49 protein-coding genes, 1 tRNA gene and 1 pseudogene (1 of these 51 running past the window's edge) are annotated in these 57671 nt (G+C 32.5%); 21 read left to right on the forward strand and 30 right to left on the reverse strand.

Annotation, left to right across the window (positions count from 1 at the left end; genetic code table 11):
• The first annotated feature begins 443 nt into the window (after positions 1 to 443).
• From accD to Q4Q35_RS13275, 3 genes are all read left to right on the forward strand, one after another.
• Positions 444 to 1301, forward strand: a complete 858-nt coding sequence (accD, locus tag Q4Q35_RS13265; RefSeq protein ID WP_303278476.1) for an acetyl-CoA carboxylase, carboxyltransferase subunit beta — start codon at positions 444 to 446, stop codon at positions 1299 to 1301.
• A gap of 197 nt (positions 1302 to 1498) precedes the next feature.
• Positions 1499 to 1768 carry a 30S ribosomal protein S15 gene (gene rpsO, locus Q4Q35_RS13270; protein ID WP_303278477.1) on the forward strand — a complete coding sequence of 90 codons (270 nt, stop codon included), beginning with the start codon at positions 1499 to 1501 and terminating at the stop codon, positions 1766 to 1768.
• Positions 1769 to 2062: 294 nt separating this feature from the next.
• Positions 2063 to 4321, forward strand: a complete 2259-nt coding sequence (locus Q4Q35_RS13275; protein ID WP_303278478.1) for a polyribonucleotide nucleotidyltransferase — start codon at positions 2063 to 2065, stop codon at positions 4319 to 4321.
• A gap of 65 nt (positions 4322 to 4386) precedes the next feature.
• Here the strand turns inward: Q4Q35_RS13275 and Q4Q35_RS13280 are convergent, their stop codons facing one another.
• Positions 4387 to 5091 (reverse strand): LA_2272 family surface repeat-containing protein, encoded by a 705-nt coding sequence (locus Q4Q35_RS13280; RefSeq protein ID WP_303278479.1) that lies wholly within the window; start codon positions 5089 to 5091, stop codon positions 4387 to 4389.
• Positions 5092 to 5208: 117 nt separating this feature from the next.
• Between Q4Q35_RS13280 and Q4Q35_RS13285 the strand changes: the two genes are divergently transcribed.
• From Q4Q35_RS13285 to rpe, 3 genes are all read left to right on the forward strand, one after another.
• A complete protein-coding gene (locus Q4Q35_RS13285) occupies positions 5209 to 6177 on the forward strand; it encodes a hypothetical protein (protein WP_303278480.1) in 969 nt (322 codons plus the stop codon).
• A gap of 169 nt (positions 6178 to 6346) precedes the next feature.
• Entirely contained in the window at positions 6347 to 7210 is an 864-nt protein-coding gene (locus Q4Q35_RS13290; RefSeq protein ID WP_019387909.1) for a sigma-70 family RNA polymerase sigma factor, read from the forward strand.
• Positions 7211 to 7404: 194 nt separating this feature from the next.
• Complete coding sequence (rpe, locus tag Q4Q35_RS13295; protein WP_303278481.1) at positions 7405 to 8067, forward strand: ribulose-phosphate 3-epimerase; 663 nt, start codon at positions 7405 to 7407, stop codon at positions 8065 to 8067.
• Here the strand turns inward: rpe and Q4Q35_RS13300 are convergent.
• On the reverse strand, positions 8064 to 8480 hold the full coding sequence (locus Q4Q35_RS13300) for a CBS domain-containing protein (RefSeq protein ID WP_303278482.1): 417 nt from the start codon (positions 8478 to 8480) through the stop codon (positions 8064 to 8066). The genes rpe and Q4Q35_RS13300 overlap by 4 nt on opposite strands.
• A gap of 156 nt (positions 8481 to 8636) precedes the next feature.
• On the reverse strand, positions 8637 to 9485 hold the full coding sequence (locus Q4Q35_RS13305) for a zinc-dependent peptidase (protein WP_303278483.1): 849 nt from the start codon (positions 9483 to 9485) through the stop codon (positions 8637 to 8639).
• A 550-nt stretch (positions 9486 to 10035) separates the two neighbouring features.
• Between Q4Q35_RS13305 and Q4Q35_RS13310 the strand changes: the two genes are divergently transcribed.
• The 5 genes and pseudogenes from Q4Q35_RS13310 (at position 10036) to Q4Q35_RS13330 (ending at position 14442) form a co-directional block, all read left to right on the forward strand.
• Entirely contained in the window at positions 10036 to 10599 is a 564-nt protein-coding gene (locus Q4Q35_RS13310) for a TetR/AcrR family transcriptional regulator (protein ID WP_303278484.1), read from the forward strand.
• A 110-nt stretch (positions 10600 to 10709) separates the two neighbouring features.
• Positions 10710 to 11540 (forward strand): DUF6503 family protein, encoded by an 831-nt coding sequence (locus Q4Q35_RS13315; protein WP_303278485.1) that lies wholly within the window; start codon positions 10710 to 10712, stop codon positions 11538 to 11540.
• Positions 11541 to 11789: 249 nt separating this feature from the next.
• Positions 11790 to 12035, forward strand: a pseudogene (locus Q4Q35_RS13320) (IS982 family transposase); the annotation flags it as partial.
• Positions 12036 to 12868: 833 nt separating this feature from the next.
• Entirely contained in the window at positions 12869 to 13954 is a 1086-nt protein-coding gene (locus tag Q4Q35_RS13325; protein ID WP_303278487.1) for a hypothetical protein, read from the forward strand.
• A 266-nt stretch (positions 13955 to 14220) separates the two neighbouring features.
• Entirely contained in the window at positions 14221 to 14442 is a 222-nt protein-coding gene (locus Q4Q35_RS13330) for a hypothetical protein (RefSeq protein ID WP_303278488.1), read from the forward strand.
• 87 nt (positions 14443 to 14529) lie between these two features.
• Here the strand turns inward: Q4Q35_RS13330 and Q4Q35_RS13335 are convergent.
• The 15 genes from Q4Q35_RS13335 to mraZ all read right to left on the reverse strand — a co-directional run bounded on the left by Q4Q35_RS13335 (position 14530) and on the right by mraZ (position 31481).
• Positions 14530 to 14603 (reverse strand) — tRNA-Arg (locus tag Q4Q35_RS13335).
• Between the two features lie 139 nt (positions 14604 to 14742).
• On the reverse strand, positions 14743 to 15192 hold the full coding sequence (locus tag Q4Q35_RS13340) for a GatB/YqeY domain-containing protein (protein ID WP_303278489.1): 450 nt from the start codon (positions 15190 to 15192) through the stop codon (positions 14743 to 14745).
• Between the two features lie 176 nt (positions 15193 to 15368).
• Complete coding sequence (gene ftsZ, locus Q4Q35_RS13345) at positions 15369 to 17378, reverse strand: cell division protein FtsZ (RefSeq protein ID WP_303278490.1); 2010 nt, start codon at positions 17376 to 17378, stop codon at positions 15369 to 15371.
• 121 nt (positions 17379 to 17499) lie between these two features.
• Positions 17500 to 18813: a cell division protein FtsA gene (ftsA, locus tag Q4Q35_RS13350; RefSeq protein ID WP_303278491.1), complete on the reverse strand. Its 1314-nt coding sequence runs from the start codon at positions 18811 to 18813 to the stop codon at positions 17500 to 17502.
• A gap of 3 nt (positions 18814 to 18816) precedes the next feature.
• Positions 18817 to 19509 (reverse strand): cell division protein FtsQ/DivIB, encoded by a 693-nt coding sequence (locus Q4Q35_RS13355; protein ID WP_367892745.1) that lies wholly within the window; start codon positions 19507 to 19509, stop codon positions 18817 to 18819.
• Between the two features lie 16 nt (positions 19510 to 19525).
• Positions 19526 to 20878, reverse strand: coding sequence for a UDP-N-acetylmuramate--L-alanine ligase (gene murC, locus Q4Q35_RS13360; RefSeq protein ID WP_303278493.1), 1353 nt, complete (start codon positions 20876 to 20878; stop codon positions 19526 to 19528).
• Between the two features lie 121 nt (positions 20879 to 20999).
• Entirely contained in the window at positions 21000 to 22100 is a 1101-nt protein-coding gene (gene murG, locus Q4Q35_RS13365; RefSeq protein WP_303278547.1) for an undecaprenyldiphospho-muramoylpentapeptide beta-N-acetylglucosaminyltransferase, read from the reverse strand.
• Positions 22101 to 22191: 91 nt separating this feature from the next.
• Positions 22192 to 23385 (reverse strand): FtsW/RodA/SpoVE family cell cycle protein, encoded by a 1194-nt coding sequence (locus Q4Q35_RS13370; RefSeq protein ID WP_303278548.1) that lies wholly within the window; start codon positions 23383 to 23385, stop codon positions 22192 to 22194.
• Positions 23386 to 23512: 127 nt separating this feature from the next.
• Positions 23513 to 24844: a UDP-N-acetylmuramoyl-L-alanine--D-glutamate ligase gene (gene murD / locus Q4Q35_RS13375; RefSeq protein ID WP_303278494.1), complete on the reverse strand. Its 1332-nt coding sequence runs from the start codon at positions 24842 to 24844 to the stop codon at positions 23513 to 23515.
• A 169-nt stretch (positions 24845 to 25013) separates the two neighbouring features.
• Positions 25014 to 26255, reverse strand: a complete 1242-nt coding sequence (mraY, locus tag Q4Q35_RS13380) for a phospho-N-acetylmuramoyl-pentapeptide-transferase (protein ID WP_303278495.1) — start codon at positions 26253 to 26255, stop codon at positions 25014 to 25016.
• A 4-nt stretch (positions 26256 to 26259) separates the two neighbouring features.
• The gene (locus Q4Q35_RS13385; RefSeq protein WP_303278496.1) at positions 26260 to 27723 is read right to left on the reverse strand and encodes a UDP-N-acetylmuramoyl-L-alanyl-D-glutamate--2,6-diaminopimelate ligase; all 1464 of its coding nucleotides are present in this window, start codon (positions 27721 to 27723) and stop codon (positions 26260 to 26262) included.
• A complete protein-coding gene (locus tag Q4Q35_RS13390; protein WP_303278549.1) occupies positions 27720 to 29681 on the reverse strand; it encodes a penicillin-binding protein in 1962 nt (653 codons plus the stop codon). The genes Q4Q35_RS13385 and Q4Q35_RS13390 overlap by 4 nt, the downstream gene beginning before the upstream one ends.
• A gap of 63 nt (positions 29682 to 29744) precedes the next feature.
• On the reverse strand, positions 29745 to 30062 hold the full coding sequence (locus tag Q4Q35_RS13395) for an FtsL-like putative cell division protein (protein ID WP_303278497.1): 318 nt from the start codon (positions 30060 to 30062) through the stop codon (positions 29745 to 29747).
• A gap of 65 nt (positions 30063 to 30127) precedes the next feature.
• On the reverse strand, positions 30128 to 31036 hold the full coding sequence (gene rsmH, locus Q4Q35_RS13400; protein ID WP_303278498.1) for a 16S rRNA (cytosine(1402)-N(4))-methyltransferase RsmH: 909 nt from the start codon (positions 31034 to 31036) through the stop codon (positions 30128 to 30130).
• Positions 31011 to 31481, reverse strand: coding sequence for a division/cell wall cluster transcriptional repressor MraZ (mraZ, locus tag Q4Q35_RS13405; RefSeq protein ID WP_303278499.1), 471 nt, complete (start codon positions 31479 to 31481; stop codon positions 31011 to 31013). The genes rsmH and mraZ overlap by 26 nt, the downstream gene beginning before the upstream one ends.
• Before the next feature lie 287 nt (positions 31482 to 31768).
• Here mraZ and Q4Q35_RS13410 point away from each other — a divergent pair, with 287 nt between their 5' ends.
• The 3 genes from Q4Q35_RS13410 (at position 31769) to Q4Q35_RS13420 (ending at position 34526) form a co-directional block, all read left to right on the forward strand.
• Positions 31769 to 32539: an alpha/beta fold hydrolase gene (locus Q4Q35_RS13410; protein ID WP_303278500.1), complete on the forward strand. Its 771-nt coding sequence runs from the start codon at positions 31769 to 31771 to the stop codon at positions 32537 to 32539.
• Between the two features lie 119 nt (positions 32540 to 32658).
• On the forward strand, positions 32659 to 33270 hold the full coding sequence (gene yihA / locus Q4Q35_RS13415; RefSeq protein ID WP_303278501.1) for a ribosome biogenesis GTP-binding protein YihA/YsxC: 612 nt from the start codon (positions 32659 to 32661) through the stop codon (positions 33268 to 33270).
• Positions 33271 to 33401: 131 nt separating this feature from the next.
• Positions 33402 to 34526, forward strand: coding sequence for a DUF4268 domain-containing protein (locus Q4Q35_RS13420; protein ID WP_303278502.1), 1125 nt, complete (start codon positions 33402 to 33404; stop codon positions 34524 to 34526).
• Between the two features lie 77 nt (positions 34527 to 34603).
• Here the strand turns inward: Q4Q35_RS13420 and Q4Q35_RS13425 are convergent, their stop codons facing one another.
• Together Q4Q35_RS13425 and Q4Q35_RS13430 are read right to left on the reverse strand one after the other, a co-directional pair.
• Complete coding sequence (locus tag Q4Q35_RS13425; RefSeq protein ID WP_303278503.1) at positions 34604 to 35698, reverse strand: ABC transporter permease; 1095 nt, start codon at positions 35696 to 35698, stop codon at positions 34604 to 34606.
• A gap of 8 nt (positions 35699 to 35706) precedes the next feature.
• Positions 35707 to 37845 carry a carboxy terminal-processing peptidase gene (locus Q4Q35_RS13430; protein WP_303278550.1) on the reverse strand — a complete coding sequence of 713 codons (2139 nt, stop codon included), beginning with the start codon at positions 37843 to 37845 and terminating at the stop codon, positions 35707 to 35709.
• A gap of 174 nt (positions 37846 to 38019) precedes the next feature.
• Between Q4Q35_RS13430 and surE the strand changes: the two genes are divergently transcribed.
• The 5 genes from surE to Q4Q35_RS13455 all read left to right on the forward strand — a co-directional run bounded on the left by surE (position 38020) and on the right by Q4Q35_RS13455 (position 43259).
• A complete protein-coding gene (gene surE, locus Q4Q35_RS13435) occupies positions 38020 to 38796 on the forward strand; it encodes a 5'/3'-nucleotidase SurE (protein WP_303278504.1) in 777 nt (258 codons plus the stop codon).
• Positions 38789 to 39073 (forward strand): hypothetical protein, encoded by a 285-nt coding sequence (locus tag Q4Q35_RS13440; RefSeq protein WP_303278505.1) that lies wholly within the window; start codon positions 38789 to 38791, stop codon positions 39071 to 39073. Before surE ends, Q4Q35_RS13440 begins: the two co-directional genes overlap by 8 nt.
• A gap of 265 nt (positions 39074 to 39338) precedes the next feature.
• Positions 39339 to 40448 carry a lipid-A-disaccharide synthase gene (gene lpxB, locus Q4Q35_RS13445; RefSeq protein WP_303278506.1) on the forward strand — a complete coding sequence of 370 codons (1110 nt, stop codon included), beginning with the start codon at positions 39339 to 39341 and terminating at the stop codon, positions 40446 to 40448.
• Between the two features lie 223 nt (positions 40449 to 40671).
• Complete coding sequence (locus Q4Q35_RS13450; protein ID WP_303278507.1) at positions 40672 to 41196, forward strand: C40 family peptidase; 525 nt, start codon at positions 40672 to 40674, stop codon at positions 41194 to 41196.
• A gap of 23 nt (positions 41197 to 41219) precedes the next feature.
• Positions 41220 to 43259 carry a ComEC/Rec2 family competence protein gene (locus Q4Q35_RS13455; RefSeq protein WP_303278508.1) on the forward strand — a complete coding sequence of 680 codons (2040 nt, stop codon included), beginning with the start codon at positions 41220 to 41222 and terminating at the stop codon, positions 43257 to 43259.
• An 81-nt stretch (positions 43260 to 43340) separates the two neighbouring features.
• On the opposite strand, the gene Q4Q35_RS13460 is transcribed toward Q4Q35_RS13455, so the two are convergent.
• The 5 genes from Q4Q35_RS13460 to Q4Q35_RS13480 form a co-directional block, all read right to left on the reverse strand.
• Positions 43341 to 43883, reverse strand: a complete 543-nt coding sequence (locus Q4Q35_RS13460) for a thioredoxin family protein (RefSeq protein ID WP_303278509.1) — start codon at positions 43881 to 43883, stop codon at positions 43341 to 43343.
• Positions 43884 to 43904: 21 nt separating this feature from the next.
• Positions 43905 to 44363 carry a thioredoxin family protein gene (locus Q4Q35_RS13465; protein ID WP_303278510.1) on the reverse strand — a complete coding sequence of 153 codons (459 nt, stop codon included), beginning with the start codon at positions 44361 to 44363 and terminating at the stop codon, positions 43905 to 43907.
• Positions 44364 to 44452: 89 nt separating this feature from the next.
• Positions 44453 to 46237 (reverse strand): peptide MFS transporter, encoded by a 1785-nt coding sequence (locus tag Q4Q35_RS13470; protein ID WP_303278511.1) that lies wholly within the window; start codon positions 46235 to 46237, stop codon positions 44453 to 44455.
• A 59-nt stretch (positions 46238 to 46296) separates the two neighbouring features.
• Positions 46297 to 47682 carry a peptide MFS transporter gene (locus Q4Q35_RS13475; RefSeq protein ID WP_303278512.1) on the reverse strand — a complete coding sequence of 462 codons (1386 nt, stop codon included), beginning with the start codon at positions 47680 to 47682 and terminating at the stop codon, positions 46297 to 46299.
• A 17-nt stretch (positions 47683 to 47699) separates the two neighbouring features.
• Complete coding sequence (locus tag Q4Q35_RS13480; protein ID WP_303278513.1) at positions 47700 to 49931, reverse strand: S9 family peptidase; 2232 nt, start codon at positions 49929 to 49931, stop codon at positions 47700 to 47702.
• 151 nt (positions 49932 to 50082) lie between these two features.
• Between Q4Q35_RS13480 and Q4Q35_RS13485 the strand changes: the two genes are divergently transcribed.
• Together Q4Q35_RS13485 and Q4Q35_RS13495 are read left to right on the forward strand one after the other, a co-directional pair.
• Positions 50083 to 51405, forward strand: coding sequence for a hydroxymethylglutaryl-CoA reductase, degradative (locus Q4Q35_RS13485; protein WP_303278514.1), 1323 nt, complete (start codon positions 50083 to 50085; stop codon positions 51403 to 51405).
• 103 nt (positions 51406 to 51508) lie between these two features.
• The gene (locus Q4Q35_RS13495) at positions 51509 to 52792 is read left to right on the forward strand and encodes a GYDIA family GHMP kinase (protein ID WP_367892746.1); all 1284 of its coding nucleotides are present in this window, start codon (positions 51509 to 51511) and stop codon (positions 52790 to 52792) included.
• Positions 52793 to 52846: 54 nt separating this feature from the next.
• Here Q4Q35_RS13495 and Q4Q35_RS13500 read toward each other — a convergent pair whose 3' ends face one another.
• The 5 genes from Q4Q35_RS13500 to Q4Q35_RS13520 all read right to left on the reverse strand — a co-directional run.
• The gene (locus tag Q4Q35_RS13500; protein ID WP_303278515.1) at positions 52847 to 54970 is read right to left on the reverse strand and encodes a peptidylprolyl isomerase; all 2124 of its coding nucleotides are present in this window, start codon (positions 54968 to 54970) and stop codon (positions 52847 to 52849) included.
• A gap of 226 nt (positions 54971 to 55196) precedes the next feature.
• Complete coding sequence (locus Q4Q35_RS13505; protein WP_303278516.1) at positions 55197 to 56486, reverse strand: hemolysin family protein; 1290 nt, start codon at positions 56484 to 56486, stop codon at positions 55197 to 55199.
• Positions 56487 to 56681 carry a hypothetical protein gene (locus Q4Q35_RS13510; protein ID WP_303278517.1) on the reverse strand — a complete coding sequence of 65 codons (195 nt, stop codon included), beginning with the start codon at positions 56679 to 56681 and terminating at the stop codon, positions 56487 to 56489.
• Between the two features lie 65 nt (positions 56682 to 56746).
• Complete coding sequence (lptC, locus tag Q4Q35_RS13515) at positions 56747 to 57304, reverse strand: LPS export ABC transporter periplasmic protein LptC (RefSeq protein WP_303278518.1); 558 nt, start codon at positions 57302 to 57304, stop codon at positions 56747 to 56749.
• On the reverse strand, positions 57304 to 57671 hold the 3' portion of the coding sequence (locus Q4Q35_RS13520; protein ID WP_303278519.1) for a tetratricopeptide repeat protein. It continues 1018 nt past the right edge of the window; only the last 368 of its 1386 coding nucleotides appear in the window; its start codon lies off the right edge, out of view; the stop codon is at positions 57304 to 57306. The genes lptC and Q4Q35_RS13520 overlap by 1 nt, the downstream gene beginning before the upstream one ends.

Genomic DNA, 57671 nt, shown 5'->3' on the forward strand with positions numbered 1-57671 from the left:
TTTTGAAGCATTTTTTAACTTCATATATAAGCCCATATCAAAAAATTACACAAAACATAAAAGCGATTAAGAAATATTACCTTTTTCTTAATCGCTTTTAAAATTACATTTGAAAAAGAACTACCTTTTTCAGTGGCCTCGTATAAAGCGGGGCTTTTTTTAATTTATATACCTGCAAGAACAATTAATTTCAAGCATTAAATTAATAAAATCATTATGAAGCTACCGCAAAATTAAAAAAAGGTTTAATTTTGTGATCTGGATTTTGTTAATCGCTTTTCAATAAAATTGAACTAGTCTTAACAAATACCTATGTACATAACACGAATGTTATTCCTGTAACATAAGCTGAACTTGTTTCAGTAAGGCAAGAATCCCAAAGTGTTAACTAACTAAATTTAAAAGACGACCTTTTACAAGGGAACATAAAATAGCAAATCAGTATGTCTTGGTTTAAAAGAAAAACAAAAGGAATCACCACAACAACTCAAGAGAAAAAAGACACCCCTAAAGGTCTTTGGTATAAATCTCCCACTGGTAAAGTTGTAGATGCAGAAGAATTAGAGAAAAATTTCTATGTAAGTCCAGAGGACGGTTATCATGTAAGAATTGGTAGTAAAGAATATTTCGAAATCCTTTTTGATGACAATAAATTTAAAGAATTAGATACTAATTTAGAATCTAAAGATCCTTTAAAGTTTGTTGATACTAAAAAATATCCGGAACGTTTAAAAACAGCACAAGATAAAACTAACTTAAAAGATGCCGTTCGTACAGCAGTTGGAAAGTCTAAAGGAAAAGATTTAGTAGTTGCCTGTATGGATTTTGCATTTATAGGTGGTTCTATGGGAAGTGTTGTAGGCGAAAAAATTGCACGTGCTGCAGATTATTCATTAGAGAATAAAATTCCTTTAATGGTAATATCTAAATCTGGTGGCGCTAGAATGATGGAAGCAGCATTATCTTTAATGCAATTAGCTAAAACATCTGTAAAATTAGCGCAATTGGCAGACGCTCAAATTCCATATATCTCTTTATGTACAGATCCAACTACAGGAGGTACAACCGCATCATTTGCTATGTTAGGCGACATCAATATTAGTGAGCCAGGAGCTTTAATTGGATTTGCGGGACCGCGGATAGTAAGAGATACTACAGGAAAAGAATTACCTGAAGGTTTTCAAACTGCCGAGTTTTTATTAGAACACGGTTTCTTAGATTTTATTACCGTAAGAAATGAATTAAAAAATAAGGTAAATAAATATCTCGATTTAATAACAAATCAGCCTTTAAGAGTATAAACATATTAAGACTATAACAGTTTAAGCCTGATAGATTTTTAAAACCTGTCAGGCCTTTTTTATCCTATAATAAGTCTAAGTATAAACAATATCTTACTAGAATACAAAATATTGTTAGTATCCATTAAAAATCACTATATTTGCCGCTCGAAAGAGAAACTTTCGTTTACATAACAATTATTTACAATAATATTAGCATGTATTTAGATCAAAAAGAAAAAGAAGCCATCTTTAAAAAACACGGTAAAGATGCAAAAAACACAGGTTCTGCAGAAGGGCAAATTGCATTATTCACTTACAGAATCAACCACTTAACAGAACATTTAAAAAATAATCGTAAAGATTTTAACACAGAGCGTTCTTTAGTGAAACTAGTAGGAAAGCGTCGTGCTTTACTAGATTACTTAACTAAGAAAGATATCTTAAGATATCGTGCTATAGTAAAAGAATTAGGATTAAGAAAATAAGAAAAAGAGGCTTACTTGCCTCTTTTTTGTTTTTGCGTTAGGGATTGCAGCGGCATCCTTTTTATTTGTCTCTTTGAGCGCAGTCGAAAAGTTGTCAAATAAAAAGATATAGCGAAAAGCCCGACCTTTAGGTAACGCCCTATATAAAATAGAACTCTAGCGTAAGAGTTTAAACTACGTACTAGAAGAAGCTAGATCCTGAAATGAATTCGGGACAAAAGGTTTTTCATTGGTCACACAACAACTACACACAACAACACAACGACCATTGTTTAATTAGAATTAAAAAAATTTATGATTCCACAAGTTTTTAAAGAGGTCATAGACCTAGGTGACGGTAGAGAAATTTCTATCGAAACCGGAAAATTAGCAAAACAAGCACATGGTAGCGTTGTTGTGCAGTCTGGAAAATGTATGCTTTTGTGTACAGTTGTTTCCAATTACAAACAAGCAGATGTTGATTTTTTACCATTAACAGTCGACTATAGAGAAAAATTTGCTGCGGCTGGACGTTATCCAGGAGGTTTCTTTAAAAGAGAAGCAAGACCAAGTGACGGTGAAGTTTTAACCATGCGCTTAGTAGACCGTGTTTTACGTCCGTTATTCCCAAAAGATTATCATAGTGAAACACAAGTGATGATTCAGTTAATGTCTCACGATGATGAAGTTATGCCAGATGCTATGGCAGGATTAGCTGCTTCGGCTGCAATCATGTTATCTGACTTTCCTTTTGAATGTGCTATTTCTGAAGCTAGAGTTGGTCGTGTAAATGGTGAATTCGTTATCAACCCAACAAGAGCTCAATTAGAAGAATCTGACATCGATATGATGATTGGTGCTTCTGCAGACTCTGTAATGATGGTTGAAGGAGAAATGGATGAGATTTCTGAAGAAGAAATGACCGAAGCTATTAAGTTTGCGCACGAAGCTATTAAAGTACAATGTGCTGCTCAATTAAAATTAGCCGAAGCATTTGGTAAAAAAGAAACTCGCGAGTACGAGCCAGAACGTGAAGATGAAGCATTAGCTCAGAAAATTCACGATATGGCTTATGATAAAGTATATGCTGTAGCAAAAGCAGGATCTTCTAAACATGAAAGAAGTGCTGCTTTCTCAGAAATTAAAGAAGAAATTATTGCATCATTTTCTGAAGAAGAAGTTGAAGATTATGATGGATTAATATCAAAATATTACAGCAAAGCCGAAAAATCTGCAGTTCGCGACCTTACTTTAAATGAAGGTTTACGTTTAGATGGACGTAAAACGACTGATATTAGACCTATTTGGTGTGAGGTAGATTATTTACCATCAACACACGGTTCTGCGATCTTTACTCGTGGAGAAACTCAAGCATTAGCAACAGTTACTTTAGGTACAAGTAGAGAGGCCAACCAAATAGACATGCCATCATACGAAGGTGAAGAACGTTTCTATTTACACTATAACTTCCCGCCTTTCTCAACTGGAGAAGCAAGACCTATTAGAGGTACTTCGCGTCGTGAAGTAGGACATGGTAATTTAGCGCAAAGAGCTTTAAAAGGTATGGTTCCTGAGGATTGTCCTTATACTGTTCGTGTTGTAAGTGAAGTTTTAGAATCTAACGGTTCTTCTTCTATGGCAACTGTTTGTTCTGGTACTATGGCAATGATGGATGCTGGTGTACAACTTAAAAAACCTGTTTCTGGTATCGCTATGGGATTAATCTCTGATGCAGATTCTGGAAAATATGCTGTACTATCTGACATCTTAGGTGATGAAGATCACTTAGGTGATATGGACTTTAAAGTTACTGGTACTGCCGATGGTATCACAGCCTGCCAAATGGATATTAAAGTAAAAGGATTATCGTATGAAATTCTTGTAAATGCTTTACAACAAGCTCGTGAAGGTCGTTTGCATATCTTAACTAAGTTAACAGATACGATTGCTGCACCTAATGATGATGTGAAATCTCATGCACCTAAAATGGTTACTCGTACCATTCCTAATGAATTTATTGGCGCTTTAATTGGCCCTGGAGGAAAAGTGATTCAGGAACTACAAAAAGAGACCAATACAACTATTGTTATTAACGAAGACCCAGTTACAGAAGAAGGTATCGTTGAAATTTTAGGAACAGGACAAGAAGGTATCGATGCTGTTCTAGCAAAAATAGATTCTTTAATGTTTAAACCAGAAGTTGGCAGCGTTTACGAAGTAAAAGTTATTAAAATGCTTGACTTTGGTGCTGTTGTAGAATATATGGATGCACCTGGTAATGAAGTATTATTACATGTAAGCGAATTGGCTTGGGAACGTACAGAAAATGTATCTGACGTTGTAAACATGGGAGATGTTTTTGATGTGAAGTATTTTGGTATAGATTCAAGAACTCGCAAAGAAAAAGTATCTCGTAAAGCTATTTTGCCAAAGCCAGAAGGTTATGTAGCAAGACCACCAAGAGAAAGTAATGGTCGTGATAACCGTGGAAGAGATAACAGAGGTAGAGATAATCGTGGGCGCGATAACCGTCGTGACGATAGAAAACCTAGGGAAGAGAAGAAGGAAGATTAATTTCTTTAAAAACTCTAATAAATTATTAAACCTGCTAGATACATGATATCTAGCAGGTTTTTTGTTCAGGCTTTAAACTGCCAATTAATAATTGGAAATGAACGTTTACCATTTTTATTCCAAATACCAAATTGAATACCTCTAAAATTTTCAGCTTTATTAAAAACGCCTATTTGTATACCACTTCCCTTCTTTAAAATATAGTTTTCAGCAGAAATTTGAATTCCATTAAAATAATTCGCTCCATTACCCCAAACAGTTGAAATCATAATACCATTACCTTTAAATATAGCGTTACCCCCACAAGCTACAATTAATCCATTTGCACGTTCAATAGAATTAGTTAATCCAGATAGGGACAAACCATTATTCTTCCTACTATAATGCATAAATCCTGTTATCGAAATTCCATAAGCATCTATAGTTTCAAATGTTCCCGTAGATAAATTCAGACCATAAATTTGTTGTGTTGCTGATTTTTTCATAGTCAAATTATAAGCATCTTCACTATTTGACAAAGGTGATCGCGGTGCCATAAAATAAAATGGAGACAAAGGGAAGACTTCTAAACGAACCCCAAACGTTCTAGTTATATGTAGGTCATTATTATAATCAGTTGGAAAAGCCCCTAAAGATAAACCTACAATATCAGTATTTTTACTATGTGTAGTCCAAACAGGAAAACGAAACTTCCTTTCTTCTACTTGTTCAGTTTGAGCAAATGTTTGAAAACTAAACAATAATGTGATAATCAAAATGTAATATTTCATATATTCAATTTTTAAATTCAAATCAAAATTATTGTTATAATCACATTTTAAAACAACAAAATCACATATTATTGAATTAATTTTTGTGATAATCACAAATAATAAGTAATTTTAATCATGTTCCAAGCTACATTTCTTAGTTCCATAAAAGATGAACTCCCAGAGAACACTTCAACTATTGAAGCAGTCGCTACTGCTTTACAAATAAGTTATGATGCTGCACACAGACGGGTTAGTTTAAAAAGCAAATTTTCATTAGATGAAAGTATAACTTTAGCGAAGTATTATAATTTATCTTTAGATAAACTTTTTGGGATAGCCACAAGTGAATTTTTAAGCGTTGAAAAAACGAAACGTATAGAAAACGAAGATGAATTACAAACCTATTTTGAAGATTCTTATCAATCTCTTTATCCGCTTATAAAGCAAAAGAAAAGCAGGCTTTTTTATTCTGCAAAAGATATTCCGATCTTCTATAATTTAAATGGAGATACGTTAAGTCGATTTAAATATTATGTATGGTTAAAACTTTTAAATCCACAATACGCTACTAAAAGCTTTGAATCTTTTGCTCCAAAGATTTCGTTAATTGAATCAGGAAAACGCTTAGGTGGACTATATAACAATTTGAATACATCTGAAATTTGGGATATTACCTCTATAAACAGTACTCTTAAACAAATTCATTTTTACTACAACGCAGGACAAATTAACACAGAAACAGCTCTATTATTATGCGAATTATTAAAAACATTAATTAAAAGCATTTCATTAAAACTAGTATCCAATAATAATACATTTAATTTGTATTATAACGAATTGCACTTAATGAATAATAATGTGTTAGTCAGCACTCAAAATTCACAGTTGCTTTATGTTCCCTTTACCTTATTATCATATTATAAAACGAGCGATAAATACACATGTAATGAAGCTGAATTATTTTTAAACAAACAATTACAAAACTCAAAATTATTAAATAGTGCTGGCGAAAAAGAACGAAACAGTTTTTTTAATAAACTGTATTCTAAAATTGATGCTTTACATAGTTTAATAGAAGCTACTCAAGTTTTAGGTTTTGAGTAAATCTATGAACAAAAGCAAGAATTTGACAAATAATGTGACTTTTCTAAGGTTTTTGGGTCTAATAAGGGAAAACGAAAAATAATTTGAAACTTTTTGTAACATTATACGACATATATACGTATAACTACTGAATGCCCTAATATTCAATTAAATTACAAGAGAACTTTAGATGAGACAACTTAAAATTACTAAGCAGGTTACCAATAGAGAAACTGCTTCGTTAGATAAATATTTACAGGAAATAGGTAAGGTTGATTTAATTACTGCTGATGAAGAAGTGGAATTAGCTCAACGTATTAAAGCTGGTGATCAGATAGCTTTAGAAAAGTTAACAAAAGCTAATTTACGTTTTGTTGTATCTGTAGCAAAGCAATACCAAAACCAAGGTTTAACCCTACCCGACTTAATTAATGAAGGTAATTTAGGTTTAATTAAAGCGGCACAACGTTTTGATGAAACTCGTGGTTTTAAATTTATATCCTATGCTGTTTGGTGGATTCGTCAATCGATTCTTCAAGCATTAGCTGAACAATCTCGTATTGTACGTTTACCATTAAACAAAATTGGATCTATTAATAAGATTAATAAAACATTTGCTTTTCTTGAACAAAGTCACGAACGTCCGCCAAGTGCTGAAGAAATCGCTAAGGAATTAGACATGACTATTAACGATGTTAAAGAGTCTATGAAAAATTCTGGTCGTCACGTAAGTATGGATGCTCCTTTAGTTGAAGGTGAAGATTCCAACTTGTACGATGTTCTTAACAGTGGTGAATCACCAAATCCTGATAAAGAATTATTGCACGAATCGTTACGTACTGAAATTGAGCGTGCATTAGAAACTTTAACACCTCGTGAAGCCGATGTAATTCGCTTATACTTTGGTTTAGGAAATCAACATCCAATGACTTTAGAGGAAATTGGAGAAACATTTGATTTAACACGTGAGCGTGTAAGACAAATAAAAGAAAAGGCAATTAGAAGACTAAAACATACTTCTAGAAGTAAAATATTAAAAACATATTTAGGATAGTAATTTTTTTACGACTAAATAACAGTAACAAACAGTTACACATAACTGTTCGTTTTTTGATTGATGAAAGAACCCTCGGCTGATTACCGAGGGTTCACTTTTATATACACCTCCATTATTAAATCTCTTATTAAAGTGAAGACTCTTCATAAAGACTTTTCTATATTTGCAAAAAACTTTACAAAAGCATTACAATGAGTTCTAAACTAATTGCACCATCAATTCTGGCAGCAGATTTTGCAAACCTTCAACGTGATATAGAAATGGTTAATAAAAGTGATGCCGATTGGTTTCACATTGATATTATGGATGGTGTGTTTGTTCCAAATATCTCTTTTGGAATGCCTGTTTTACAAGCCATTGCTAAACATGCAAAAAAAACCATTGACGTGCATTTAATGATTGTTGACCCAGATAGATATATTAAAACTTTTGCCGAATTAGGTAGTGATGTTCTTACTGTTCATTATGAAGCTTGTACACATTTGCATCGTACACTTCAGGCTATTAAAAATGAAGGTATGAAAGCTGGTGTAGCATTAAATCCACACACAAATATTAGTCTTTTAGAAGACACCATTAATGACATTGATTTAGTGTGTATTATGAGTGTAAACCCTGGGTTTGGTGGACAAAGTTTTATTGAAAACACGTATAATAAAGTATCGCAATTAAAAGAATTAATTACACGTAAAGGTGCTTCTACAATTATAGAAATTGATGGTGGTGTTACTAATAAAAATGCAAAAGCGCTTGTTGATGCTGGGGCAGATGTACTAGTAGCAGGAAGCTATGTGTTTAAAAGCAACGACCAGGTTAAGACTATTAAAGACTTAAAAGGATTGGCCAATTCTTAATATTGCTTTAGTAAATAGTTTATTAAATCTGTAGTTGTTACTATACCTACAAGAACCGAGTCGTCAACAATTGGTAATGCGTGAAACTCATTTTTTGCTAAAATTTCAGCTACTTCTTTAATTGTTGTGTCACTTGAAACGCTTATCAAGTTTTTTGTCATAACCTGCTCAATAGTAAACATATTGTAAACAATCGCATCGACACTGTGCTCATCTTCAGTCGCATCAGCGAAACTAATTCTTAGCAAATCCGTATAGCTTAACATACCAATTATAGCTTCACCACAAACTACGGGAATATGTCTAATATTATATCTTTTAAAAAGCAACTCAGCTCTCTCCAAATCATCCGATCTCCTTAAAGCTATAATATCCTTGCTCATTATTTCTGAAACTGGAGTTCTTCTTCTCATCTTAATGGGTTTTAAATTCTATAACTAAAATTAGGCATCAAAATGGAAATAAAGTATGATAAAAGTCATATCATAAATACAAAACAAAAGAACATATCCTAGATTATGCTAGTATTCTCTAGGGCTACCTAAGTGTAAAATTACACTCATAAAAATCTAATAACCGCTAACTTTAAAATTAAGCATTTGCCTAATTTTATTATAAATTTCTGGAAACTGAGATCTAAACTCCTGTGGTGTTTCAATAAAATTCTCAATAGTAACCGCTAAAAATTCAAACTGATTTGTGTAGGCATATTTTCTAAAGTAATTAGAAGCTTTTAATTCCTCACGTAGTCCTTCATTTTCTGAGAATAATGTAGATAACTCTTTAAAGGAATCGTTAAAAATGATAGAACTTACATCGCGCTCTTTCATGCTATTAATATGGATGGCATGTGTAAGTTCATGTATGCCCAAATTTAAATTATCGTTTTCATCATCAAAGCCTTGTACAAAATCTTCCCAAGACAACACTAAAGCTTTCAATTTAGGGTTAAACTCTCCTTTATGATATGTTTTGTTAATATTAGAATAATATTTACTAGGATATATTACTATCTTAGAAATAATACCAATATAAAAATCACGAAAACCAAAAGTTAACATTGCTGCTGTTGAAGCTATTAAAACTTTCATTTCGTCGCTTACTACAATATCTCTACCTATAAAATCCTTATCTTTTATAAAGGATGCTACACGATGCTCAAAATATTTTTTCTCTTTAGTCGTAAGTTTTTTATAAAAAGAAAATTGGTGTGTTAAAATAGATTTTTGATTTTTATTTAACCGCCTTAGATAAAAGTAAAAATGATTATATAATGGTCGTTTATTTTTAAGCACATACCCCATTTCTATCATTCTTATAGCATAGTTTAAAAGTATACATGCTAGAACAACAAAGAGAATTCCTAGAATTATTTTACTGCCCAAAGTGTACTTTTCTATAACAAGGATTAGAAACATAGTTAGCTTAACGTATTAAAATATAATATATTTTAATTAATTATTTTGAACATAATAATTAATTAAATGCATAGATATGAAACAAAATACGTTTAAAACTCAAATTAACTGATAAAATGAAATTACTTATACATAAAACAGGGCTTCTCTCCTTCTCCTGCAAAAAAACTCTAGAAGATAGTTTTTATTCAAAAAATTAATGTTTTCCTCTTGATCCTTTTGTAAAAAAATTGTCCATCTAAATAATAAATTTGATTATCACATCTATTCATGCCACTGGTGAAACAAATAGATATAAAAATCTCAAATTGCTAATAAAATATTGATTCAGAGCCTAGTAACCCGGTACTATAAAAAGCCCAATCCGGTTCTCTAAATTTTATATTATTTTATCAATCATGATAACGGTCTTGAAATGCTAAAACATTATATAACTTACTCCACTTCTTATTTGTCATCCATTCAACAACTAGAACGCTAAAATTAAAAAAAAGTTAAAGTTTTTTTATTGCTAACCAATTGTTTAGTTTTGTATCGAATTTAAAAATTCATGGCCAGAAAGAAGCAATATATAGAAGAAGAAGTTATAGACAAAGCAATGCAATTGTTTTGGAGAAATGGTTATAAAAATACGTCTATAAAAATGCTTGAAAGAGAAATGAATATCAATAAATTCTCAATATATTCTAGTTTTGGAAGTAAACATGGCATTTTTATTGAAAGTTTAAAATGCTACAAAGAAAAGACAAATGCAATGTTTAAAAAACTCGAAAAAGCTACTAATGGTGTTGAAGGTATTAAAGAGTTTTTCTATGAATCTGTTAATTTTTGCTATCAAAAAGGAAATCAAAAAGGCTGTTTAGTAACCAGTACTTATAATGAATTTTCAGAGAGCGAAGATAAATTAGTAAAAGATCAAATGGAGGAATTTATGGAAACCCTTAAAAGTATATTTATTAAAAAATTAAAGATGGATGGCACCAAAGATGATGAGACCATACAAAAACAGGCTAATTTTTTATTATTAGCAAAACATGGTTTAGCTACAGCTACTAGGGTTAATAACCAAAAAGAAATACAAGACTATATTGACATGACATTTAATAATATTTAATATTTTTTTACTCTATAACTAACCGATTGTTTAGTTATTGACAACAATTATAATAATAAATTCAATAGACTAAAAAAACTTATAGAATATAACATAAAAAATAAAACAATATGAAATTTAGTATAACATCAATCATTATTTTAAGTACACTTCTTTTTGCTTGCAATAATAAAAGTAAAACAGAACCTAAACAAGAACAAAAACAAGAGCAAACAATCCAAGTTTTTAAAAACAAAGGGCATGAATTAATTTATAAAATGTCGCAAAAAGTAGGTGATTATAATTCCCTTAGTAAAAATAAGGACGTCATCTATACTTATACCTATCGCACTCCTGATGGCAAGGCTGATATTTCTACAGAAAAATACATATTTAATGGAGAATTATCATATGGATTATACGACCAACACCAACGCACTTTTCCTGATTTAGAAGGGCAAATCGAGCAAGGTTATGACGGCAGTGAATATTGGCTCAAACACAATGGGGAGACCCTAGATGATACAAAACGATTGAAAAGAGTTGCATTTAATAGGCCTACAAATTTTTATTGGTTCACAATGTTTCAAAAATTATTAGATCCTGGAGTGAATTACGAATATATCGGAGAAAAAACGTTAAATAATATAAAATATGACGTAGTTAAAATCACCTTTAATTCAAACGAAGAAAAACCTACAGACATTTATCAACTTTATTTAAATAAGAATACATTATTAGTAGATCAGTTTCTTTTTACTGTGGCAGATTTTGGAGTCATGGAAACACCTTTTTTAATGAAACTTCAATATGAAAAAATAGAGAATTTAATGATTCCTACAAAACGTCTGTACAAAAAATCAACATGGCATGCAGATGTAAGTGATGCCCCTTGGATAGAGGTGACTTGGTCTAATATTGTATTTAATAATAATCTAAATATAAAGGATTTTAAAAAATAAATAACAACAGCATAGAACAGAGCCTTTATTTGAAATAAACACATAAAAAAGCAGGTGAATTAATCTTCCACCTGCTTTAATAATATAGAAATGGTTTAAATTTTTTTCAATTGAGTAAAAGAGCTATTTCTTGCTTCAATCAAAAAAGTTTAAATCACTTCATAATTAATTATTATTTTTTGATAATGCGTTTATTAATTAACCCGAGTTTCCTAAAAAAATAGGAGCATAATAAGTTTTAGTATTTTAGAATTGGAAGATTTATTTAAAGAAACAGAGCAAGTTCGCTTACAAATAGCAAGAAAAACCAATTCTAAAAGAAAGGACAAGCCTTATGTAGCTTACATAAAAGAAGCCATGAGGAAAATTATTGAAACTTCCATTAGTCAAATTTGCAGCTTAATGCCCAGACACATTAATGCTGTAACTACTAATGGTTTTATTATAAAACTAATGCTGGTTGTGATGGCTTTTCAAATCAAACAGATAATTTAAAATTGGAAACTCGAGTTAATTAGGTATATAGGTTTGAGCTTTTGTAGATAATGTGAAGTTTATTAACAATAAAACTAAAACGTAATGTGTTGCTTTTGTAATGTTTTGTTTTGTTTTCATAATTTTTAATGTTTATTCGGGTTAAACTTTACTTAATCTTTTAAATATGTACATATACCCGTAAAACGTTCTGTTTTTTTTAAACCCTAACCTTTTTAATGTTACCAAAATGCTAACATTTTTTATAGCTTAATATAAACCTGTCACACAAACCCCCATAACATATTGTTTTTAAGGTTTTTACACAAAACATGAGTTTGTAATACTTTTGCGACATGAAGTGAATGACTTTGTTGACCTACTTTAAGTCTATGTGTAGCTTGTACCATTTTGTAACTTTCTCTCAATAGCAGACAGGGATATTAGTCTTATAATACCTTTTTTTATCAAAAAAATTGAAACCAGAAAAAAATTCGACGAAAGGCGAAAAAAAAATAAATCGACTATTATACTGATTAGCAACAAGTAAAATACCCAACAAAACTTTGTGTGCATTGCTTCTAATTTTTCTTTCGGAAAACCCTAGTTCTTTTTGCTATATTCACCCCAAAATCTGAAAACTCTGGTAGATTTTCACGCAAAAAATCATATACAAATCGTCAAATGATTTTAAGCAAATTAGTAATCTATTAGATATTAGGTTTACTAATGAAAATACATGGAATAAGTCAACTGTGAACACTACCATCAGTTATACAGAATAAGAAATGACAAGAAACAACCCTTTATTTAGAATATTGACAAACATTAAATAATAAAAAACCCAAAACAACATGAAAAAATTAACAATGATTTTAGGAATCACAACGCTTGTTCTAGTAGGCACTACAGCAAACGCTCAATTAGGAAGGTTAAAAAACCTGACCAAGAAAAAGGAAAGAAAAGAAAAAACAACATCGGAGGGTAAGGATAAAAAAGCATTGGAATTGGACTATACTACTTTTAAATTTACTCCAGCCATTACTATGAGCTCTTTGCTGTATGCAACAGAAATTTCCGAAAAAGGATCAACACGTCTTCAAAACTATACGGCCTCTTTTGTTCCTTATAAAAAGAAAGATGGGTCGAGTGTAAGCAATCTCAATGATCAATCGCAATACTTAATAATAAAAGTTTTTAAAGGTACCGAATTCATCGACTATTTTGAGTATGATGGTGATCAAACTTTTGACAATAAAAAACTAAGAAAACTTAATGCTCCATCTAGCCGATACCAAAAAAATGGAGAATGGGCTGATGGAACAAATGTTGACCTTAAAAAATGGGGAGAAGGAATGTATCGCCTAGAGTTTTATGCAGGAAACAAATTGTTCTACAACTTTGATTTTGAAGTATATAAAGTAACAAATGACGATCCATATGCTGAACTTAATGAGATGTATTTAAGCCGTGGTGCATGGAATAAATACGCTTATATGGAACACCAAAAATCTGGCAACATGGTATTTGGGTTCTACATGCAACATGAAGAATTTCAACCGAATCCATCTGATCCAAATAAAACGTTAAAAGACGTAAAATGGACACTTAACATGACCAAAGACGGTAAGCCTTTTGCTACCAACTACAATGGCTTAAGCAAACCAGTTAAGGGTAAAGTTAATCGTGCTAAATGGACTGAAATGAATACAGCAATGAAGTCTTCAGACGGTAAGCAAGTTATTAAACTATCCAGCCTTACTGATGGTGCTTATAAAATAGAGGTGAAAGTAGATATTGAAGCCAAACCTAGGGTTTACAATTTTTCTGTAGCTAACAACAAAATTGTTTTAATGGATGAACAAGACAGAAGCAAGAATACTGATCCTACCAGATTAGTTGAAGGTTGGAATAACTTTTATTGGTTTAAACTGGAGTGATAACTAAATGAGTTGAGTCTAAGTCTTTCAAATAATGGTATCATAAAAATTAGGAGCTATGATTCGACTATTAAATAAATAATCGATTGCCAACAAAAAAAGAGGTCGTCTAAAAAATAATTTTTAGGCGATTTTCTTTTTTTGTTATCTTTTGATTTTTCATTATTCTAGGATTAAATTATGTTTCTAATAATCATGGTAAATCTTATTTTAGAGGAATTGCATTTACAATGTTAATATGGTGGCTATTCTTCTATTTCGCTTTAATGACTACTGAAGAATACTCATTTGGTATTGAAAAATTTTGGACATCAACACAAAATAGTGTGAAGTATTTTTTTAATTTTATTATTCCTACTCATAAAACCAACTATATGGATGAGCTCAAACCTAATAACTGGTTTTATCTATGGGATTTTATCGGTAGAGCATTAGTCGCATTTGGAATATACCAAACAATTCAAGCATTTAGAAAATATAAGAAATAAACCAGATACAGTGACACAAAAAGTGACACAGCAACAAAATAAAAAATCGCAATAATCTAAAAATTAGCTTATTACGATTTTATTTTGTGACCGCGAAGGGATTCGAACCCCCAACCCTCAGAGCCGAAATCTGATATTCTATCCAGTTGAACTACGCAGCCTTTTTCAGTATTCAGTATTCAGTATTCAGTATTCAGTATTCAGTATTCAGTATTCAGTATTCAGTATTCAGTATTCAGTATTCAGTATTCAAAATTAATTTTTACTTTATTAAAAAACTAATAAATACCAAGATTCATACTAAGACAATTTAGACCTTACAATATTAGAAATCGTTTTTCCGTCTGCTTGTCCAGCTAACTCTTTACTAACAATGCCCATTACTTTACCCATATCTTTCATACCCTCTGCTCCTATGCTATCTATAGTCATAACAACTACTTTCTCAATTTCTTCATCACTTAATGCTTCTGGTAAAAATTGTGCAATAACATCTGCTTCTGCTAATTCTGGAGCAGCTAAATCTTCACGTCCTTGCTCTATATAAATAGCAGCACTGTCTCTTCGTTGTTTTACTTGCTTTTGAAGGATTTTAAGCTCTTGTTCTTCTGTTAAATCTTCCTTTGCACCACTTTCTGTCTGCGCTAATAAAATAGCAGATTTTATGGCACGTAAAGCTGTTAAAGCTGTTTGATTTTTAGCTTTCATAGCTTCTTTTAAAGCAGACATAACATCTTGTTGTAAACTCATTATAACATTTTTATTTAAACGCGAAGATATAAAAAAGTTGGAAGCATGAAGTGTGAAGTACGAAGAAAAAATGATTCCCTCCTTCGAGGGAATAACAAAATTTCAATTAAATAAAAAACCCGAAAAGTTGAGGGATACTTTTCGGGTTCATAACACAAATAAGGTCAGTGTGCTTTTTAATCTACATTATCATGTAAAAACGAGTTATTACTTCGCAATTGTATATCATCATTATCATCAAACCCAATACTGGTTCTAGACATATCTGTTTCGGACGAATGTTTAGCTTCATCTAAATTAACGCCTTGACGTTTATATGCAGGAACCTTTTCTATGTCATCGATTTTTGCATTGTTGAATTTATAATTAAAATCTTTCATTTTACGCCTGCGCTCTTCTGCTCTCTCTTTAAGCAACTCAGATATTGGGCTATTCATTGGGTCGACTTCCTGTACCTCTTCTTCTTTTAAATCAGACTCTTCTGGCTTGGTTTTCTTTTCAAATACAATATCATTATCTACTTCTTCTAAAACCTCATTAGGTGCCGGTTGCTTTTTATTCATTGAAGATTCAACCTCAACATAATCATCTAAAGCATAACGAATATCGCCATCTTCATTTGTTTCTGTAACTGGTATGAGCTCTACATAGTCATTTACCGGTATATCTTTAACTTCATCATCTGTTAATTCATAAGAAGTAACTGCTTCTGCTACTTCTTTTTCAGGCTCTTCATTATTATCTGAAAGAGGCAAATCGAAGGTTAAAGTTATTTGCTGTTCTTCTTCAATATAATCTGAAATAATTTCTACATCTGTAATTTCTTCAACATCGTCAGACATTCTTGTAACTGGCTTAATGATAAAATCTTCTTCCTCTTCTTCTATATCTGCTTTTACCTCATCATATACTACGTTAATGTTTTTAATAATTTCAGATGTTGGTATTAAATCTATATTTTCTTCTGTTTTTGGTTTAACCAGATTTTGCTTATTAATGAAACTCTTTTCTAAATTGCTAAGAGTATCTTCATCGGTTTCTAAATCTAAAGTATGGCGAACTATAGGTGTCTCCTTTTTTTCTTCTAGTTCAATTGTTGGAGCTATAATTACAGGTTCTTTTTCTTTAGGGTTTAAATCTTGATCTTCACTAAGTGAATGCACTACTTTTTTAGTTTCCGTATTAGAAATTTCGTCCTGTTGTTCAAGATTAAAACCTGTGGCAATAATGGTTACTGCTATAGATTCTTCTAGCGATTCATCTTCACCAACACCCATAATAATATTTGCACCATACCCTGCTTCTGTTTGAATGTGATCGTTAATTTCTCCTATTTCATCAATAGTAATTTCTTGAGAACCTGAAACGATTAATAATAAGACATTCTTGGCCCCAGTAATTTTATTATCGTTTAATAATGGTGAATCTAAAGCTTTTCGAATAGCATCTTGAGCGCGATTTTGTCCTGATGCTAAAGCAGATCCCATAATTGCAGTTCCGCTATTACTCAGTACCGTTTTAGCATCACGTAAATCAATATTTTGTGTGTAGTGGTGTGTAATAACTTCAGCTATACCACGAGCAGCAGTTGATAGCACTTCGTCTGCTTTAGAGAACCCTGCTTTAAAACCAAGATTACCATAAACCTCACGAAGTTTATTATTATTTATTACAATTAAAGAATCTACAACGTCTCTTAACTTTTCAATCCCTTTTTGAGATTGCTCAATACGCATTCTACCTTCAAACTGAAACGGCATGGTTACAATACCTACTGTTAAAATATCTAGCTCTCTAGCCATTTTAGCAATAATAGGAGCAGCTCCGGTTCCCGTACCACCGCCCATTCCTGCTGTAATGAACACCATTTTGGTATTGGAATCTAACATTTGTGAAATATCATCAAAACTTTCAACGGCAGATTGCTCACCAATATCTGGATTTGCACCCGCACCCAACCCTTCGGTTAAATTAACGCCTAATTGGATTTTGTTTGGAACACCACTATTCTGAAGTGCTTGGGCATCGGTATTACATATGTAAAAATCAACACCTTTAATACCTTGTTGGAACATGTGATTAATGGCATTACTACCTCCTCCTCCAACACCAATAACTTTAATAACATTTGACTGATTCTTTGGTAAATCAAATGCAATGCTTTCGAATTCTTCTTTGCTGCTCATAGATTCTATTTTACTGAGGTTCTATATTTTATTTTTTTATTCAATGGATATTTTTTTCCTTATACCATCATCTGATAGCTTCGTTAAAATTGTTATCTGAACAATTTTATTACGTTTATTTCTACTCTGCGTTATCTAAAAAATCTTTAACGCGTTCGGTTAATTTATCTAAAAAAGAACGTCGTTCTTTTATCGGTTTTTCTGCAACTTCTTCACTAGGTGTTTCTTCTTCATTTTCAATATTAAAAGCCTCTTTTTGCTCTAACTTCTTTCTTTCTTGACGCATTAGTCCATCTAAAACCAATCCTACTGCTGTTGCATACAAAGGGCTAGTTATATCTCCATCACTATCTCCTGCCAAATGTTCATTTGGATACCCTATTCTAGTATCCATACCTGTTATATATTCTACTAACTGCTTTAAATGTTTTAACTGACTACCTCCTCCTGTTAATACAATACCTGCAATTAATTTTTTCTTTTGCTCTTCGTGTCCGTAATTTTTAATTTCTACATAAACTTGTTCAATAATTTCAACAACACGGGCATGAATTATTTTTGAAAGATTTTTTAATGTAATCTCTTTTGGCTCTCTACCTCGTAAACCTGGTATAGATACTATTTCGTTGTCTTTATTTTCTCCTGGCCACGCAGAACCAAATTTTATTTTTAGTAATTCGGCTTGCTTTTCAATAATGGAACAACCTTCTTTAATATCTTCAGTAATCACATTGCCTCCAAAAGGAATAACTGCTGTATGGCGAATAATACCATCTCTAAAAATGGCTAAATCAGTAGTACCACCTCCTATATCGATAAGTGCAACACCTGCTTCTTTTTCTTCTTGACTTAAAACCGCATTTGCAGAAGCTAATGGCTCTAATGTGATACCTTCTAAATTTAAACCGGCACTTTGCACGCAACGCCCAATATTTCTAATAGAAGACACCTGACCCACAACTACATGAAAATTAGCTTCTAAACGGCCACCATACATACCTATTGGTTCCTTAATTTCTGCTTGCCCGTCTACTTTATATTCTTGAGGTAATACATGAATAATTTCTTCCCCGGGAAGCATTACCAATTTATGTACTTGATTTATTAATCTATCTATATCCTCTTCGTCTATAACATGCTCTGAATTGGGTCTTGTTATATAATCACTATGTTGTAAGCTTCTTATGTGTTGTCCGGCAATACCAACAGTAACGCCTTCAATTTTCATTTCGGCAGAAACTTCCGCTTCTTGAACTGCTTGCTGTATAGATTGAATCGTTTGCGTAATATTATTTACAACACCACGGTGCACCCCTAAACTTTTAGATTTACCTATTCCTAAAATTTCAACTTTATCGTATTCATTTTTACGACCAATCATTGCCACAATCTTTGTGGTTCCTATATCTAATCCTACTGCTAAATTATGCTCCATGACTTATATTTTGGTACATATAACTTGGTTGTCAAACTGTAAATTGACTTTACTATAATTATTAAGTGTTTTTTCTTTTAGGTTTTTTTGATAAAACGCTTTTAAATTATTAATCTTTTTATCTAAAAAATTCACATCGCCTAATTGTACTGTAAAATGGCACTGTCTCAATTTTAAATAAATATTTTTATTCCTACTTTGATGAATCTCTATAACATTCTTTTTTAAGAATTCATCGTTGGTAATTTTATTTGCAATCGTATAAATACTTTTTAAATTATTCTTTTCAACCAATCCTGTAACCAATGGTACCCTAGCCGAATAATTGGTAGACAATGGCATATAAGAACCTTCGTCATCAATATAATAAGACGCATTTGTACTCACTCGCGCTATAGGTGTTTTTTGTTCTATTTCAGCATTAAGTGTACCATTTACAGCAACATACACTTCTGCCGCTTTTATCATTGAATTAGATTTTAAGGTATTTTCTAGGCTATTCAAATCTAAAGTTTCTTTGGGTACATTTTTAACACCATCATATTTTTGTATTAACAATTTACTAACAGTCTCATTTGTAACAAAAAGGTTATTATCTCCAATAAATTTCACATGAGGATCTGAAACCTTTCTAACAGCATTTTTCTTTGATGCAAAAACGAATAAGAAAGCCACCAGTGTCACTAAAACAAACATCTTTATGTAATTCCAATTAACTCGCAATGCTTAATTCTTTTTTTATATGTTCTACTTGTTCTCCAATATCACCTGCACCAATAGTCAATATAATTTTTGCATGACTACGGTGTATCGTTGGCAATAACTCTTTTTTACTTACCAACTGTTTATTTTTATTCTTTATTTTATTTAATAACCATGTTGATGTTACTCCTTCTATAGGCAATTCTCTGGCAGGGTATATATCTAATAGTATCAACTCATCAAACTGCGATAAACTTTTAGCAAAATCATCTATAAAATCGCGGGTTCTACTATATAAATGAGGTTGAAAAATAGCCAATACTGTTTCGTTAGGATACATTTCTCTAACGGCTTGGTGTACGGCATTAATTTCTTCCGGATGATGTGCATAGTCATCAATAAAAACCAGATTATCCGTTTTTATATGGTAGGTAAATCTACGCTTAACACCTTTATAGGATACCAAAGCTTTAGTAAGCTGCTCGTAAGAACAACCATATTCGATGGCCATTGCCAAGGCAATTAGTGCATTCAACAAATTATGCCTACCAGGTAAATTAAACTGCAAACTTTCAAGTACTGTTTTAGGGGTTTTTACATCAAAAACATACGTACCATTTTCTATTCTTATATTTTGGATTGAATAATCTGAATCATCTTCTATACCATAAGTAATACCCTGTAATGGCAATCCATTTTTAACAAATAATTTCCCATTAGGTTTGAGCCTTTTTGAAAAACCTTCAAATGATTTCTTTAATTCTGAAACTTCTCCATAAATATCTAAATGATCTGCATCCATGGATGTGACACAGGCCATATCTGGAGACAATGCTAAAAAAGAACGATCAAACTCATCTGCTTCAACTACCGAAACTTCTGTGCCGTTTAATATTAAATTAGAATTATAATTTTCACTGATTCCCCCAAGAAATGCTGTTAAAGGCACATCGCATTTATTCATTAAATGCCCTAAAATACTTGTTGTGGTTGTTTTTCCATGCGTACCTGCAACTGCCAAGCAAAACGTGTTTTCGGTTATTAAGCCTAAAATTTGAGAACGTTTTAAAACCTGATATTCATTCGTATTAAAATACGTTAGTTCTAAATGATCCTTAGGTATTGCCGGTGTGTAAACCACCAGAGTCTTTTCTTTATTTAAAAAGGGTGATGGAATATTATCTACCAAATCCTCGAAATGAACCGCAATGCCCATAGTCTCTAAACTGTCTGTTATTTCTGTTTGCGTTTTGTCATACCCAGCAACACATTTATTGTTTTCGTGAAAATAGCGCGCCAAAGCACTCATACCAATGCCTCCTATACCTACAAAATATATATTATGTATATTGTTTAAATTCATTTTTGTCATTCCTGCGCAAGCAGGTATATAATCTTTATTATTTCTCTTTTGTGGATTCCTGCCTTCACTTCGACTACGCTCAGTGACCATCAGGAATGACAAACAGATTTAATTTATATTTCTATTTCAGAAGTTTTTCTACTTCATCTACTATTTCTTTGGTAGCATTTTCCAATGCCATTTTCTTCATATTTACTCCCAACTCCTTCTGTTTTTCCGGAGACGCTATTAGCTGTGAAAATTTGTTTTCAAAATCCACATCTAAATCAGCCTCTTTAATTATCATAGCCGCATTATTATTCACAATTGCCATCGCATTTTTTGTTTGATGATCTTCTGCCACATTTGGAGACGGAATAAAAATTACCGGCTTACCTACTATACATAACTCCGAAACAGAACTTGCTCCTGCTCTGGATATTATAATATCTGCTGCTGCATAAGCAAAATCCATATCATTTAAAAACTCATGGACCTGTACATTCTTTGTATTATTATAAATTTTGTATTGCTGATAATACAACTTTCCACATTGCCATATAATTTGAACGTTTAACGTGTCTAAAAAATCCAACTCATCCTCAATCAACTCGTTTATTCTTTTAGCTCCTAAGCTCCCTCCTAACACCAAAAGCGTATACTTTCCATGTTTCAGATTAAAGAAGTTTTTTGCTTCTACTGCTTTACTATCAATTTCTAATAAATCTTGACGTACCGGGTTTCCTGTTTTTATAATTTTTTCTTTAGGAAAAAACTGTTCTAAACCATCATAAGCCACACATATTTTTTTCGCTTTTTTTGATAACAACTTATTAGTAATACCAGGATACGAATTTTGCTCTTGTATTAAACTCGGAATTTTTTTTGATGCTGCAACATATAATAATGGCCCACTGGCAAAACCTCCTGTTCCTATAGCAACGTCTGGCTTAAATGCATTTATTATGCTTCGTGCTTTCCAAAGACTGCTTATTAGCTTAAAAGGAAATGCTAGATTTTTTAAGGTTAGCTTTCGCTGAATTCCCGAAATACAAAGCCCTTCAATAGCATATCCTGCTTGCGGCACTTTTTCCATCTCCATTCTGTCTTTCGCTCCTACAAATAAAAACTTAGCATCTGGAAAACGAGATTTTAGCTCATTTGCAATAGCAATGGCTGGATAAATATGCCCTCCTGTTCCTCCTCCAGATAGTATGATTTTATATGTTTCTTTTTTTGCCACTAATTCACTAATATTTATTAAAAAATCCCATAAATTAAATTTCAAATTACATCCTTAAACCTGCTTTGTCTTTTCTTTATTTTTCAACTTTTTAAATGGTTTCACTTAAAATTTCTAACGGGTTATCTTCTTTTATTTCTTGTTCTTTTATTTCTTCTCGTTTTGCACTTACACTTAGAATAATTCCTATGGCTAAACATGTCATCCATATAGAGGTTCCTCCACTACTTATTAATGGTAATGTTTGCCCCGTTACCGGAAATAACTCTACAGCCACAGCCATATTAATAAGTGCTTGAAATACTATTGGTACACCTACACCTAGTACTAAAAGCTTCCCGAATATGGTGTCGGATTTTTGAGATACAATAACAATCCTAAATAACAACCACATGTAAAGTGTCAGGATTATAAAACCTCCTATTAAGCCATATTCTTCTATGATAATAGCAAAAATGAAATCTGAAGACGATTGCGGTAAAGCATGTTTTTGAATACTCTTACCTGGACCAACACCAAATACTCTACCTGATGCTATAGCTACTTTTGCTTTTTCTATCTGGTAATCTGCTTCTGTATCTTTACTATTTGAATAATTTTTAATTCTATTTTCCCAAGTCGTTACTTTAACATGTAATGGTCCTGTTGTTAATTTCGCAAACATTACAAAAAACACTAAAGCCAACAAGCCCGATCCTAATATAACTACCAAATAGCGTACAGGATATCCTCCTAAAAAAACCAAGAATATCACCATTGAAAAGATAATGGCAGTCGTTGAAAAGTTTGACGGCAGTATTAAGGCCAGTACTAAAAAAACAGGCAACCAAAGTGGCAGGATAGACTTTTTTAATGTAATATTGGTGTCTTTCATTTTTGACATATATCGCGCCACATACACCATAAGTACAACAGAAGCCAAAGCTGATGTTTGAAAAGACATCCCTACAATTGGTATTTTAATCCATCTACTGGCACTAGCTCCTCCAACAACGGTTCCTTGTAACATGGTAACAACTAACAATACTAAAACTATTGGAATAGTTACTAAAGACAAACCTCTAAAGTATCTGTACGGAATTTTATGCACTCCATACATAATAACAAACCCTAAAAACAAATGCATAAAATGCTTTACAAACGAGATAAACGTATTCCCATTATACTTATCGTATGCTAAATCACTGGCTGCACTGTAAACCGGCAAAAATGATGCTATAGCCAACAACGCTACTATAGCCCAAATTAACCTGTCTCCTTTTATGTTTTTAAATACTGTTTGCATCCCATCTGTCCTTTCGGACATCTTCCCAAAGGGAAGAAATTGTTATTTAATTATACTTCTATATTTTGTTGTGGATTCCTGCTTTCACTTTGACTCCGCTCAATGTGACACACAGGAATGACAATAATTATAAATTTCTAACGGCATTTTTAAATTGACGCCCTCTATCTTCATAGTTTTCAAACAAGTCAAAACTTGCACATGCCGGCGATAATAGCACACTATCTCCCGCTTCAGTAATTTTATAAGCAATTTTTACTGCTTCGCTCATAAATTGTGTTTCAACAATAATATCAACCATACCACTAAACGTTTTCATCAGCTTTTCGTTATCAACTCCCAAACAAATAATAGCTTTCACTTTTTCGTTTACAAAAGAAAATAATTCTTCATAGTTGTTCCCTTTGTCTTCTCCTCCAACAATCCAGACCGTAGGTGTATCTAAACTCTCTAAAGCATAATAGGTAGCATTTACATTAGTTGCTTTAGAATCGTTTATGTATTGAACTTTATTAATTTTTAAAACATGTTCTAAACGATGCTCAACACCCTGAAAATTCTCTAAACTTTCTCTTATAGTTTGCTTCCTAATCTTCAATAAATGAGAGACTGTCGAGGCAGCCATAGCATTTTTTATATTGTGTTTCCCTTCTAACGTTAAATTTGTTGTTGGCATAATTATTTGGTTGTTGTTGATTGTTATTATTATATTATTATCGTCTAAATACGCACCTTTTTCAATCCTTTTTGTTAATGAAAATGGTAGTAATGTAGATTGAACTGGATTATTTTTTAGATGATTTACTATAACCTCATCATCTGCGTCATAAATCAAATAATCCTCTTTAGTTTGATTTAATGCTATTCTGAATTTTGAAGCGATATACTTTTCAAATTGATAGTTATATCTATCTAAATGATCGGGTGTTATATTTGTAATAACTGCGATATGCGGTTTAAAACTAGCGATATCGTCTAATTGAAAACTACTAATTTCTAATACGTAATTTTCAAAACCCTCTTCTAAAACCTGTTTAGCAAAGCTATCGCCTATGTTACCCGCTAAGCCCACATTTAATTCTTGTTTTAAAATATGATGCGTTAAAGAGGCCGTAGTCGTTTTACCATTGCTTCCTGTAATTCCAACTATGGTCGCTTGAGTAAACATTGATGCAAATTCAATTTCAGATATTATTAATATGTCCTTATCTCGAATTTGCTTTACTAAAGGCACTTTATCAGGAATACCAGGACTTTTCATGACGATATCTGCATTCAGAATTTTCTCTTCAGAATGTTTTTCATCTTCCCATTCAATCTCATTATGTATAAGAACTTGTTTATATTTTTCTTTAATGGCTCCTTTATCGGAAACAAAAACATCATATCCTTTTTCTTTTCCTAGAAGCGCCGTACCTATGCCGCTTTCTCCACCTCCTAATATGACTAAACGCCCCATCCTAAATCCTTCCCCAAAGGGTAAGGACTTACCACTCTGCTTTTATCAATTGTTTTTATATAAATTCCTTTTATCACTTTTATTAACGCTATGTCTCTTTTTCACGATTATGAGGTTCCTGTCTTTACTTCTACTATACTCAGCAGTATAAACACTCCGGAATGACGCACTATCTTATTTTCAATGTTACAATTGAAAGGATAGCCAACAGAATGCCTATAATCCAAAATCGGGTTACAATTTTACTCTCATGATATCCTTTCATTTGATAGTGATGATGCAACGGCGACATTTTAAAAATGCGACGTCCTTCCCCAAATTTTTTCTTGGTATATTTAAACCAACTCACTTGCATAATTACCGATAAATTTTCTGCAACAAAGACACCACACAGCACCGGAATTAGCCACTCCTTACGAACAGCTATAGCTATAACCGCAATAACACCCCCAATAGTCAAACTTCCTGTATCTCCCATAAAAACTTGTGCGGGATAAGTGTTATACCATAGAAACCCTATTAAAGCTCCAACGAAAGCTGAAATATAAATAGTGATTTCACCCACTCTAGGGATATACATAATGTTGAGATAATCTGAAAAATCGAAACGCCCAGAAATAAATGCAAAAATCCCTAACGTGAGCACTATTATAGCTGACGTTCCTGCTGCTAAACCATCTATCCCATCTGTAAGATTAGCTCCGTTTGAAACTGCTGTAATAATAATAATAACCGCGAGCACAAATATTATCCACGCATATTTTGCCCATTCTGGATTAATCCAAGTAATTAAATTTGCGTAATCAAACTCATTTGATTTCACAAAAGGAATGGTTGTTTTTGTTGATTTATTTTCAATTTTGAATAGTTCGATTTCCTCAATATTTGGGTTTTCAGCCAACAAAACTTGTTGTTCAACTAAAGGCAATTTTTCTTTTATAGTCACATCTTTATGAAAATATAAAGTCACTCCTACTATAATACCAAGCCCTACTTGCCCAAGAATTTTAAATCGTCCTTTTAAACCTTCTTTGTCATTTTTGAATTTTTTAATGTAATCATCAATAAAACCAATGGCTCCCATCCAAAGGGTGGTTACTATTAATAAAATGATGTAAATATTTTCTAGCTCAGACAATAACAGCACAGGAATTAATGTTGCCAGAATAATAATAATTCCGCCCATAGTTGGTGTTCCTGCTTTTTCACTCTGCCCCGCTAACCCTAAATCTCTAATCGTTTCACCGACTTGTTGTCTTTGCAAAAAGCGTATAATTCGCTTCCCATATATGGTTGAAATAAGCAAAGACAGAATCATCGCCGATGCAGCTCTAAAGGTTATAAACCCAAATAGAGATGCTCCTGGAAATTGAAATTGTTTTTCTAAATAATCAAATAAGTAATACAACATATTGCTATTTTTGCATTTGCTTTAAAAATTCCTGTACTATTTTATAATCATCAAAATCAAAGCGCTTTCCTTTAACTTCCTGATAGGCTTCATGACCTTTTCCTGCTATTAGAATAATATCATTAGGTTGCGCTAACTGACAAGCTGTTTTTATAGCTTGTTTTCTATCAACAATGGTTAATGTTTTTTTATAATTTTGAGGCTCTACGCCTTCTTCAATATCTTTTAGAATCTCTTCTGGAACTTCACTTCGAGGGTTATCACTTGTAAAAATGACCTTGGTACTTAAAGCCGAAGCTATATGTCCCATTTTTGGACGTTTGGTTTTATCTCTATCGCCACCACAACCTACTACTGTTATTAACTCTTCATTTTTAGTTCTAATACTGTTAACAGTTTCTAATACATTTTTTAATGCATCTGGTGTATGTGCATAATCTATTATTGCAGTGATTTTTTCATCAGAAATAACATATTGGAATCGTCCGCTTACATTATCTAATTCGCTAACTAAACGTAATATTTCTACTTTTTCTAAACCTAACAACTCTGCCGTAGCATAAATTGCCAATACATTATATGCATTAAAACTCCCAATGAGTCGTGTCCAAACTTCGCTATCATTTACTTTAAGTAGTAATCCCCCAAATTGGTTTTCTAAAATTTGAGCTTTATAATCGGCATAGCCCTTTAAAGCATAAGTAAACTTTCGGGCTCTGGTATTTTGCAACATTACGAGACCATTTTTATCGTCTACATTTACTAATGCGAAAGCTTTCTCTGAAAGTCCATCAAAAAACACTTTCTTAACATCCCTATATTCTGCAAACGTTTTATGATAATCCAGATGGTCGTGAGATAAATTGGTAAATATGCCTCCCTCAAAATGCAAGCCTTCTGTTCTATATTGATGAATACCATGTGAACTCACCTCCATAAAGCAAAATTCAACACCCACACTATTCATTTCCTTTAAATATTTATTTATGGTTAATGAATCCGGAGTGGTATGTGTCGCTTTATATTCTGTATTATCAACCATTATTTTAACTGTTGACAATAAACCTACTTTGTAACCTGCTTTTTTAAATAACTGATATAACAAACTTGCAACCGTAGTTTTTCCGTTGGTTCCTGTTACGCCTACCAGTTTTAAATTTTCAGATGGTGTGCCGTAATAATTAGACCCCATAACTGCTAAAGCTCTACTGGAATTATCAACCTCTACATAAGTAACCCCTTCAACTAAATTTTTCGGCAACACTTCGCATATTACTCCTATAGCACCATTCTTTATAGCTGCATCAATAAAATGATGTCCATTGGCAACATGTCCACTAATAGCAACAAACAAATCTCCTTTGATAATGTTTCGAGAATCAAAATCAATAGCACCTATATCTATATTCGTACTGCCCACTACAGCATTAATAGTTACTTTATATAATATGTCCTTTAATACAATCATGAAGCGTTTAAAACAACTGTTTGATTATTTTTTAATTTCTCATTTTTATTAACAGATTGTGCTGTTATAACACCGTTTCCATTAAGTTTTACTTTTACTTCCACATCCATATTTTCCAAAAGCGCCAAAGCATCCATAGCTGGTAGCCCTATAACATTTGGCATAATGGTTTTATATGTTCTTGCTGTTTTATAAAAGGTCTCGTATTCTTCTTCTATTGCCGGAACCTTGACATCAAGTGAATTAATCTCGTCTATTAGTGGTGTGTCTATAAATATTTTTTGAGCAATTTTTTTAAAAACCGGCCCTGACACATCGGCTCCATAATACCCAATTTCTCTATCAGGTTCATGAATAACCACAATGCATGAGTACTTAGGATTATCTGCCGGAAAATAACCAGCGAATGACGAAATATAATTTAGCTTTTCTTTATCTCTATAATCTTTTTGACAAGTACCTGTTTTACCAGCCATTGAGAAATTTTTAGAATATAATTTATGTCCCGTTCCGTGTTTTTTATCTACTACATTCCTCAACAATTGACGCAACTTAGCAATGGTTTCTTTAGAACATATTTGCTTATTAATTACTTCCTTTTCATAAGGCTTAATCACTTTATCAAACTCCTTAACTTCTTTTAAAAATTTAGGCTTCACCATTTCACCACCATTAGCAACCGCATTATAGAATGTTAATGTTTGTAGTGGCGTAAATGATACACCATAACCAAATGCCATCCACGGCAATGCAATACCACTCCAACGTCCATTTTTAATTCTGGGGTCTGGAATTATCGGATTTGGCTCTCCTATAATAGACAGATCTAAACTGTCATCTAAATTCATATCATATAGTCTATCAACAAACTTGCTTGGCTTTTTCTTATAAGCTTGATGTATCGCTTTAACAATACCTGTATTTGATGATAACTCAAAAGCTTCTGAAACAGATATTTTCCCATAACCTCTATGATTAGAATCTTCTACATGTTTTCCGTAAAAGGTTAACCTTCCCTTTTCAGTATCAACGACATCACTAGTATCAATTACTTTATCTTCTAAAGCAGCAGCTAAAGCCATTAACTTAAAAGTAGAACCCGGCTCATGACTTTCTCCTACTGCATAATTTAATCGCTCATAATACAAGCCTTTACTATTTCTTCCCAAATTAGAAATAGCTTTCACTTCCCCCGTTTTAGTTTCCATAACCACCACACAACCATGATCTGCTTTATATTTATCTAACTGCTCCCAAAGTGCATGATGCGCAATATCTTGTATGTTTACATCTATAGTTGTATATACATCGAATCCATCTTTTGGCTCTACTTGATTAAAATCGGTTAGTGGCTTCCACTTATTATTCCCTATTTTCTGTTTTTTTCTTAATCCGTCGGTCCCTCTTAAGTATTTTACTCCAAAAGCTCCATCTATACCTGGCCTTGTTACATTTCCTTTTTTATCAATATGCTCGTAACCAATCGTTCTTCTTGCAATACTCCCCATAGGAAACTCTCGTTTTGTGGTTTGCTCTACAATTAGCCCTCCTGAAATTGCGCCAAGTTTTAAAAGAGGAAAATTTCTAAATCGGATATAATCCGTGTAAGTAATATTTTTAACCAATAAGTAATATTGATTCTTATTTAACCGTGCTTTCCTTATTTCTTTTTCATAATAACTCGAAGATTTACTTAAATACCCCGAAAGCGAGTCACATAAGGGCTTTATATATTCTTCGAAAGTCTTACGTTTAGATGTTACTGCATCTATAGCTATATTATATTTAGGTATTGAGGTTGCCAACAAACTACCATCATCTGCATACACATTTCCTCTATTGGCCGGAATAGTTACATATTTAACGCTTCGTTTTTCAGCCAATGCCCTGTACTCATCTCCTTGAATATATTGAATACTAAACAGCTTTAACAAAACTGCAAGCCCAAAGACGAACATACATCCTGCTATAAAATACAATCGGTTTAATATGCCTTTTTCGTTTACTGCCAAGGGCTTTGTTTATTTTTGGGATTTAACTTTTATTTTTTTAGGCGGAATCACCGAAGGCGACAAGCCTTTTTCTTTCATTTTCCCTATAACTGTCGACTCCATTTTAAGCCTCATGAGTCGGGAACGACCATCTACAAAAGCCGAGCGCATTTCTTTAACTTCATTTTTTAATCGGGCAATTTCATATACTTTTTTATCTGCACTATGCGAACTCGCTATCATTATAATTGCCAAAACAGAAATAAAAATGATGAATCTCCAATTCTTAAAAGAGTCGTCGCTAACTAAAAAAGTCCCTTTTAATATGTTGTAAATGTTTTTTTCCATTCCTATCTGTCTCTTTGAGACACCTCTCCAAAGGAGAGGCCTTATATTATTCTTATTTATAATTTTTAGAGCTTCTCTGCAATTCGCAGCTTAGCACTTCTAGCTCTATTATTAGCTTTTATTTCTTCTTTCGAAGGGACAATCAAACCATTCACTTTTTTTAATGGCACTTCAAAATTCCCAAACATATCTCGCTCCGGCTCTCCTTCAAACATGCCATTTCTAATAAAACGCTTTACCAACCTATCTTCTAGTGAGTGATATGATATAAAGCTTAACCGCCCTCCTTTAAACAAAAGTTCAGGTGTTTGTTCTAAAAATTCCTTTAAAACCTCAATTTCCTGGTTCACTTCTATTCGAATCGCTTGATAAATTTGAGCCAGCACTTTATTTTCATGCCGTGGTGGTAAAAACTTTCTCAATACACTTTTCAACTGCACGCCTGTTATTATAGGTTCTGTTTTCCTATACTCAACTATGAGTCGTGCCATAGCTGGTGCTGCGCGTAATTCACCATATTCTAAAAACACTTGCTTTAATTGATGTTCCTCATAATTATTTATCACATGAAATGCCGATAGTTCATTTTGCTGATTCATCCGCATATCCAGATCTGCCTCAAAACGTGTTGAAAACCCACGTTCTGCAACATCAAATTGATGTGAAGAAACGCCAAAATCTGCCAAAACACCATCAACTTGCTTCACGCCATGAAATCGCAAAAACCGCTTTATATACCTGAAGTTTTCGTGAATCAATGTCAATCGAGGATCATTAATTTTATTTTTAAGAGCGTCTTCATCTTGATCGAAAGCAAACAACCTTCCTTTTTCACCAAGCCTACTTAATATTTCTTTACTATGGCCTCCTCCTCCAAATGTGACATCTACATAAACACCATCTGCTTTAACATCTAAACCATCAACGGTTTCTTTTAACAATACCGGATTATGATATACCATTGTCGTCTTCATCTTGTCCCATTACTTCTTCAGCTAAATCTGCAAAATCTATAGCCGCATCGTCAATAGCTTGTTCATATAAATCTTTATCCCAAATCTCAATAATATTGATAGCCGAAGCCACAACTATATTTTTCGAAATACCGGCAAATACTGTTAAGTCTTTCGGAACTAACAAACGCCCATTAACATCTACATCAACCATTTTTGCACCCGCAGTAAACCTGCGAATAAAATCGTTGTTTTTCTTTTTAAACTTATTGAGCTTATTCATTTTTTGCATTACAACCTGCCACTCACTCATAGGGTATAATTCCAAACACTTTTGAAATACAGAACGACGCAACACAAAACCATCAGACAAAACAGAGGACAACTGCTTTTTTAAAGCAGCCGGCATCATTAACCTACCCTTAGCATCTACTTTGCAATCGTATGTCCCTGTTAGTAAGTCCAAAACGGTTTATTGAAATTTTAACGTTTAAGTTTCAAATATATTGAAAAATATACCACTTTTTACCACTTTATACCACTTTGTTGATAATTTTTCAGTTAAATGGAAGTTAAACGTGATTTTTATCTTAAAAAAAAGAGCTTAGAGGTTACTATCAACATGTTAAAGAGAAAAAATTAATAACATAGATTTTATTAACATTTCGTACGGAAAGCTTTATTTTTGGCAAATAATTTAAATAGTTAAAATATGAATGAATTAACTATATTTGTTTTCAATGCAATGACCAAATGATTAAGATGTATCGTTTAAAAAAGGAAAAAGAATATAGTTACTTAGAAGCCGGAGAAGGCACACCAATTGTGGTATTACATGGACTTATGGGCGGGCTAAGTAATTTTAATGCCGTATCGGATTTTTTTAGCATAAAGGGGTATCAAATCATTATCCCTGAGTTACCTATATACACCATGTCTTTGTTAAAAACCAATGTAAAAAGCTTTGCTAAGTATTTACATGATTTCATTGAATTTAAAGGTCTTAAAGAAGTTATATTATTAGGCAACTCACTTGGTGGACACATCGGTCTATATCACACCAAATTATATCCAGAAAAAGTAAAAGCACTTATTATAACAGGTAGTTCAGGGCTTTACGAAAACGCTATGGGTGGTGGTTATACAAAACGTAGCGATTACGAAGTCATTAAAAAGAAAGCCCAAGATGTTTTTTACGACCCGGAAGTTGCAACTAAAGAGATTGTTGATGAAGTTTACGAAACTGTAAATGATCGTAATAAACTTGTAAAAACACTGGCCATTGCCAAAAGTGCCATAAGGCATAATATGGCCAAAGATTTGCCTAATATAAAAACACCTACTTGCATTATTTGGGGTAAGAATGATACGGTTACTCCTCCTGAAGTTGCCGAAGAATTTAACGAACTCTTACCGGATTCTGATTTATTTTGGATAGACAAATGTGGTCATGCTGCTATGATGGAGCACCCTGAAGAATTTAATAAAATTCTTGATAAGTGGTTGAACAAAAGAGATTTTTAAAGCCTCACCCGAAACTGGAAAAATCAGTTTCGACCTCTCCAAAGGAAAGGTAAAACAGAACCCTAAATACAAACTAAGTTCAATTAATGAAATTCTCGACGTCTCGGGAATAATAAACTATGAAGATTAAGTCTGCTGAATTTGTAATGAGTAATTCCGATGTTGCTAAATGCCCAAAAAGCATGCTACCCGAATATGCTTTTATTGGCAGAAGTAATGTTGGTAAATCGTCGCTCATTAATATGCTAACCAGTCGAAAAAGTTTAGCAAAAACGTCTGGCAGACCAGGAAAAACACAACTTATAAACCATTTTTTAATTAATAAAAACTGGCATTTGGTTGACTTACCTGGCTATGGTTATGCGCGCGTTTCTAAAAGTTCTAAAAAAGTATTTCAAAAATTTATAACACAATATTTTGGATTACGCGAGCAACTTGTTACTGCTTTTGTTTTAGTGGATATTAGGCATACGCCTCAACCTATAGATTTAGAGTTTATGCAATGGCTGGGAGAACATGGTATTCCATTTTCTATTATTTTTACTAAAGCTGATAAGCTAAAACCCAAGGCTATTGAAAATTATGTAGAAGCTTATAAAGCTATTCTTTTGGAAACCTGGGAAGAGATACCGAATTACTTTATTACCTCGTCTTCTAAGGATATTGGGAAAGAGGATGTTTTGGAGTATATAGATACTTTGAATAGTAATATGGATTTGAGGTCTAATTAATTAGCTTTCAATACACTACTTTGGTTTTGTAGAAATTTTCAACTACTTTCGTTTGATTTTGAATATAATTTACCAAAACACAATCTTATTTTACTATTCATTGTAAATAATACAAAAAACAACCCAATTCAATGTTTCTAATAAACAAAAACAATAACCGAATAGAAAAAATATCTGAAAAAACTTTTACAGAATTAGGCTTTAAAGAAAGAGAAAATCTTCAAGAATGGCTCGCAGACAACCCCACAGCATTAGGTGAGGAATTATTGATTATACAGAAAGAGTTCAGTGGATTTAGCGATACAAATGAAAGACTGGATTTACTTGCTTTAGACAAACAAGGAAATTTAGTTATTATCGAAAACAAACTAGACGATAGCGGAAAAAATGTTACTTGGCAATGCTTAAAGTATGCATCTTATTGTTCAAGTCTAAAAAAATCCCAAATCATAAAGATTTACCAAGAGTTTCTTAACAAATCTGATTCTGCTTTAAAAGCTGAAGAATCAATTAGTGATTTTTTAGACGGATTAGAAATAGAAGAAATCACACTGAATTCAGGTCTTACTCAAAGACTTATGTTAGTTTCAGGCTCATTTAGAAAAGAAGTTACTTCAACCGTAATTTGGCTACTTAATTATGGCATAAGACTGCAATGTTTTCAAGCAACACCTTATGCTTTAGAAGAACAGCTTTTTTTAAATGTAGAACAAATCATCCCAATGAAAGAAGCTGAAGAGTTCTCAATAAGCATGGCTGAAAAAACTCAAGAAGATATAGCGTCTCAAAAAGAAATAAAAAATCGCCACATTGTCAGAAAAAAATTCTGGAATCAAGTTATTAATCGAATGAACAGTAAGTCTGACTTATACCAAAACATAAGCCCTAGTAGATACAACTGGATTGGTGCAGGATCTGGGGTTAGAGGTGTAGGATACAACTTTACAGCTTCTAAGAATTATGGAAGAGCGGAATTATATATTGACCGAGGAGACAAAACAGAAAACGAATTTGTATTTGACTCGTTATTAAGTAAAAAAGAAACCATCGAATCTAAATTTGGAGAAAAATTAGAATGGGAGAGGTTAAACAATAAAAGGGCATGTCGAATAAAATACGAAGATACTAACTTCAATATTTTCGAACCAGATACCTGGGAACTTACTATCGAAAAAATCACAACAGGCATGGTGAATTTAGAAAAAGCCATAAAACCTCATCTTAATGAAATAAACAGAAAAGTAAAAGCACTGTAAATACAATACACAATTAATAGTGACGATATATTTTAGCAGAAACTCTAGTAGTTCATTATAACTGGTTTTAAATAACTCTAACTCTTCACATCCAAAGCATCCCTAAGCGCATTCCCAATAAGCATAAACGCCATAACCAAGCTCATAATACAAAGTCCTGGTATAACTGCTAAATATGGCTTACCTAGTATAATATAATTATAATGGTCTTTTATCATAGCACCCCAACTTGCCATAGGAGGTTGCGCCCCAATACCTAAAAAGCTAAGCCCACTTTCTATTAAAATAGCTCCTGCAAAATTAGCTGCCGAAATCACTATAACCGGTGCCATTATATTAGGTAAAATATGTTTGGTTATAATCCTAAAGTCATTAAACCCTAAAGCTCTGGCTGCGGTTACATATTGCATTTCTTTGGCACTAATTATTTGCCCACGAACCACTCTAGCCACTTCAACCCACATGGTAAGTCCTACTGCTATAAAAACTTGCCAAAAGCCTTTCCCCAAAGCTAAGGTAATAGCAATAACAAGTAATAAGGTTGGAATGGACCACGTTACATTAATAATCCACATAATAACAGCATCTACCTTTCCTCCAAAATATCCAGCGACGCTACCCATAAAAACACCTATGAGCAACGAAATAAAAACGGCCACAAATCCTATAAAAAAGGATATTCTAGCTCCTACCAATATGCGGCTTAATAAATCTCTTCCGTACTTATCGGTACCAAAAAGAAAGGTCTTTTCTTTTATATAATTATCTACTTTATTATTTGGAAAAGCACTTACCAAAATGGTCTTTTCTACACCTTCTAAATCATCAGACGTAAATTCTTTATAAGTTAACTTACCATCTTCTATGTTATATTCTGAAATAGGAATTTCGGTATCTGCATTTTTCTTTCCAAAGAAAACTTTATGCATCCAACTTTGATTTGTCTTTAATTGTGACGGAATCGTTAATATTTCAACTTTAAATCCGGGCTTTTTTGAATGTATTGACAAATGCATTTGGTTAGCAAACTGTGAGTTATCGGGTGCAAAAGCATAAGCAAACACAGAAACCAGACCAACTAAAACAATAAAGTAAAAACTAAAAACGCCCCAAAAGTTCTTTTTAAACTTTTGGAGCGCTAATTGTTTTAGTGAGTTTGATTTATGACTCATACATAAACTTATTTTCTAACTTTTGCTACCGCTTTTTTTATAGGATACGACATTTTTAAATCTTCTAATACATTAAGAGCTTCTTCAATATAAACATCCTGACTTAAACTCTTGTGCCAACGTTCTCTTTTCTCTTTTAAGTCTGTAGTATCTTTACTGAAAAGTGATTTCTCGTAACTATGCGATTGAAACGCTAGGTTTGTTTGATAATTATTTATAGCATCAAATTGCTTAGATTCTTCTTCATTTAAATCTAACCGTGCTTTATATGTATCATAATTTAATGAAAAAACTGTCTCGTCTATTTTAGTCTTTACCCATTTAGCATTCTCTTCAATAAGCTTTAGTTGCTCATTATTAGCCATACGTTCTTTACTCTTTCTTACTGTTTCATTGTAATCAAAATAATATTCCCAAGGCGTATATTCTGCAGCATCAATTTCATCCCATGGTAATGGATTTTCCTTATCTTTTTCACCAACATCAATAAAACTAAAGCGTCCAGGCACTTTTACATCACTTTTAACACCTTCTAATTGTACCGATCCTCCATTAATTCTATAATACTTTTGAGTCGTTAATGCTAAAGCACCTAAATCACCACTTGTATTACTTTTTAACATGCTATTTAAATTAATAACATTTTGAACGGTTCCTTTTCCATAGGTTTGCTTACTACCTATTATTATAGCTCGTTTATAATCTTGCATAGCTGCTGCCATAATTTCGGAAGCAGACGCGGATATTTCGTTAACCAAAACAACTAAAGGTCCATCCCAAGAAATAGATTTATCTACATCTTTTAAAACTTCTTTATTTTCACCAGTAGAACGGACTTGTACTACAGGACCTTCCTTTATAAATAAACCGGCCATATCTACAACTGCTGGTAATGAACCACCTCCGTTATTTCGTAAATCTAAAACCAAGCCTTCCATTCCTTCAGATTTCAAGCGTTCGATTTCTTTTTTTACATCTTTAGCAGCATTTACATTTTTATAATCTTTAAAATCTACATAAAAAGCAGGTAAGTTAATCACTCCGAATTTCCTATTGCCCTTTTCTACTATTGAAGATTTTGCATAGGTCTCAACTAGCTCTACAATATCTCTTACAATTTCAACATCTTTAATAGTACCATCTACTTTTTTTATAGTTAATGTCACTTTAGTTCCCTTTGGCCCTTTTATATATTTAATAGCATCGTTTATACGCATGCCTACTATATTTACAGGGTATTCTTCATCTTCTTGTTTTACTTTTAATATAACATCTTCTACTTCAAGTTCTTTTCCTCTCCAAGCTGGACCACCAGAAATAAGCTCTACTATTTTTATATAGTCCATTCTTTTTTGCAACTTAGCCCCTATACCTTCTAATTTACCAGACATACGCTGATCGAAGTCCTCTTTGCCTCTAGGTGCTAGATAATAAGTATGTGGATCGAACTCTTCTACTATGGTATTAACATAAATAGCGAACCAATCTTCACGTTGTAAATCGTCAATATTATCATTAAAATAAACATCAATAGATTTTAAAGTTGCTTCTCTAGCTTCTTTTTCGATTTCCTCATCTGTCTTCATTACATATGATGCATCTTTTTCTTTTACCAACTTTTCTTGTTCTTTTAAATCATCATAATTAGATAAGGTTGAGAATTTAAGTTGTATTCTCCAACGCTCTTTCATTTCTCTTTTGTTTTTGGCAAACTCACTGTTTTCGTAATTTGTATCAAACACCTCATCTATTGAATAATCAAAAGGCTCGGATAAAACTTCTTTATAAATTTTCTTCGCTTCCTCTATGCGTTTTAGCATACGCTCGTGCACGACATTAAAGAATGTCACCTCTGTAGCTTTTAGTTGATTATCAAGAAAAAATTTATATTTCTCAAAATCTTTATAATCTGACTCATAAAAATAACGCTTCACAGGGTCCAGAACTTCAATATAGTCTGAAAACAATTCGGCAGAAAAAGCATCGTTCATAGCTATAGGGTCAAAATGACCTTGTTCTAAAACAAATGTTATAATTTGCACCAGTAATTTATCTTTATCTGGATTGCTAAATTTTTTTGTTGTAAAACTGCATGAACCAAACGCCAATAGCAACAAAAGCGATAAAATTTTATAATTCCTTTTCATAATATGTCTCATCTATTAATATTTTATTACTTATTTAAAGCCAAATATATTTCACTAAAATAAATAAAAAATTGTGCCAAAATAGACAATTGCCCCTAATTTTTTGTTAAACCAAAGAAATTAACCGTTTACTGACGAAATTATGTATTTTAGCGATATCGTTTTAAAGATTAAATGACAGAAAAACCGCTTATATTAGTAACAAATGATGACGGCATTAGCGCACCTGGTCTAAGAACATTAATTTCTGTTATGAATTCTATTGGTGAGGTTGTAGTCGTTGCTCCAGACAGTCCACAAAGTGGTATGGGGCATGCCATAACTCTAGATTCTACACTTTACGCCGAACGTGTTTATATGGATGATGGTCCTCAAATTGAATACAGTTGTTCCGGTACACCTGCCGATTGTGTAAAATTAGCTATTAGAGAGTTGTTAGACCGAAAACCAGATCTTTGCGTTTCTGGGATTAATCATGGCTCAAATTCATCTATAAATGTTATTTATTCCGGTACTATGAGTGCTGCTATTGAAGCTGGTATTGAGGGTATTCCTGCTATTGGTTTCTCTTTACTTGATTATAAGTGGCATGCTCATTTTGACGCTTCTAAAAAATATGTAAAAACTATTACCAAACAGGTTTTAAAAAATAGTTTACCAAATGGTATTGTTTTAAACGTTAATATCCCCAATATTTCTGAAGAACATGTGAAAGGCGTTAAAATTTGCAGACAAGCTAAAGCGAATTGGGTAGAAGAATTTGATAAACGTAAAACCCCACAAGGCAAAGATTATTATTGGCTTTCTGGAAAATTTGTTAATTTAGATGATGGTAAAGACACAGACGAATGGGCTCTGGAACAAGGCTATGTTTCTGTAGTACCTATTCAATTTGATTTAACAGCCCATCAATTCATTAAAAACTTAAATACATGGAATTTAAATGATTAAAAAAGATATTTTTATTGGAATATTTGTCGGCTTAATAGCTAATGCTATTGGTCTATTTTTTTCAGCCACCTTTTTAGGACGGGGTGATGATTTCGTAATGGTTATCAAAGCCGCTGCAAATGAAGGTTTTTTAGGGAAATTAATAAGCTTGGGTGCTATTTTAAATTTAATTGCCTTCTTTATTTTTATAAGAAAAAAGCAGGATTATAGAGCTAGAGGTGTTTTATTGATCACTGTTTTTATTGCCGTTTTTACATTTGTTTTTAAACTTTTTTAATAATATTCTGTATCTCCTTGGGTTTTATCAAAAATGAAACTATATTTTTGTTTAAGAGAAAAATGTAGCTCAATGTCATTAAGTTTGATAACTAAAATGTCAATCTGAGCGCAGTCGAAGACATTTAAACCTTTGTTCTTAATGGCATTTCGATGTGCTCAATATGTAAACAAAACAATTTATCTTCACTTAATCACATTATGTGGGAAGCACTTATAAACCTTAAGAAAAGGTATCGACTTAGTTCGACCTTACCTATTAGAAAATGAAATATTACATATTAGCGGGAGAAGCATCAGGCGATTTACATGGTTCTAACCTCATGAAAGCATTACTTAAAGAAGACATTAATGCAGACATTAGGTTTTGGGGTGGTGACCTTATGCAGGCAGCTGGAGGTACTTTAGTAAAGCACTACAAAGAACGTGCATTTATGGGATTCACCGAAATTATCATGAATCTTGCTAAAATTTTCAAACTTATTTCTTTTTGTAAAAGTGATATTAAAGCTTTCAATCCAGATGTTGTTGTTTTTATTGATAACTCAGGTTTTAATTTACGCATTGCTAAATGGGCCAAACAGCACCATTTTAGAACTAATTATTATATCTCTCCCCAAGTTTGGGCATCAAGATCCAGTAGAGTAAAAGCTATAAAACGGGATATTGATGCCATGTATGTTATTCTTCCTTTTGTAAAACCTTTTTATAAAAAATATGACTATAATGTTACGTTTGTTGGTCACCCTTTAATTGATGCCATTACAAACCGTGAACAGGTTGACGAATTTAAATTTAGAGAAACACACAACCTGAGCAACAAACCAATTATTGCATTACTACCAGGAAGTAGAAAGCAAGAAATAACTAAGATGCTTTCTGTTATGCTGAGTCTGGTTGGTGACTATCCAGATTATCAGTTTGTAATTGCCGGAGCACCAAGTCAGGATTATTGTTTTTATGAAACTTTTATAAAATCTCATGATGTTAAATTCATTTCTAATAAAACGTATGATCTACTTAGTGTTTCAAATGCTGCACTGGTAACATCTGGGACAGCGACTTTAGAAACCGCTTTGTTTAAAGTACCTCAAGTGGTTTGCTATAAAGGAAGCAACCTTTCTTATCAAATTGCGAAAAGAATTATCACCTTAAAATTTATTTCGTTAGTTAATTTGGTCATGGATAAAGAAGTAGTTACCGAACTTATTCAAAATGATTTTAATAAAAAAAGACTTAAACGGGAACTAGACAAGATTTTAGACCCTGATGCCCGCCATAAACTATTTATTGAATATTATGAACTGGAACAGGCTTTAGGTGGAAAGGGAGCCAGTGAAAAAACGGCTAAACTGATTTATAATGGTTTAAGTTAAAGGCTTAAGACCGCTTCTTTTTTAGAAACCAGACTTGGTTCAAACTATTCGACAAACAGGATTATAGATAAAAAACGAATTGACTATTTATTCCCCAGTAAATCAACTACAAATAAGAACAAAACTAAAGTTGGTAAGGTATGCTATCAAAAATAAAGAACATTTGTATCTTTTTTTGTTATAAATTTACATCTAGTAACCTTAACCTACTTTATTTAAATACATGCAAAGAACAATTATTATTCTTTTAGTTATTATAAGCTTGGCCGGCTGTAAATCTTCTAAGCGGGCTAAAAGCAAAAAAGAGCCCTCTACTGAAATCACCACTAAAAAAGGTATCGCTAAAAAAAACAAAAAGACTTCTAAATCAGATCAAATAATAAACTACGCAAAACAATTTAAAGGTGTTCGCTACAAATGGGGAGGTACTACAAAATCGGGTATGGACTGTTCTGGTTTAGTTTTTGAGTCTTTTAGAGCTCATGATATTACATTACCCAGAATATCTAGAGATATGGCAAAAAAGGGTGATAAAATTTCATTAAAAAAAGCACAGGAAGGTGATTTACTTTTCTTTAGAACCAGTAAAAACAGAAGGCACCGTATTAATCATGTTGGTTTGATTATAAAATCTAAAGCTGGAGATATTACTTTTATACATGCGACTACCAGCAAAGGGGTTATTGTTTCAAAACTTTCTGAAAGTTATTGGAAATCGGCATTTGTTGAAGCACGTAAAATTTTGTAAGGTATTTCATATATTGCAGTGACATGCAATTACTGAATTTTACAATAATTAAATTAACAGTTTGTCTTATTATAGGTATTGTCGCTGGGCATTTGTTTAGTGTTCCTTTAAATATCTCTTTATATGTAACAGCTCCTCTTTTTGTTATCTTATTACTGTTTTATTTCATTGCTAAAAAGCAATTTACTAAAACCTGCTGGTTTGGTGTTTTCTCCTTTTTTGTGATGATTTGTATTGGCATTTTAACCGTGAATCTTCATAATGAAAAAAACGCTTCTACTCATTATACAAAATCAACTTCGATAAAAAATGATTCTTTAAAAGCAATAACTTTTAGAGTTAGAGATGTTTTAAAATCAGGTAAATTTCATGATAAGTATGTTATAGACCTTTTAGAAATTGATAGCAACAAAGTAACTGGAAAATCTCTTTTAAACATTCAAAAAGATTCGTTGCAAACGACTTTACAGGTGGACGATATATGTGTAGGCAAAACAACCTTAAAAAATGTAACGCCTCCATTAAACCCTTATCAATTTGATAATAAAAACTATTTAGAGAAAAAATATATTTACCACCAATTATATATTTCTAATCTTTCTCTTTTAAAAATAAGTTCGAACACACATACTTTATACGGATTTGCTAATAACATACGCAACTTTATCAATTCAAAATTAAAACGATATAACTTTAAATCGGATGAACTTGCCATAATTAATGCCTTATTATTAGGGCAACGACAAAACATTAGCGAAACCATTTATTCAAGTTATGTAAATGCTGGCGCTATACATATTCTAGCTGTATCCGGGTTGCATGTAGGTATTATTCTAATTATTTTAAGTTTTGTATTTAAACCTATTGAAAAATTTAAACATGGAAAACTTATAAAAACCATCTTGCTTGTAGCTATTTTATGGTGCTTTGCTCTTATTGCCGGGTTATCAGCTTCTGTTACTAGGGCTGTTACTATGTTTAGTATTATGGCTATTGCTATAAACTTAAAAAGACCCACTAACATATATAATACTTTAGCTATATCTATGTTTATAATATTGCTTTTTAAACCCTTGTTTTTGTTCGATGTCGGTTTTCAATTAAGTTACTTAGCCGTTTTTTATATTGTTACTGTAGACCCTCTTATATATAAATGGTGGAAACCAAAATCTAAAATCATTGATTTTTATTGGCATACATTCACTGTTACGTTTTCTGCTCAATTAGGGATTATTCCAATAAGCTTATATTATTTTCATCAATTTCCTAGTTTGTTTTTTATATCTAATCTAGTTATTATTCCTTTTTTAGGATTTATTCTGGGCTTCGGAATACTTATTATTGTTTTGGCTGTTTTAAATTTACTTCCACAGTTTATAACTAATATCTATGGACATATTATTGGTTTGATGAATGATTTTGTTAATTGGATTTCAAGACAAGAATCCTTTTTATTAAAAGATATTGCCTTCAATTTTTTATACGTTTTGGTTTCTTATCTGGTGATTCTTTATCTCATAAAACTTCTAAAAAAGTGGCAATATTCCAATTTGAAACATCTATTAATTGCTATTATAATGTTTCAGAGTGCTGTTATTTATACCAACTATAATAAGCGTGAAAATGAATTTATCATTTTTCATAAAAACAGACATAGTCTTATTGGAAACACGACATATAATAAAATAACAGTGGCACACGATTTTGATAGTTTATCGAAGACAACAAACAACACTATTAGGAATTATACTATTGCTAACCATATTAATACGATTCAAAAAGATTCATTACTGCCTATTTATCTTTTAAAAAAGAAAAAACTTTTAGTAATTGATAGTTTAGGAATTTATACTATAAAATCCTTTAAACCAGATTACCTGTTACTAAGACAATCTCCCAAAATAAACTTGAACAGGGTGATTGATTCTATAAAACCAAAATACATCATTGCAGATGGTAGTAATTATAGGTCTTATATAAAAGCATGGGAAATTATTTGTAAAAAAAGGAAACTCCCTTTTCATCAAACTGGTAAAAAAGGCGCTTTTGTTATAGAATATTAGATTTCTTTTTTAGGACTCCAATCGCCTTGGAATCTCAATTTTATTAGAAACCTTGAAAATCTTATTTCAAAGAGTCATTTTTCAACCCTTAAATTCGGGTTTAAAGGCTTTATAATACACATTAAATTTTTCCTGTGTATCTATTTCTATATGTTCGTCTTTTTTAAACATTTTTAGATACAATTCTAATTCTTGCGGCTTTTTATAATCTCTAATTGGAGCAATCACATCACCTTTTTCATCTAAAAACACAATGGTTGGATATGCTTGTATCTGAAAATACCTAGATAACTCATGCGCAGAATTACGTCTATTAGCGTTTGCTGGATTATAATTGGGATTCGTAAATGTCTTTCCTTTATAATCAATTTTGTCATTACCTTCTGCATTAAACTTAACAGCATAGTAATGTTCATTGACATAGTTAACGACATCTTCATTGTGGAATGTATTTTTATCTAGTGCTTTACATGGCCCACACCAATTAGTATAAACATCTATCATTATTTTTTTAGGTGCTTTCTTTTGAAGTGTTACTGCTTCTTCTAAAGTGACCCATTTAATCTCTTGTGCATTTGTTAAAACTGTTACAAAAACAGCTAATAATAACAGTATCTTTTTCATCTGTTTAAATTTTATTTTCAACTACAGTATTGATGCTACTGCTCCTATCCATTTAGTTGGACCTCCAGCCACATATCCTGTACTTCCCAGTTTTTTTAAACTTATTTTTTTTTCAGAATTCATTTCTGGATTAACAAACCAAATTGTAGGATAACCTCTTACCTGAAACATACTTTGTAACTGGTAATTTTGGGCTTTAATCTTATCTTCTTGGGGCGTCCTTCTTGGAAAATCTAATTCTACAAGTACGACATTTTCGTTAGCCCATTTTCTAAATTCGTCGGTTTTAAAAACTTCATTTTGTAAACGGATGCACCAACCACACCAATCGGATCCTGTAAAGAACATTAGCAATGGTTTTTTTTCTTTTATGGCAAATTCTGATGCTTGCCCCATATCTGTATGCCAAGTTAATTCTTGAGCACTAACAGATACTGTTGTTAACATACTTATTAAAAATATATAAATTGCTTTCTTCATACCCATGTTTGTTGCAAAACTTATACCGAACTTACAAAAAATGCCCCAAATTAGGAGCATTTTGAATATTATTTAACGCAGTTTTTCGATTAACGGACACCGTGCATTAGTTTTTTTAATACAGGATTAAGTATTATAGATATCAAACCAACACCTACTGGTATTAATGTAAATATTAAAAAGAATGTACCTAATGAGTATTGCCCAGAAATTTTGTCAATCATGCCTCCCATCGTTCCAGCTGCTTTTTGCCCAACGGCTATAGCTAAATACCAAACTCCAAACATAAAACCAATCATTCTAGGTGGCACTAATTTACTCAAATATGACAAACCTACAGGTGATAAACATAACTCTCCCATAGTATGAAACAAATACGCCAAAATTAAGAATATTATACTTACAGAAGCTGTTTTAGCTCCCGAAGGAATATCTGAAGCACCATAAGACAACACTGCAAAACCTATACCTAATAGGATTAAACCAATTCCGTATTTCATAGCTGCACTTGGATTATATTTACTTTCCCACCACCTTGAGAACAATGGTGCTAGTGTAATAATAAAGAACGAATTTAGAATTCCAAACCAAGTGGCCTCAATCTCATTTCCTGGCTCAGAAAACTTATTTACCAATCTAAAAACTACCAAAAACCAAATACCAACAAATGCTATAGCAAGAACAATATTAGACAACCCTATTCTTGAAAATGTTTTTTTAGACAATAAAAAAAGGACCCAAGTAATAATAATAAGTGGAATTGTAGTTAATAAAGCATCAACAATCTTAAAAACCATAGCTGAATTCCCAACAAGTACTCTATTAGTATAATCTCTAGCAAACAAGGTCATAGAACCTAGTGATTGTTCAAAAAAAGCAAAGAAAAACACTGTAAATACTCCAAAAATAGAAACTGCAATAATTCTATCTCTAACTATCGGAATATATCTAGATATCCGAGTTACAAGTAATATTAGAAACAAGACCAATGCTACTAATACAATAATATTAGAACCATTCATACCTCCTATTTCAAAAGGCGCTAAACTCTTTCCTCCTATTTTCTCCAAAGGGTCATTGAATAAATATAATAACCCACCTATAGATGATAAAACGATTAATACCTTATCTAACATTGTAAAAGGGTTTAATTTATCGTCTACAGTCGTTTTTTGTTCTTCTGAAGGACTTTTTTCATTTATATTTTGAGGCAACTCAACTTCATAAACTTTCGAAGGTTTTGCTCCAATACTACCAAATAGACTCCCTGCCAACCAAAATTGAAGCATCCCTAAAAACATAAAGATCCCAGCTAAACCAAAACCCCAAGACCATCCATAATTTTCTGCTAAATAACCACATAACATCATACCAAAGAAAGCACCAGCATTAACTCCCATATAAAAAATAGTATAAGCCCCATCTTTTTTAGATTCTTTCCCCTTATACATCTCAGAAATAATAGAGGTAATGTTTGGTTTAAAAAAACCTGTTCCAATGACTAATAAAGCTAAGCCTATATAAAAAGTCATAGTTGTTTCCAAAGCCATAGCTGCATGTCCCAAAGTCATAATTATACAGCCTATAACCACAGCAATACGGTAACCTGTAATCTTATCAGCAATCCATCCTCCTATAATTGGAGTTAAATATAATAGTGATGCATAGGTACCTATTAAAGCTAAAGCATGCTCCCTTGGCCATTCCCATCCCGGATTATCACTCAAAATAGGAGCTGTTAAAAATAACACCAGAAGTATACGCATTCCATAAAATGAAAAGCGTTCCCACATTTCTGTAAAAAATAGTACAAATAACCCTGCAGGATGTCCAATAACTTTGTCCTTAAACAGATTTTCAATATCAGTATTCATAAAAAAAATTTAGTTGGTTATAGAAGAAAACCCTCAAAAAGAGGGTTCTCATATATTTATTAATTATCCGCTAATTCAAAGCCTTCTGCTTCATCATAAATTACACGTTCATTGTCTTCTGCACCATGCGTAAGTGTTTCTAATTTTTTACGCAATATCAATACTAAGCCTCCAAATAAAACACAAAAAACAGCAATTCCTGTAAATACTGTAAACTCTCCTAAACCTTCAGCCGATTCACCTAAGAGCCCAGCCAACTTATTACCAAAGCCTGTCATAGCAAAATAAACCCCCATCATTAATGATGCATATTTAATTGGTGCAAGTTTTGTGATATATGACAATGCCACCGGCGAAATACACAGCTCTCCAACTGTATGAAACAAATATGCCAAAACCAACCAATACATAGCAGAAGCTCCTGTACTGTTAAATTCTGCGGCGGCAGCTGACATAAAGAAAAACCCTGTTCCCATTATGATTAACCCAATTATCATTTTAAATAATGATGTTGACAATTTTCCTTTCAATTTTCTATTTGCCCAATATAGTGCCACAGATGTTCCTAAAAATATAATAAACATAGCATTTAAGGACTGAAACCAAGAAGCTGGTACTTCCCAGCCCATTAACATTCTATTGGTATTTTCCTTAGCATATATATTCATTAAACCTCCGGCTTGTTCAAAAGCTCCCCAAAATACAATAACTAATAAAAAAGATACGAACAATACCACGACTCTATCTTTTTCTATTTTGGTTAAAGGTTTTTTCATAGCTTCTTTTTCTTTAACATTTTCTGAAGCTCCTAAAAAGTTACCTACATGTTTTAAATGTTTTTGTCCAACGATATATTGTATCAATCCTAAAGCCATACCTATTCCTGCTAGTCCAAAACCATAATGCCACCCATGTACTTCACCTACATAACCAACTATTAAACTTGATAAAAATGCCCCTATATTTATACCTATATAAAAAATAATAAACCCTTTGTCTCTTCTTATATCTCCTTGCTTATACAAACCTCCAACCATCGTTGAAATATTTGGTTTTAACATACCTACCCCAGCAATAATTAAACCTAAGCCAGTATAAAATGCCCACATTTCTTCTACTGCCAATATACTATGACCGGCAACGAGAAGCAAGCCTCCATAAAGCACAGATTTTTTTTGACCTAAAAATTTATCAGCAATCCACCCTCCAGGTATGGACATAACATAAACTAACATGGTGTAGGTTCCATAAAGCGATAGTGCGTCTCCATTTGTCCATCCTAATCCAGCATTTTCTGTTTGAGTTTTTGCTACTAAATATAATACTAATATGGCCCGCATCCCATAATATGAAAAGCGCTCCCACATTTCTGTAAAAAATAGTACATACAACCCTACCGGATGCCCAAATAATTCTTTTTGCTTTATTGTGTTTGTATTTGACATAAATTTCTATTTAGTTATTATCCTTTAATCTCTATTTCTTTTACTTTACTTTCTTTTTGCTTTTCTATTTTATCACCTAATGTTCTATTGATAAAATGTGTCATTTTTTTATATAGATGAAGTCTCGTATTCCCTCCATAAATGCCATGGTTCTTATCCGGGTAAATGGCCCAATCAAATTGTTTATCGGCTTGAATTAAAGCCTCTGCTAAACGCATGGTATTTTGTAAGTGTACATTATCATCGCCAGATCCGTGTACCAATAAAAAATCCCCTTTTAACTTATCTACATGATTTATTGGTGAATTATCATCATAACCACTGGCATTTTCCTGAGGTGTTGTCATATAACGCTCTGTATAAATAGTATCGTAAAAACGCCAACTACTTACCGGGGCTACCGCAATGGCCATTTTAAATACATCGTTTCCTTTAAAGAGACAATTACTACTCATAAAACCTCCGTAGCTCCATCCCCAGATTCCTATTCTAGAAGCGTCAATATATGGTAATTCACCTAATTGTTTTGCAGCTGCTATTTGGTCTTCTACTTCATACTTTCCTAGCTCGTTTTGAGTTACTTTTTTAAATGCAGCACCTTTAAATCCTGTTCCACGCCCATCTACACATACCACAATATAACCTTCTTGTGCTAGGTGTTGAAACCAATAATCATTAGCACTATTCCATTTATTTGAAACAGACTGTGAACCTGGTCCTGAATATTGCGTTATAAATAAGGGGTACTGCTTTGAGTCATCAAAATCTGCCGGTTTAATCATCCACATATTGAGATCATTTCCATTTATATGAATAGTGCTAAATTCTTTTTTTGATGTTTTATAGTCTGAAAGATTTTGTGACAATACATCATTATCTTTTATACTTTTTATTAAATTTCCAGACGTGGCACTGTTCAAAGTATATTCCGGTGGTGTAGAAGCACTAGAAAAAGTATTAATGAAGTAAGAAAAATCAGCACTAAAAGAGGCTTCGTTGGTACCTTCACTTTTTGTCAATCTTGTTTTATTACGTCCATTCAATTTAATGGAATATACGTCTCGATTGATAGAACTGTTTTCAACCGATTGATAGAAAATTCTGTTCGTCTTTTCATCATAACCATAATAATCGGTGACTTCCCAGTTCCCCATGGTTATTTGGTTAATAAGCTCACCATCTTTATCATAGTGATAAATATGGTTAAATCCATCTGTTTCACTTGTCCAGATAAAGCTATTGTCTTTTAAAAAAGTTAGGTTATCGGTAACATCTATATAGGCCGCATCTTTTTCTGCCAAAACTAAATTTGATGTGTTCGTTTTAGCGTTTATCATCCACAAGTCCAATTCGTTTTGGTGCCTGTTCATATAATGCGCACTTAAAATATCTGAATGGTTGGTCCATTTTATACGTGGAATATAAAAATCGCTATAAGTTTTGCCTACTTTTACTTCTTCAGTTTCTTTTGTATCTATATTATGAATGTGCAACGAAACGATAGAATTCGCTTCTCCTGCTTTTGGGTATTTAAAAACTTGCTGTGTTTGGTAAAGTGCTTCTCCATAAACATCCATAGAGAATTCGGGGACTTTAGTCTCATCAAATCGTATAAATGCTATTTTATTACTTGCAGTATTCCACTCAAAAGCGCGAACAAACGAAAACTCTTCCTCATAAACCCAATCTGTAATACCATTAATAATTGCATTCTTTTTTCCATCCTGAGTTATTTGAGTCGTTTCACCAGATTGTAAATCTTTGACATATAAATTATTGTCTTTTGCAAAAGCTACTTTATTCCCGTCTGGCGAGAATGTTGGTTCTTGAATTTTATCATCGTCAATTAAAGTCAAAGAGGCATTATCTACATGGTACACATAATAATTTCCTAAGGTAGAACGCCGATAAATAGATGTCTCATTAGTTGCCAATATTACTTTACTTTCGTCTTTACTAAAGGTGTAATCTGTAAAATACTTTAATGCATTAAGTGAACCTGAACTCACTAACGTTTTAACCTTTTTTAAAGTTTTATAATCGTAAATATCTATGGATGTCGTTCGCGACTGTCTGTTAAAGTTTAAGATAGAGTATTGTTGCCCATTTGCCATAGAATGCAAAGCATCCATTCTTTCTATTCTAAATGTACCATTCCAAATGGATTCAAGAGTAATATCTTCTGTTTGAGCTGATAAAAAAAATGTGATAAAAAAACAAACACAAAAAGATAATTTTAGGTATTTCATTAAAAAAACTATTTATTTCATAAAATGATGTCAAGTTTACTAAAAATTACGCAAAAAACCGCCATTATTAACACTTAAATAACCTCGAATAAATCAAGATATTCAATATTCATACCAAGAGTAGTATCTTTGTATAGTAAATTAACATTTTATGAGTAGATCTATTGCTGGTTTTTCTAAGCTATCTAAATCTAAAAAAATCGATTGGATTGTCGAAACTTATTTTTCTAATACAGAAGATGCTAAACGTGTTTTAAAACAATATTGGAATACCGATGAAAAATTACAACAACTTCATGACGAGTTTATTGAAAACACCATAACTAATTATTATTTACCACTTGGTGTGGCTCCTAATTTTTTAATAAACGATAAGCTCTACACAATTCCTATGGCTATAGAAGAAAGCTCGGTGGTAGCAGCAGCTAGTAAATCGGCCAAGTTTTGGTTAGAGCGAGGCGGATTTAAAACAAGTGTTATTTCTACAACTAAAATTGGCCAGGTTCACTTTATTTACAAAGGTAATTTTTCGATATTAAAACAGTTTTTTAATAAAACAAAATCTAAACTCATACAAGACTCTAAAGCTATTACTGCAAACATGGAAAAACGTGGTGGTGGTATTATTGATATTGAGTTACGTGACAAAACTGATGCCATCAACAATTATTATCAGCTCCATGTGTCTTTCGAAACGCTCGATGCCATGGGTGCTAATTTTATAAATTCCTGTTTGGAACAATTTGCCAAAACTTTAAAAAATGAAGCTTTACTGTTTGATGCTTTTTCTGAAGAAGAAAAACAAATAGATATTGTTATGAGCATTTTATCTAATTATGTTCCTAATTGTTTAGTACGTGCAGAAGTAAGTTGTAAGGTTGAAGATTTAAGTGAAAACGATACGGTTTCTGGAGATGCTTTTGCTAATAAATTTATACAAGCTGTTAATATTGCTGAAGTAGAACCTTATCGTGCTGTGACACACAACAAAGGTGTTATGAATGGTATAGATGCTGTCGTTCTGGCTACCGGTAACGATTTTAGAGCTGTTGAAGCCGGTGTGCATGCATACGCAGCAAGACATGGTGCATATAGTAGTTTAACGCATGCTAAAATTGAAAATGGCATCTTTACTTTTTGGATGGAAATTCCATTGGCTTTGGGAACTGTTGGCGGACTTACCGGTTTACACCCTTTGGTTAAATTATCGTTAGAGTTATTGCATAAACCATCTGCCAAAGAACTTATGCAAATTGTAGCTGTTGCAGGTTTAGCTCAAAATTTCGCAGCACTACGTTCACTTACAACAACCGGTATTCAACAAGGGCATATGAAAATGCATTTAATGAATATTCTTAATCAGTTTGAAGCTAATAATGAAGAGAAGCATACCATAACTGAATATTTTAAAACGAATACTGTGACTCATAGTGCGGTGGTTGAAGCTATACACAAATTGAGAGTAAAGAATTGAAGATTATGACTTCGACTACGCTCAATCACCAAATATAGTAAGATGATTATGTCGCCTCATCGGTGACTGAGCGTAGTCGAAGTCACATTAATAAACAAATATTATGCCTAATGGTTTTGTATACATATTGGAATGTTCTGATGGTACTTTTTACACGGGTAGTACAATAGATTTGGATAAAAGGTTACATGAACATCAAAATGGTAACGGTGCAAATCATACAAAAAAAAGACTTCCGGTAAAGTTGGTATATGTTCAGGAATTTCTAAGAATAGATGATGCTTTTTATAGGGAAAAACAGATTCAGGGGTGGAGTAGGAAAAAAAAGCTATCTCTAATTGAAGGTCATTTTGATGAGTTAAAAAAATATGCTGAATGCATGAATGATAGTCATTATAAAGAGTGGCTTCGACTACGCTCAGCCACCGGAAACGATAATAAAAAAGAACTTAATCAACTGGTGACTGAGCGTAGTCGAAGCCACGGAAAACTTTTGCTTACAGGGGAATATGTCGTTCTTGACGGTGCTATATCTTTAGCTATTCCTACAAAATATGGGCAGTCTTTAGAGGTTGAAACTATTACTGAACCTAAACTCGTTTGGAAGAGTTTGGATGAAAATGAAGTTATTTGGTTTGAATCTACTTTTGAAATTAATAATAAGGTTTCTCACCCTGTTCGCAATGACAATTCTATCCAAAATGATCTTAATGTTTCTGATAGGCTTATTCAAATTTTAAATGCTGCAAAACAGCTTAATACTAATTTTTTAAATACTAATAACGGTTTTAAAGTCACTACTAAATTAGACTTTCCTAGGCATTGGGGATTGGGGACCTCATCTACTTTAATAAATAACATAGCACAATGGGCAGATATTGATGCTTATAGATTGTTAGAAACAACTTTTGGTGGTAGCGGGTATGATATTGCTTGTGCGCAACATAGCTCACCTATTACTTATCAATTAGAAAATAATACCCCTATAGCTAAGCCCGTAGTCTTTAACCCTTCTTTTAAAGATCATTTATATTTTGTTTATTTAAATAAAAAGCAAAACAGCAGAGAAGGCATTAAGCATTATAATGCCAACAAAGGAGATTTAAATGTTATTAGGGATATTAATGATATTACTTCTCAAATAATAACCTCTGATTCTTTGGAAGGTTTTGAAGCCTTAATAATGCAACACGAAGCCATCATATCTAAATTAACTAAGCAAAAGGCTATTAAAGCCCTTATGTTTAGTGATTTTAACGGTAGTATTAAAAGTCTTGGAGCTTGGGGTGGTGACTTTATCTTAGTAAGCTCTAAAGAGAATCCAACCCCATATTTCAATAAAAAAGGTTTTAAAACTGTTATCCGTTACGCCGATATGGTTTTATAAAAAATACTAAAGCCCCGCAAAACGAGGCTTATTATACTTTATCTTAATACTGTCCTATTGAACTTGAGTTTCAACTCTGTTATCTTCTATTTCTGCTACTTCTTTTAAAGCATTATATACTTTGGAGTTAACAGCATTCATTTTTTGTTGCTCTACTCTATTTGCAGCTGCCTGATAGCTATCAAGAGCAACAGCAGGTGTTACTTTAGTAACCTGAATCATATAAACACCATTTTCCCCATCAATTAATTTTGAGGTTTCTCCTTCATTTAATCCAAAAGCAGCACCAACAACTAAAGGTTCTCTTCCTGCTCCAGAAATAGTTGGGCTTTTCATATTTATTGCAGATGCAGATCTTACAGTTGTATTTTCGGCAGCAGCTAAATCTTCAAGTGTTTTAGCTGTTACTCTATCTCTAATTATTTCTGCTTTCTTTTCTTTTCTAATAAGAGGCAATACTTTAACTGTAGCATCATCAACGGACATTAGTCCTTCTTCATGTTGAGCTACTAACTGCGCTACTACATAGCCATTAGGAACATTAAAACGCTTTACATCTCCAACTTCTGCATCTTCTTCAAAAGCCCAACGTACTATTGGTCTTTGACTTCCAACTCCTGGTATGTTTTCATCTAAAACTTTAATACCGTTTACAGGGCGCACAGTATAATTAGCTTCTTTTGCCAGTGCTTCAAAATCGCCTTTCCCTGCATTAATCTCAAAATTAGAAGCATCTCTAAATATCTTAGCTGTGGTTGTTTCAGATGGTTCTATTTCTCTGGCAATGGTTCCTACTTGTATGGCTTTGCTTTTATCTTTCTGACCTTCAATTTCGATTATATGGAATCCAAAAATTGTTTTAACAACACCTAAATCTCCTGTTTTACCTTCAAACTCAAAATCATTAAATTCCGATACCATGGTATTATAAGGGTGCCAATCGTAACGCCCCTCTTTTTCAACACTTCCTTGATCTGATGAAAATTCTTTTACTAATTCTGGGAATTTTGAACGATTAGATTTAATAACCCCCAATAAGCTATCTGCAGTCGTTTTAGCTTCTGCCTCTGTTTGTGTTACTTCTGGAGCAGCACTTCTAGATCCTTTAAAAGGGATTAATATGTGTCTTACTTTTACTGAATCTGGAATTTGTTTAACAGCAACTACTTTAGAAACTTTAAAGTACCCATTATCTTTATAAGGTCCGTAAACACCACCTGCTTCAAGTTTGTAAATACTATCTGCTACAGCAGTTGGTAAACTTGACTTAAACACAAAACGACTATCGAATTTTATATCTGAATACGAGTTAATATAATCTTCGTCATTTTTAACTTGCGAAAAGGCTACTATAGTATCTTTTCTTCCGGTTTCATCAACAAATCTACCTTTTAAATAAATGTCAAGGTCTGCCTTAATTGCATTTTCATCTTCAACAGATGCTACCTCATCAAACTGTACAAATTTAATATCTCTGGAAGCTTCTACTTTATATGTTTCTTTATTTTTATTGATATAATCTGAAATATCAGATTTAGAAACTTTAACTAAACTATCTTTAATAGATGCATAGGATACTTGAACAAACTTAATATCTACTTTATTTCCTTCTAACTTATGCTCTAATTCTCCTTCTGCTAAAGTTCCTGTTAAACCTGCTTTTACTAAGTTGAAATAATTTTGTTGTAACCCATTTGCTGCAACAGATTTTTCGTAATTAACCCAACTGACATAAGCTTGTTGAGACGTTTCTTTTAAATTGGCAATGTACTCGTTTAATTTATTCTCGTCAAAAAGTCCTGCTTCGTTTAAAAATTCCGGGCTTGTAGCCAAAGATGTTTTTAACAAGTCTCTCATCTGATCTTTTTCAACAGAAATACCCAGTTCATCATATTGCGTTTGCATTACGATGCGTCTAACTTCTTGCTCCCACACTCTATTCATTACCTGAGTATTAGTAGCATTTGGACCTGCTTGTCTTTGTGCTGCTTCTACTTTTTGCATGAAGTCTTCACGTGTAATGTCTTTACCATTTATAGTAGCAACAATATTTTGTGATTTTGAAGTAAGTGCATCACTGTTTTTAAATAAATCTGCTAATACAAAAGAAAATAACGCCATTGCTATTATTAATATTAAAAATAGTGAACGTTGTCTAATCTTATTTAAAACTGCCATTTGTAATTTAATTTTTTAAAACCCTTAGTCGGGATTTATAGCTTATTAAGTTGGTTGTCAATTTAATAATAATTGACAAAATATCGTGCGCGAAAATACCATTTTCTATTTAATAATAAAAGCAGAAAGGCGCTTTAATTACATTACGCATATAGATTTCTTCTTTGATAAGAATATGTTGTTGTATGAAGCTTTTATCAAAAAACGTCATGTCATTTTTTTCAAATCAATCTTCTTCTAAACATTTAAGTTCTATCATATCAATTTTAGTGTTCGATACTTCTAAAATTGTAAATTGAAATGTGTCAATTTTCACAATATCACCTTGAGCCGGAATTTCTTCTGTATGATTAACGATAAGACCTCCTAATGTCTCGTAATTTTCACTTTCCGGCAGATTTATTTTATAATTTTCGTTAATATAATCAACCTCTAAACGCGCAGAAAATTTATACATCATATCATCTACAACTTCTTCAATTAAATCTACCGTATCATGTTCATCTTCAATTTCCCCAAACAATTCTTCAATAATGTCCTCTACAGTCATAATACCAGATGTCCCTCCGTATTCATCTAAAACTACAGCAATACTTCTTCGCTTTTTTGTAAGCACTCCCAACACATCTTTTATAAGCACTGTTTCTGGGACAAACTCAATAGGCAGCATCATGGACTTAATACTCTTGGGCTTTTTAAATAACTCGAAAGAATGTACATATCCTAAAATATCGTCTATGGTTTCTCTATAAACGAGTATTTTGGTACATCCGGTTTCTGTAAATAACGTACTTAATGATTTAATAGAATCGCTAATTTCTATAGCTATAATTTCGGTGCGAGGCACCATAACTTCTCTTGCTTTTACTTCGGAAAATTCGAGAGCATTCTGAAAAATCTGAATTTCTGTATCCACCTCTTCATGTGCTTCTACAGATTCCATTTGTTCACTTATATAGTTACCTAGCTCTACTTTTGTAAATGCTAATTGTATTTGATCGCCTTCTGTTTTAAAAAAATGTTTAAGTACAAAATCCGATATCCAAATAACAAAATCTGATATAAAAGTAAATAAAACATAGAACACATAAGCCGGAATCGCCAAGGCCTTAATTAAGGTGTTCGAATAAATTTGAAAAAATACTTTAGGTAAAAATTCTGCCGTTATTAAAATAATACATGTCGATATTAAGGTTTGAGACAATAAACTCAAATCGGTTAACATGTAGTTAATAAAAGGATATGTTGTTGGGAGTATGGTTTGAAACCAATTCACCAATAAATCACCCATAAAAAGACCATAAATAACTAATGCTATATTATTACCTATAAGCATGGTAGCTATAAACTTTGAAGGCTTAGCAGTAAGCTTTTTTAAAACTTTTGCAAATATGCCTTCTTGTTTTTTTTCAATCTCTATATGAATTTTATTTGAAGACACGTAAGCGATCTCCATACCCGAAAAAAAGGCTGAAAGAATTAATGATGCAATTATAATAATGGCATAAATGCTCATTTAGTTTGATTTTCCTTTATTTTGAAGTTTATTGCTAAACCGCCTTCTAAAGAAAAACATAAAAATCGCTAAAGAGCCAAGCAATATGGAAGGGTAAGCGATTTCGCCTACATTTACATACTTTGCAATAGCATCGTATATGAACAAGGCGGCAAAAACCAAATAGGCATATTGAAAAATCTTAGAATATTTCATAGACTATGAATCGTTAATTAAAACAAAGATAGTAAAATCGAAAAAGAAATTCTGGTGGAAAAAGATTAATCGTCAAGTGAAATAATTCCCGTCACCTCAAGTACCTCGGCGTTGGTAAATTCACGATTAGAGTCGAATCCATTGCCGTTAATAATGTCTTGTTTTGTAGTAAACGTAACAGGGACATTTGTAAAAACCCATGCCTTTTTTTGGTCGTAATATAACTGCTCTGTTTTTAATACATTACCATCGTGCGTTGTAATAACCACGTGCCCTTGTAAATCAATTAGATTAGTATTATCGTATACAATAGCATAATCTGAAATTATGGTGCTTTTCCTGTTTTCTTCATCAAATACGTACAATACAATACCATCTGTAAATTCTTTAAAAGGAAAGTCTCGATTGGTATAATCGAACATTTTAGCACCAACAAGGTCAGCCTCGAGCCTACCTGAATCGGTATACTTTAGGTTAAACTTTTCCGCAATACCAATAGGCTCATTTTCTGAAATACCTATTTTTTGAACCTGATTAAAACTGTCATTACACGAAAAAAACAAAGTCACAATAAAAATTACTGTGACTATGTTTAATATATTGTATGTGTGTTTTTTATTCATTAAATCTTTGGTACTGTAACCGAAGCTCCAATCCAGCAAGCAATTTTAATGACTTGTCCAGATCTTCCTGAACTAAAAATCTCAGCTTTTTGTGGTGCTTTAGCTAAATAATTATTAACAGATTTAGAAGAGTTTTTCTTTTGGGTAGGATCTACGCGAGCCGCTTTTCTGGCTTCATCTGCAGCTAACCAATACACAGCTCTTTTATCAAAATTAGTAGCCCCGCAATTATTTGCACTAGCAGCATACATAGCAGCTATCGATATATAAGGGCTACCATTAGATGGGTTTAACTTTAGTGCTTGTCTGAAATAATTTCTAGCTTTACCGTATCGTTTTTTCTTTTTAAGAATAAGTCCAATTCTGT

Origin of the sequence: Flavivirga aquimarina (assembly GCF_030540835.1) — a bacterium.
GTDB classification, from domain to species: Bacteria; Bacteroidota; Bacteroidia; order Flavobacteriales; family Flavobacteriaceae; genus Flavivirga; species Flavivirga aquimarina.

Bases quoted from the DNA above. Each gene is read 5' to 3' on its own strand.
- Q4Q35_RS13390 (WP_303278549.1), bottom strand. From the start codon at position 29,681: ATGTTCGTCTTTGGGCTTGCAGTTTTGTTAAAGCTGTTTAGTATTCAA.
- Q4Q35_RS13495 (WP_367892746.1), top strand. From the start codon at position 51,509: ATGCCTAATGGTTTTGTATACATATTGGAATGTTCTGATGGTACTTTT.
- Q4Q35_RS13510 (WP_303278517.1), bottom strand. From the start codon at position 56,681: ATGAAATATTCTAAGATTTTTCAATATGCCTATTTGGTTTTTGCCGCC.
- Q4Q35_RS13470 (WP_303278511.1), bottom strand. From the start codon at position 46,237: ATGAATACTGATATTGAAAATCTGTTTAAGGACAAAGTTATTGGACAT.
- Q4Q35_RS13430 (WP_303278550.1), bottom strand. From the start codon at position 37,845: ATGAAAAGGAATTATAAAATTTTATCGCTTTTGTTGCTATTGGCGTTT.
- Q4Q35_RS13385 (WP_303278496.1), bottom strand. From the start codon at position 27,723: ATGATTGTATTAAAGGACATATTATATAAAGTAACTATTAATGCTGTA.
- mraY (WP_303278495.1), bottom strand. From the start codon at position 26,255: ATGTTGTATTACTTATTTGATTATTTAGAAAAACAATTTCAATTTCCA.
- Q4Q35_RS13315 (WP_303278485.1), top strand. From the start codon at position 10,710: ATGAAATTTAGTATAACATCAATCATTATTTTAAGTACACTTCTTTTT.
- Q4Q35_RS13330 (WP_303278488.1), top strand. From the start codon at position 14,221: ATGACTACTGAAGAATACTCATTTGGTATTGAAAAATTTTGGACATCA.
- Q4Q35_RS13475 (WP_303278512.1), bottom strand. From the start codon at position 47,682: ATGTCAAATACAAACACAATAAAGCAAAAAGAATTATTTGGGCATCCG.
- Q4Q35_RS13440 (WP_303278505.1), top strand. From the start codon at position 38,789: ATGATTAAAAAAGATATTTTTATTGGAATATTTGTCGGCTTAATAGCT.
- Q4Q35_RS13290 (WP_019387909.1), top strand. From the start codon at position 6,347: ATGAGACAACTTAAAATTACTAAGCAGGTTACCAATAGAGAAACTGCT.
- Q4Q35_RS13455 (WP_303278508.1), top strand. From the start codon at position 41,220: ATGCAATTACTGAATTTTACAATAATTAAATTAACAGTTTGTCTTATT.
- Q4Q35_RS13280 (WP_303278479.1), bottom strand. From the start codon at position 5,091: ATGAAATATTACATTTTGATTATCACATTATTGTTTAGTTTTCAAACA.
- Q4Q35_RS13410 (WP_303278500.1), top strand. From the start codon at position 31,769: ATGATTAAGATGTATCGTTTAAAAAAGGAAAAAGAATATAGTTACTTA.
- accD (WP_303278476.1), top strand. From the start codon at position 444: ATGTCTTGGTTTAAAAGAAAAACAAAAGGAATCACCACAACAACTCAA.
- murC (WP_303278493.1), bottom strand. From the start codon at position 20,878: ATGAATTTAAACAATATACATAATATATATTTTGTAGGTATAGGAGGC.
- murD (WP_303278494.1), bottom strand. From the start codon at position 24,844: ATGGGGCGTTTAGTCATATTAGGAGGTGGAGAAAGCGGCATAGGTACG.
- lpxB (WP_303278506.1), top strand. From the start codon at position 39,339: ATGAAATATTACATATTAGCGGGAGAAGCATCAGGCGATTTACATGGT.
- rpe (WP_303278481.1), top strand. From the start codon at position 7,405: ATGAGTTCTAAACTAATTGCACCATCAATTCTGGCAGCAGATTTTGCA.
- Q4Q35_RS13505 (WP_303278516.1), bottom strand. From the start codon at position 56,486: ATGAGCATTTATGCCATTATTATAATTGCATCATTAATTCTTTCAGCC.
- lptC (WP_303278518.1), bottom strand. From the start codon at position 57,304: ATGAATAAAAAACACACATACAATATATTAAACATAGTCACAGTAATT.
- Q4Q35_RS13500 (WP_303278515.1), bottom strand. From the start codon at position 54,970: ATGGCAGTTTTAAATAAGATTAGACAACGTTCACTATTTTTAATATTA.
- Q4Q35_RS13325 (WP_303278487.1), top strand. From the start codon at position 12,869: ATGAAAAAATTAACAATGATTTTAGGAATCACAACGCTTGTTCTAGTA.
- Q4Q35_RS13465 (WP_303278510.1), bottom strand. From the start codon at position 44,363: ATGAAGAAAGCAATTTATATATTTTTAATAAGTATGTTAACAACAGTA.
- Q4Q35_RS13340 (WP_303278489.1), bottom strand. From the start codon at position 15,192: ATGAGTTTACAACAAGATGTTATGTCTGCTTTAAAAGAAGCTATGAAA.
- Q4Q35_RS13355 (WP_367892745.1), bottom strand. From the start codon at position 19,509: ATGTTTGTTTTAGTGACACTGGTGGCTTTCTTATTCGTTTTTGCATCA.
- ftsA (WP_303278491.1), bottom strand. From the start codon at position 18,813: ATGGAGCATAATTTAGCAGTAGGATTAGATATAGGAACCACAAAGATT.
- Q4Q35_RS13485 (WP_303278514.1), top strand. From the start codon at position 50,083: ATGAGTAGATCTATTGCTGGTTTTTCTAAGCTATCTAAATCTAAAAAA.
- yihA (WP_303278501.1), top strand. From the start codon at position 32,659: ATGAAGATTAAGTCTGCTGAATTTGTAATGAGTAATTCCGATGTTGCT.
- rpsO (WP_303278477.1), top strand. From the start codon at position 1,499: ATGTATTTAGATCAAAAAGAAAAAGAAGCCATCTTTAAAAAACACGGT.
- rsmH (WP_303278498.1), bottom strand. From the start codon at position 31,036: ATGAAGACGACAATGGTATATCATAATCCGGTATTGTTAAAAGAAACC.
- Q4Q35_RS13305 (WP_303278483.1), bottom strand. From the start codon at position 9,485: ATGTTTCTAATCCTTGTTATAGAAAAGTACACTTTGGGCAGTAAAATA.
- Q4Q35_RS13310 (WP_303278484.1), top strand. From the start codon at position 10,036: ATGGCCAGAAAGAAGCAATATATAGAAGAAGAAGTTATAGACAAAGCA.
- Q4Q35_RS13425 (WP_303278503.1), bottom strand. From the start codon at position 35,698: ATGAGTCATAAATCAAACTCACTAAAACAATTAGCGCTCCAAAAGTTT.
- Q4Q35_RS13300 (WP_303278482.1), bottom strand. From the start codon at position 8,480: ATGAGAAGAAGAACTCCAGTTTCAGAAATAATGAGCAAGGATATTATA.
- Q4Q35_RS13370 (WP_303278548.1), bottom strand. From the start codon at position 23,385: ATGCAAACAGTATTTAAAAACATAAAAGGAGACAGGTTAATTTGGGCT.
- Q4Q35_RS13480 (WP_303278513.1), bottom strand. From the start codon at position 49,931: ATGAAATACCTAAAATTATCTTTTTGTGTTTGTTTTTTTATCACATTT.
- Q4Q35_RS13285 (WP_303278480.1), top strand. From the start codon at position 5,209: ATGTTCCAAGCTACATTTCTTAGTTCCATAAAAGATGAACTCCCAGAG.
- Q4Q35_RS13450 (WP_303278507.1), top strand. From the start codon at position 40,672: ATGCAAAGAACAATTATTATTCTTTTAGTTATTATAAGCTTGGCCGGC.
- Q4Q35_RS13420 (WP_303278502.1), top strand. From the start codon at position 33,402: ATGTTTCTAATAAACAAAAACAATAACCGAATAGAAAAAATATCTGAA.
- Q4Q35_RS13395 (WP_303278497.1), bottom strand. From the start codon at position 30,062: ATGGAAAAAAACATTTACAACATATTAAAAGGGACTTTTTTAGTTAGC.
- Q4Q35_RS13275 (WP_303278478.1), top strand. From the start codon at position 2,063: ATGATTCCACAAGTTTTTAAAGAGGTCATAGACCTAGGTGACGGTAGA.
- surE (WP_303278504.1), top strand. From the start codon at position 38,020: ATGACAGAAAAACCGCTTATATTAGTAACAAATGATGACGGCATTAGC.
- ftsZ (WP_303278490.1), bottom strand. From the start codon at position 17,378: ATGAGCAGCAAAGAAGAATTCGAAAGCATTGCATTTGATTTACCAAAG.
- Q4Q35_RS13460 (WP_303278509.1), bottom strand. From the start codon at position 43,883: ATGAAAAAGATACTGTTATTATTAGCTGTTTTTGTAACAGTTTTAACA.